This window comes from Ruegeria atlantica (assembly GCF_001458195.1).
Taxonomy (GTDB): Bacteria; Pseudomonadota; Alphaproteobacteria; order Rhodobacterales; family Rhodobacteraceae; genus Ruegeria; species Ruegeria atlantica.
This window is the reverse complement of record NZ_CYPU01000021.1, coordinates 57,672-113,091: the sequence shown is the minus strand read 5'-3', so window position 1 is coordinate 113,091 and position 55,420 is coordinate 57,672. Positions and strand designations below refer to the sequence as shown.

General features: G+C 57.9%; 59 protein-coding genes and 1 other RNA gene (2 of these 60 only partly in view). 22 read left to right on the top strand and 38 right to left on the bottom strand.

What is annotated here, in order from left to right:
* The 6 genes from RUA4292_RS06415 to scpA all read right to left on the bottom strand — a co-directional run.
* Window positions 1-204: the 5' portion of a hypothetical protein gene (locus RUA4292_RS06415; protein WP_058276843.1), read on the bottom strand. 171 nt of this gene lie to the left of the window's left edge; the window shows 204 of its 375 coding nt (coding positions 1-204); the start codon lies at window positions 202-204; the stop codon falls past the left edge of the window.
* A gap of 37 nt (window positions 205-241) precedes the next feature.
* A complete protein-coding gene (locus RUA4292_RS06410) occupies window positions 242-1,237 on the bottom strand; it encodes an endonuclease/exonuclease/phosphatase family protein (protein ID WP_058276842.1) in 996 nt (331 codons plus the stop codon).
* A gap of 3 nt (window positions 1,238-1,240) precedes the next feature.
* Window positions 1,241-1,921, bottom strand: a complete 681-nt coding sequence (locus RUA4292_RS06405; RefSeq protein WP_058275662.1) for a molecular chaperone DjiA — start codon at window positions 1,919-1,921, stop codon at window positions 1,241-1,243.
* Between the two features lie 9 nt (window positions 1,922-1,930).
* A complete protein-coding gene (locus RUA4292_RS06400) occupies window positions 1,931-2,455 on the bottom strand; it encodes a GNAT family N-acetyltransferase (protein ID WP_058276841.1) in 525 nt (174 codons plus the stop codon).
* Window positions 2,452-3,054, bottom strand: coding sequence for a VOC family protein (locus tag RUA4292_RS06395; protein ID WP_058276840.1), 603 nt, complete (start codon window positions 3,052-3,054; stop codon window positions 2,452-2,454). Before RUA4292_RS06395 ends, RUA4292_RS06400 begins: the two co-directional genes overlap by 4 nt.
* A 104-nt stretch (window positions 3,055-3,158) precedes the next feature.
* Window positions 3,159-5,285, bottom strand: a complete 2,127-nt coding sequence (gene scpA / locus RUA4292_RS06390) for a methylmalonyl-CoA mutase (RefSeq protein ID WP_058276839.1) — start codon at window positions 5,283-5,285, stop codon at window positions 3,159-3,161.
* A gap of 168 nt (window positions 5,286-5,453) precedes the next feature.
* On the opposite strand from scpA, the gene RUA4292_RS06385 reads away from it, so the two are divergent.
* On the top strand, window positions 5,454-5,900 hold the full coding sequence (locus RUA4292_RS06385) for a DUF4174 domain-containing protein (RefSeq protein ID WP_058276838.1): 447 nt from the start codon (window positions 5,454-5,456) through the stop codon (window positions 5,898-5,900).
* A gap of 76 nt (window positions 5,901-5,976) precedes the next feature.
* On the opposite strand, the gene RUA4292_RS06380 is transcribed toward RUA4292_RS06385, so the two are convergent.
* Together RUA4292_RS06380 and RUA4292_RS06375 are read right to left on the bottom strand one after the other, a co-directional pair.
* Window positions 5,977-8,022, bottom strand: coding sequence for an acetyl-CoA carboxylase biotin carboxylase subunit (locus RUA4292_RS06380; RefSeq protein ID WP_058276837.1), 2,046 nt, complete (start codon window positions 8,020-8,022; stop codon window positions 5,977-5,979).
* A 117-nt stretch (window positions 8,023-8,139) separates the two neighbouring features.
* Window positions 8,140-8,343 carry a hypothetical protein gene (locus tag RUA4292_RS06375; protein ID WP_058275656.1) on the bottom strand — a complete coding sequence of 68 codons (204 nt, stop codon included), beginning with the start codon at window positions 8,341-8,343 and terminating at the stop codon, window positions 8,140-8,142.
* A gap of 650 nt (window positions 8,344-8,993) precedes the next feature.
* Here RUA4292_RS06375 and RUA4292_RS06370 point away from each other — a divergent pair.
* On the top strand, window positions 8,994-10,151 hold the full coding sequence (locus RUA4292_RS06370) for a DcaP family trimeric outer membrane transporter (RefSeq protein WP_058276836.1): 1,158 nt from the start codon (window positions 8,994-8,996) through the stop codon (window positions 10,149-10,151).
* A gap of 86 nt (window positions 10,152-10,237) precedes the next feature.
* Here RUA4292_RS06370 and RUA4292_RS06365 read toward each other — a convergent pair whose 3' ends face one another.
* The 3 genes from RUA4292_RS06365 to RUA4292_RS06355 form a co-directional block, all read right to left on the bottom strand.
* Complete coding sequence (locus RUA4292_RS06365; protein ID WP_058276835.1) at window positions 10,238-10,591, bottom strand: hypothetical protein; 354 nt, start codon at window positions 10,589-10,591, stop codon at window positions 10,238-10,240.
* A gap of 136 nt (window positions 10,592-10,727) precedes the next feature.
* Window positions 10,728-11,213, bottom strand: a complete 486-nt coding sequence (locus RUA4292_RS06360) for a DUF6497 family protein (protein WP_233493370.1) — start codon at window positions 11,211-11,213, stop codon at window positions 10,728-10,730.
* Between the two features lie 110 nt (window positions 11,214-11,323).
* The gene (locus RUA4292_RS06355; RefSeq protein WP_058276834.1) at window positions 11,324-12,856 is read right to left on the bottom strand and encodes an acyl-CoA carboxylase subunit beta; all 1,533 of its coding nucleotides are present in this window, start codon (window positions 12,854-12,856) and stop codon (window positions 11,324-11,326) included.
* A 183-nt stretch (window positions 12,857-13,039) separates the two neighbouring features.
* On the opposite strand from RUA4292_RS06355, the gene RUA4292_RS06350 reads away from it, so the two are divergent.
* Together RUA4292_RS06350 and RUA4292_RS06345 are read left to right on the top strand one after the other, a co-directional pair.
* Entirely contained in the window at window positions 13,040-14,245 is a 1,206-nt protein-coding gene (locus RUA4292_RS06350) for a multidrug effflux MFS transporter (protein WP_058276833.1), read from the top strand.
* A 64-nt stretch (window positions 14,246-14,309) separates the two neighbouring features.
* On the top strand, window positions 14,310-15,710 hold the full coding sequence (locus tag RUA4292_RS06345; protein WP_058276832.1) for a helix-turn-helix domain-containing protein: 1,401 nt from the start codon (window positions 14,310-14,312) through the stop codon (window positions 15,708-15,710).
* 70 nt (window positions 15,711-15,780) lie between these two features.
* Here RUA4292_RS06345 and RUA4292_RS06340 read toward each other — a convergent pair whose 3' ends face one another.
* The 6 genes from RUA4292_RS06340 to RUA4292_RS06315 form a co-directional block, all read right to left on the bottom strand.
* On the bottom strand, window positions 15,781-16,020 hold the full coding sequence (locus tag RUA4292_RS06340; protein ID WP_058276831.1) for an HP1242/YdcH family protein: 240 nt from the start codon (window positions 16,018-16,020) through the stop codon (window positions 15,781-15,783).
* Window positions 16,021-16,111: 91 nt separating this feature from the next.
* A complete protein-coding gene (gene betA / locus RUA4292_RS06335; RefSeq protein WP_058276830.1) occupies window positions 16,112-17,770 on the bottom strand; it encodes a choline dehydrogenase in 1,659 nt (552 codons plus the stop codon).
* Window positions 17,771-17,843: 73 nt separating this feature from the next.
* Window positions 17,844-19,352 (bottom strand): choline-sulfatase, encoded by a 1,509-nt coding sequence (betC, locus tag RUA4292_RS06330; RefSeq protein ID WP_058276829.1) that lies wholly within the window; start codon window positions 19,350-19,352, stop codon window positions 17,844-17,846.
* Window positions 19,349-19,921, bottom strand: coding sequence for a choline-binding transcriptional repressor BetI (betI, locus tag RUA4292_RS06325; protein WP_058276828.1), 573 nt, complete (start codon window positions 19,919-19,921; stop codon window positions 19,349-19,351). The genes betC and betI overlap by 4 nt, the downstream gene beginning before the upstream one ends.
* Window positions 19,922-20,008: 87 nt before the next feature.
* Window positions 20,009-20,917, bottom strand: a complete 909-nt coding sequence (locus RUA4292_RS06320; RefSeq protein WP_058276827.1) for a DMT family transporter — start codon at window positions 20,915-20,917, stop codon at window positions 20,009-20,011.
* Window positions 20,918-20,957: 40 nt separating this feature from the next.
* Window positions 20,958-21,557, bottom strand: a complete 600-nt coding sequence (locus RUA4292_RS06315) for a LysE/ArgO family amino acid transporter (RefSeq protein ID WP_058276826.1) — start codon at window positions 21,555-21,557, stop codon at window positions 20,958-20,960.
* Window positions 21,558-21,643: 86 nt separating this feature from the next.
* Between RUA4292_RS06315 and RUA4292_RS06310 the strand changes: the two genes are divergently transcribed.
* Complete coding sequence (locus RUA4292_RS06310) at window positions 21,644-22,540, top strand: LysR family transcriptional regulator ArgP (RefSeq protein WP_058276825.1); 897 nt, start codon at window positions 21,644-21,646, stop codon at window positions 22,538-22,540.
* On the opposite strand, the gene RUA4292_RS06305 is transcribed toward RUA4292_RS06310, so the two are convergent.
* Both RUA4292_RS06305 and RUA4292_RS06300 read right to left on the bottom strand, forming a co-directional pair.
* The gene (locus tag RUA4292_RS06305; RefSeq protein WP_058276824.1) at window positions 22,537-23,808 is read right to left on the bottom strand and encodes an MFS transporter; all 1,272 of its coding nucleotides are present in this window, start codon (window positions 23,806-23,808) and stop codon (window positions 22,537-22,539) included. The two genes, RUA4292_RS06310 and RUA4292_RS06305, sit on opposite strands and share 4 nt — an antisense overlap.
* A gap of 156 nt (window positions 23,809-23,964) precedes the next feature.
* Window positions 23,965-24,705, bottom strand: coding sequence for a YebC/PmpR family DNA-binding transcriptional regulator (locus tag RUA4292_RS06300; RefSeq protein ID WP_058275643.1), 741 nt, complete (start codon window positions 24,703-24,705; stop codon window positions 23,965-23,967).
* Window positions 24,706-24,815: 110 nt separating this feature from the next.
* Here RUA4292_RS06300 and RUA4292_RS06295 point away from each other — a divergent pair, with 110 nt between their 5' ends.
* From RUA4292_RS06295 to RUA4292_RS06280, 4 genes are all read left to right on the top strand, one after another.
* Window positions 24,816-26,588 carry an SLC13 family permease gene (locus RUA4292_RS06295; RefSeq protein ID WP_058276823.1) on the top strand — a complete coding sequence of 591 codons (1,773 nt, stop codon included), beginning with the start codon at window positions 24,816-24,818 and terminating at the stop codon, window positions 26,586-26,588.
* Window positions 26,589-26,604: 16 nt separating this feature from the next.
* Entirely contained in the window at window positions 26,605-27,339 is a 735-nt protein-coding gene (locus RUA4292_RS06290; protein WP_058276822.1) for a glutamine amidotransferase, read from the top strand.
* Between the two features lie 72 nt (window positions 27,340-27,411).
* Window positions 27,412-28,269, top strand: coding sequence for a bile acid:sodium symporter family protein (locus tag RUA4292_RS06285; RefSeq protein WP_058276821.1), 858 nt, complete (start codon window positions 27,412-27,414; stop codon window positions 28,267-28,269).
* 11 nt (window positions 28,270-28,280) lie between these two features.
* Window positions 28,281-29,942 carry an FAD-binding dehydrogenase gene (locus tag RUA4292_RS06280; protein WP_058276820.1) on the top strand — a complete coding sequence of 554 codons (1,662 nt, stop codon included), beginning with the start codon at window positions 28,281-28,283 and terminating at the stop codon, window positions 29,940-29,942.
* A 14-nt stretch (window positions 29,943-29,956) separates the two neighbouring features.
* Here RUA4292_RS06280 and RUA4292_RS06275 read toward each other — a convergent pair whose 3' ends face one another.
* The 3 genes from RUA4292_RS06275 to RUA4292_RS06265 form a co-directional block, all read right to left on the bottom strand.
* Entirely contained in the window at window positions 29,957-30,697 is a 741-nt protein-coding gene (locus RUA4292_RS06275) for a YbaY family lipoprotein (RefSeq protein ID WP_058276819.1), read from the bottom strand.
* Window positions 30,698-30,795: 98 nt separating this feature from the next.
* Window positions 30,796-32,574: an SLC13 family permease gene (locus RUA4292_RS06270; RefSeq protein ID WP_058276818.1), complete on the bottom strand. Its 1,779-nt coding sequence runs from the start codon at window positions 32,572-32,574 to the stop codon at window positions 30,796-30,798.
* Between the two features lie 90 nt (window positions 32,575-32,664).
* Entirely contained in the window at window positions 32,665-33,480 is an 816-nt protein-coding gene (locus RUA4292_RS06265; protein WP_058276817.1) for a TIGR00282 family metallophosphoesterase, read from the bottom strand.
* An 89-nt stretch (window positions 33,481-33,569) separates the two neighbouring features.
* Between RUA4292_RS06265 and RUA4292_RS06260 the strand changes: the two genes are divergently transcribed.
* Complete coding sequence (locus RUA4292_RS06260; protein ID WP_058276816.1) at window positions 33,570-33,803, top strand: putative hemolysin; 234 nt, start codon at window positions 33,570-33,572, stop codon at window positions 33,801-33,803.
* Between the two features lie 5 nt (window positions 33,804-33,808).
* On the opposite strand, the gene RUA4292_RS06255 is transcribed toward RUA4292_RS06260, so the two are convergent.
* Together RUA4292_RS06255 and mgtE are read right to left on the bottom strand one after the other, a co-directional pair.
* Window positions 33,809-34,372, bottom strand: coding sequence for a 5-formyltetrahydrofolate cyclo-ligase (locus RUA4292_RS06255; RefSeq protein ID WP_058276815.1), 564 nt, complete (start codon window positions 34,370-34,372; stop codon window positions 33,809-33,811).
* The gene (gene mgtE, locus RUA4292_RS06250) at window positions 34,369-35,763 is read right to left on the bottom strand and encodes a magnesium transporter (RefSeq protein ID WP_058276814.1); all 1,395 of its coding nucleotides are present in this window, start codon (window positions 35,761-35,763) and stop codon (window positions 34,369-34,371) included. The genes RUA4292_RS06255 and mgtE overlap by 4 nt, the downstream gene beginning before the upstream one ends.
* Before the next feature lie 139 nt (window positions 35,764-35,902).
* On the opposite strand from mgtE, the gene guaD reads away from it, so the two are divergent.
* The gene (gene guaD, locus RUA4292_RS06245; protein ID WP_058276813.1) at window positions 35,903-37,192 is read left to right on the top strand and encodes a guanine deaminase; all 1,290 of its coding nucleotides are present in this window, start codon (window positions 35,903-35,905) and stop codon (window positions 37,190-37,192) included.
* Here the strand turns inward: guaD and RUA4292_RS06240 are convergent.
* From RUA4292_RS06240 to RUA4292_RS06230, 3 genes are all read right to left on the bottom strand, one after another.
* Window positions 37,189-38,523, bottom strand: a complete 1,335-nt coding sequence (locus RUA4292_RS06240) for an 8-oxoguanine deaminase (protein WP_058276879.1) — start codon at window positions 38,521-38,523, stop codon at window positions 37,189-37,191. The genes guaD and RUA4292_RS06240 overlap by 4 nt on opposite strands.
* A gap of 114 nt (window positions 38,524-38,637) precedes the next feature.
* Window positions 38,638-39,429, bottom strand: coding sequence for a histidinol-phosphatase (hisN, locus tag RUA4292_RS06235; protein WP_058276812.1), 792 nt, complete (start codon window positions 39,427-39,429; stop codon window positions 38,638-38,640).
* 44 nt (window positions 39,430-39,473) lie between these two features.
* A complete protein-coding gene (locus RUA4292_RS06230) occupies window positions 39,474-39,845 on the bottom strand; it encodes a helix-turn-helix domain-containing protein (protein WP_058275630.1) in 372 nt (123 codons plus the stop codon).
* Window positions 39,846-40,165: 320 nt separating this feature from the next.
* Here RUA4292_RS06230 and RUA4292_RS06225 point away from each other — a divergent pair, with 320 nt between their 5' ends.
* On the top strand, window positions 40,166-41,122 hold the full coding sequence (locus tag RUA4292_RS06225) for an NADPH:quinone oxidoreductase family protein (RefSeq protein WP_058276878.1): 957 nt from the start codon (window positions 40,166-40,168) through the stop codon (window positions 41,120-41,122).
* A 7-nt stretch (window positions 41,123-41,129) separates the two neighbouring features.
* Here the strand turns inward: RUA4292_RS06225 and RUA4292_RS06220 are convergent, their stop codons facing one another.
* Window positions 41,130-42,011, bottom strand: a complete 882-nt coding sequence (locus tag RUA4292_RS06220) for a LysR family transcriptional regulator (RefSeq protein WP_058276811.1) — start codon at window positions 42,009-42,011, stop codon at window positions 41,130-41,132.
* Window positions 42,012-42,138: 127 nt separating this feature from the next.
* Between RUA4292_RS06220 and RUA4292_RS06215 the strand changes: the two genes are divergently transcribed.
* Entirely contained in the window at window positions 42,139-42,348 is a 210-nt protein-coding gene (locus RUA4292_RS06215) for a DUF1127 domain-containing protein (RefSeq protein WP_058276810.1), read from the top strand.
* A 181-nt stretch (window positions 42,349-42,529) separates the two neighbouring features.
* Window positions 42,530-43,306: a Bax inhibitor-1/YccA family protein gene (locus tag RUA4292_RS06210; protein ID WP_058276809.1), complete on the top strand. Its 777-nt coding sequence runs from the start codon at window positions 42,530-42,532 to the stop codon at window positions 43,304-43,306.
* A gap of 176 nt (window positions 43,307-43,482) precedes the next feature.
* Here the strand turns inward: RUA4292_RS06210 and RUA4292_RS06205 are convergent, their stop codons facing one another.
* From RUA4292_RS06205 to RUA4292_RS06195, 3 genes are all read right to left on the bottom strand, one after another.
* The gene (locus RUA4292_RS06205; protein WP_158506973.1) at window positions 43,483-43,989 is read right to left on the bottom strand and encodes a hypothetical protein; all 507 of its coding nucleotides are present in this window, start codon (window positions 43,987-43,989) and stop codon (window positions 43,483-43,485) included.
* Between the two features lie 209 nt (window positions 43,990-44,198).
* Window positions 44,199-44,366 (bottom strand): 50S ribosomal protein L33, encoded by a 168-nt coding sequence (rpmG, locus tag RUA4292_RS06200; protein WP_058275626.1) that lies wholly within the window; start codon window positions 44,364-44,366, stop codon window positions 44,199-44,201.
* A gap of 126 nt (window positions 44,367-44,492) precedes the next feature.
* Window positions 44,493-45,197 (bottom strand): DUF533 domain-containing protein, encoded by a 705-nt coding sequence (locus RUA4292_RS06195; protein WP_058275625.1) that lies wholly within the window; start codon window positions 45,195-45,197, stop codon window positions 44,493-44,495.
* A gap of 316 nt (window positions 45,198-45,513) precedes the next feature.
* Here RUA4292_RS06195 and RUA4292_RS06190 point away from each other — a divergent pair, with 316 nt between their 5' ends.
* The 3 genes from RUA4292_RS06190 to RUA4292_RS06180 all read left to right on the top strand — a co-directional run bounded on the left by RUA4292_RS06190 (window position 45,514) and on the right by RUA4292_RS06180 (window position 47,406).
* Window positions 45,514-46,149 (top strand): DUF1326 domain-containing protein, encoded by a 636-nt coding sequence (locus RUA4292_RS06190; protein ID WP_058275624.1) that lies wholly within the window; start codon window positions 45,514-45,516, stop codon window positions 46,147-46,149.
* Between the two features lie 13 nt (window positions 46,150-46,162).
* On the top strand, window positions 46,163-47,005 hold the full coding sequence (locus RUA4292_RS06185) for a DUF2182 domain-containing protein (RefSeq protein WP_058276876.1): 843 nt from the start codon (window positions 46,163-46,165) through the stop codon (window positions 47,003-47,005).
* Window positions 47,006-47,073: 68 nt separating this feature from the next.
* Window positions 47,074-47,406, top strand: a complete 333-nt coding sequence (locus RUA4292_RS06180) for a GYD domain-containing protein (protein ID WP_058276808.1) — start codon at window positions 47,074-47,076, stop codon at window positions 47,404-47,406.
* 8 nt (window positions 47,407-47,414) lie between these two features.
* Here the strand turns inward: RUA4292_RS06180 and rnpB are convergent.
* The 5 genes from rnpB to gatC all read right to left on the bottom strand — a co-directional run bounded on the left by rnpB (window position 47,415) and on the right by gatC (window position 51,115).
* Window positions 47,415-47,814, bottom strand: an RNA gene (rnpB, locus tag RUA4292_RS06575) — RNase P RNA component class A.
* 122 nt (window positions 47,815-47,936) lie between these two features.
* Window positions 47,937-48,659: an N-acetylmuramoyl-L-alanine amidase gene (locus tag RUA4292_RS06175; protein WP_058276807.1), complete on the bottom strand. Its 723-nt coding sequence runs from the start codon at window positions 48,657-48,659 to the stop codon at window positions 47,937-47,939.
* A complete protein-coding gene (locus RUA4292_RS06170) occupies window positions 48,598-49,296 on the bottom strand; it encodes a hypothetical protein (RefSeq protein ID WP_058276806.1) in 699 nt (232 codons plus the stop codon). The genes RUA4292_RS06175 and RUA4292_RS06170 overlap by 62 nt, the downstream gene beginning before the upstream one ends.
* Window positions 49,297-49,336: 40 nt before the next feature.
* Window positions 49,337-50,824 (bottom strand): Asp-tRNA(Asn)/Glu-tRNA(Gln) amidotransferase subunit GatA, encoded by a 1,488-nt coding sequence (gatA, locus tag RUA4292_RS06165; protein ID WP_058276805.1) that lies wholly within the window; start codon window positions 50,822-50,824, stop codon window positions 49,337-49,339.
* Window positions 50,825-50,827: 3 nt separating this feature from the next.
* A complete protein-coding gene (gatC, locus tag RUA4292_RS06160) occupies window positions 50,828-51,115 on the bottom strand; it encodes an Asp-tRNA(Asn)/Glu-tRNA(Gln) amidotransferase subunit GatC (protein ID WP_058276804.1) in 288 nt (95 codons plus the stop codon).
* A gap of 237 nt (window positions 51,116-51,352) precedes the next feature.
* On the opposite strand from gatC, the gene RUA4292_RS24915 reads away from it, so the two are divergent.
* Complete coding sequence (locus tag RUA4292_RS24915) at window positions 51,353-51,517, top strand: hypothetical protein (protein WP_186437502.1); 165 nt, start codon at window positions 51,353-51,355, stop codon at window positions 51,515-51,517.
* A 140-nt stretch (window positions 51,518-51,657) separates the two neighbouring features.
* Window positions 51,658-52,221, top strand: a complete 564-nt coding sequence (locus RUA4292_RS06155) for a DUF4202 domain-containing protein (protein WP_058276875.1) — start codon at window positions 51,658-51,660, stop codon at window positions 52,219-52,221.
* On the opposite strand, the gene RUA4292_RS06150 is transcribed toward RUA4292_RS06155, so the two are convergent.
* The gene (locus RUA4292_RS06150; RefSeq protein WP_058276803.1) at window positions 52,212-52,868 is read right to left on the bottom strand and encodes a ceramidase domain-containing protein; all 657 of its coding nucleotides are present in this window, start codon (window positions 52,866-52,868) and stop codon (window positions 52,212-52,214) included. The two genes, RUA4292_RS06155 and RUA4292_RS06150, sit on opposite strands and share 10 nt — an antisense overlap.
* Before the next feature lie 60 nt (window positions 52,869-52,928).
* Between RUA4292_RS06150 and RUA4292_RS06145 the strand changes: the two genes are divergently transcribed.
* Window positions 52,929-53,621 (top strand): metal-dependent hydrolase, encoded by a 693-nt coding sequence (locus RUA4292_RS06145; RefSeq protein ID WP_058276874.1) that lies wholly within the window; start codon window positions 52,929-52,931, stop codon window positions 53,619-53,621.
* A gap of 2 nt (window positions 53,622-53,623) precedes the next feature.
* On the opposite strand, the gene RUA4292_RS06140 is transcribed toward RUA4292_RS06145, so the two are convergent.
* A complete protein-coding gene (locus tag RUA4292_RS06140; protein ID WP_058276802.1) occupies window positions 53,624-54,073 on the bottom strand; it encodes a nucleoside deaminase in 450 nt (149 codons plus the stop codon).
* A 61-nt stretch (window positions 54,074-54,134) separates the two neighbouring features.
* Between RUA4292_RS06140 and RUA4292_RS06135 the strand changes: the two genes are divergently transcribed.
* Together RUA4292_RS06135 and RUA4292_RS06130 are read left to right on the top strand one after the other, a co-directional pair.
* Window positions 54,135-54,944: a pseudouridine synthase gene (locus RUA4292_RS06135; RefSeq protein WP_370737412.1), complete on the top strand. Its 810-nt coding sequence runs from the start codon at window positions 54,135-54,137 to the stop codon at window positions 54,942-54,944.
* A gap of 174 nt (window positions 54,945-55,118) precedes the next feature.
* Window positions 55,119-55,420: the start of a 5-bromo-4-chloroindolyl phosphate hydrolysis family protein gene (locus RUA4292_RS06130; protein ID WP_058276800.1), read on the top strand. The gene runs 613 nt beyond the window's last position; 302 of the gene's 915 nt are visible here — the first part of the coding sequence; it begins with the start codon at window positions 55,119-55,121; the stop codon falls past the right edge of the window.

Genomic DNA, 55,420 nt, shown 5'->3' with positions numbered 1-55,420 from the left:
TTCCGCAATAAATGACTGCATGGCCGGGCCAAACTGTTCAGCGAGTCCCAGCAGTTCATCCAATGCAGGCTCCATCTCCTGGCGCAGGCCTTCAAAGAACAGCTCTGCGCCCTGCTCCATCAGGGATTTGTTCCCCTCTTCCTCGGCAGAGGCCGGAAGGGCCATAACGACGGTCAACGCGCAGATTGGAATGAAACGTTTCATATTGAAAATATAGGGCAACTGAAACGCGGTTGAAAGATCACAGCTCGATATCCAGAGTGACAGGGAAATGGTCGGACGCGGTTAACAATGCCTCATGCAGGTCACGCGCGTCACGGCAGGCCGGATCGCGAAACGGATGCCATATGCGCCAGTCCGGGCGAAGATCCCTTAACCCATCGCTGATCATGATGTAATCCAACAACGCCTCAAGATACCCGCGATCTTGGGGCCGATAAAAGCGCGCGGTCGACGGGCGTTCACCCGGTTCTGACCCAAACGCCGTATCCGCGTGGGGGTCGAACACCCCCGATTGTAGCAAGATTTCAACCGATGAGCGACCAAACAAGTTTTCGAACTCGTCTAACCCCGGACCATCGTTCAAATCGCCCATTAAGATTACCTGATCATCAGCCGCCAGATGCGCCTTGATCCGCCTGCCCAGCCAGATCGCCTGAGCCAGCTGTTTCCGACGATTGGCGATCGCGATACGGATCGCCGCATCGCGGGTTTCCGCCCCGTGAGGCGCCTTTGACTTCAGATGCGCGCCGATAAGACGAAACGGTTTGCCTGCCTTGGTTTCGACGGCCAGTTCCATTGGCGGCTTGGAAAACTGTACCTGATCCTCGGTTGCGTCGATATCGAGGTCGATTTGAAACACCTGATCGAAACGCGGAGCCCGGTGCCCTCCGTCCTTAGGATCATGTCGCACCGTCAGTACGCGCGGGTCATACAACAAGGCCAGTTCTTGGTGCGTATCGTTGGCAAATCCCATCACGGCTTCGCTGGTGCGCAGATCGAACGCCTCGGCAAAGTTTTGTAGCGCGCGGACCGTGTTCTGAGATTTCCCTGTGTTTGGCGCTTCGACAACCAGCACAGCATCCGCATCGATCGCCGTCAGAACCTTGGCGATAGCCTCGATCTGCTGCGCCTTGGTGACATCATGGCGACCTGACCAACTGTCATCGGCGATCAGTTCGTCATGACGATCAAACAGATTGGCGAACCACTCGATGTTATAAGTCGCGAGGCGCATGCCTCAGGCCTGCGCGCCGTTGATTTCGTCCCAGGCACGGTTGATGTCGATCATCTTTTTTTCGGCCAGACGTACGGCCTCTTCGGGAACTCCACGCGCCAACATCGCATCGGGATGTGTTTCGCGTACAAGCTGCCGCCAGACCTTACGAATATCGGGCAACGGCATGTCCCGTGGCACCCCAAGAACCGTGTAAGGATCGTTGGGCGCATCAGGCACAAAACGGGCACGCAAGGCCATGAACTGCGCATCGGTCTGGCCGAAAATATGGCTGACCTCTTCCAGAAACTCGTTTTCGTTGGGGTGATAGAACCCGTCCGCCATGGCGATGTGGAACAACCCCTCCATCAAATCGCACAGTGTGGTGCTATCTTCGGAAAACATTCGCGCGATCTTGCGGGCATAGTCCTGATAACCCGCAACATCCGTGCGTGCCATGTTGAACACGCGCGCCGCGCCTTCCTCGTCATCACGCGCGATCTGGAAAACGTCGCGAAACGCCGTAACCTCATCTCGCGTCACCTGCCCATCCGCCTTGGCCATTTTCGCCCCCAAGGCGATCACAGCAATGGTGAAGGCCACCGACCGTTCGGGTGGCGAGCGCAGCTTTTCAAAGACTGCGGTAAGGCTTTCACCTTGGGCAAGCGCGCTTAGCGCATCGGATATACGGATCCAGATCGACATGAGCGCACCCTAGCGTCCCAAATCGGGACTGTCAGGTGCAACCAAACCGTCTGTGGCAAGAATTTTCTGCATCAGCACAAGGTCCAGACGTTTCCCCCACTTGAACCCAACCTCGGGCATGCGTCCGACTTCGACAAAGCCCACGGCCGCGTGAAAAGAAACTGCCCCCGGATTTGCCGAAGAAATCCCCGCCACCAGTGCATGAGTTCCCTCTGCCCGGGCGGCAGCCTCAAGCGCCCGCATCAAAACTCGCCCCGTACCTTGTTCACGCGCATCAGTGGCCAGTTGGATCGTTAGCTCTCGGCACTGCGCGTATCCCGGACCGGATCGAAACGGACCATAGGTGGCAAACCCAAGAATCTGGTCGTCCTGTTCAGCCACAAGATAGGCCGGACCGCGCGCTTCGATGTCACGCGCAATGCTGTCTACACTGCGTTCGTCGGTTGTGAATGTTACCAGCGTGTCGCGGATGATTGCGTTGGTGATCGCAGCTATCTCTGTGGCGTCCGCAGCTTTGGCCTGCCTGATTTTCATTCCAACACGCGCTTCCCGTGCGGAGTTTCGAACTCTGCCCGCAATGCGGCCGGACCTGTGTCGAAAACCACAGCGCCCATTTCGCCTAGCAGCTTGGCTAGCTCCAGCGCGTCCGGGTGAAAAACCACCAACCGACGCAAACGGCAGCCGCTATCCTGCAGCATATTTGCCGGATGCAAATCTCCGTGCCACTGAATAAGCGCCGGGAACAGATTGTCGAAGGGCAGACGCCCGTTTGGCGGAACCGCCATTTGCCAGCGTAACGCCCCGCGGGCCAGGTCGATCGGGTGGCCCACCACATCCGGAAACACGGTCAACGAGGCTGAAATGTCCGGCACCCGGCATATCCAGTTGGTAAGGCGCGGCACGCCCTTGAACCGGTCCAGATCGAACCATCTGGTTCTTTGAGGATTTGGTGCCTGTGGGTCAATCGCGATGGCCTCAAGATACAAGCCGTCTCGCAATCCTAACAGGCGGTTATATGTGCCAAACCTTTCATGCTTGCCGCCGTCCTGCAGCGGTACTCCCAATGCCTGTTCGACATGGGCAGACGATTCTTCGAGCGTTTCGCCCGCAACCGCCAGATGATCCAGTAACACGCAGCGCCTCCTATGAAAAACGACCAAACCCTATCGGATCTGGTCGCATGTTTTCCTTAAAGGCGGTGGATCACAAGATTTTTCGACGAAAATCTTTGAAAGCCTCAGCCTTTCGCTTCACCGATCAGGCGCAGAATGTCCTGAGCCGCTTCGGGGATGTTGGTGCCCGGGCCAAAGATCGCTTTGACGCCGTGATCATAGAGGAATTGATAATCTTGCTGCGGGATCACCCCGCCGCAGATTACAAGAATGTCCTCGGCGCCGGCTTTCTTCAGCTCTTCTACTAGCTGCGGTGCCAGTGTTTTGTGCCCCGCCGCCTGCGACGAAATACCGATGACGTGCACGTCGTTGTCCACGGCGTCCTGCGCGGCCTCAGCTGGGGTTTGGAACAGCGGACCTACATCCACGTCAAACCCGATATCCGCAAAGGCGGTTGCGATCACCTTGGCACCGCGGTCATGCCCGTCTTGCCCCATCTTGACCACAAGCAGGCGTGGACGGCGGCCTTCGGCCTCGGCAAATTCTTCGATAGATTTCTGGATCGCGGCAAAGCCTTCGTCGCCTTCGTAGGCCGCGCCATAGACACCGGCCAGCGTTTTCACTTCGGCGCGGTGGCGGCCGAATTCTTTTTCCATTGCCATGCTGATCTCTCCTACGGATGCACGTGCGCGGGCGGCCTCAACGGCAGCAGCCAGCAGGTTTCCACCATCGCGGGCGGTCTTGGTCAGAGCATCCAGTGCCGTTTGACAGGCGGCTTCGTCACGGGTTGCACGGATACGTTCCAATCGTGCGACCTGAGCTTCGCGCACGGCCACATTGTCGACGTCCAGAATGTCGATCGGGTCTTCCTGTTCCTTGCGGTACTTGTTGACGCCGACGATCACCTCATCACCCCGGTCAATCATGGCCTGACGGCGGGCGGCGCTTTCCTCGATCCGCAGCTTGGGCATACCGCTGGCAACGGCCTTGGTCATGCCGCCCATTTCCTCGACCTCTTCCATCAAGGCCCAGGCTTTTTCGATCAACTCGTTGGTCAAGCTTTCGATGTAATACGAACCGGCCAGCGGATCGACCACATCGGTCACACCGGTTTCCTCTTGCAGAACCAGCTGCGTGTTCCGCGCGATACGGGCCGAGAAATCAGTGGGCAGCGCAATCGCCTCGTCCAGCGCGTTTGTGTGCAGGGATTGGGTACCGCCCAGAACCGCGCTCATCGCCTCATAGGAGGTGCGGATCACGTTGTTATAGGGGTCCTGCTCCTGCAGCGACACGCCGGATGTCTGGCAATGGGTCCGCAGCATCTTGGAACGCTCTGATTTCGCACCAAAATCCGTCATCACCCGATGCCACAGCGTACGCGCGGCGCGCAGTTTGGCGATCTCCATGAAGAAATTCATGCCGATGGCAAAGAAGAAGGACAAACGCCCTGCGAACTTGTCGACGTCCATGCCAGCCTGCGTGGCGGCGCGTACATACTCGCGCCCGTCAGCCAGCGTATAGGCCAGCTCCTGCACAAGGTTCGCCCCAGCCTCTTGCATGTGATAGCCCGAGATCGAAATCGAGTTGAATTTCGGCATCTCATTCGACGTGAACTCAATGATGTCCGAGATGATCTTCATCGAAGGCTCGGGCGGGTAGATGTAGGTGTTGCGCACCATGAACTCTTTCAGAATGTCATTCTGAATGGTGCCGGACAGGACGGATTTGTCATGCCCCTGCTCTTCGCCTGCAACGATGAAACTGGCCAGAATTGGAACAACCGCCCCGTTCATGGTCATCGAAACCGAGACCTTGTCCAACGGAATGCCGTCGAACAGGATCTTCATGTCCTCGACGCTGTCGATTGCCACACCGGCCTTGCCCACGTCACCGACAACGCGCGGATGGTCACTGTCATAGCCGCGGTGCGTCGCCAGATCGAAGGCGACTGACACACCCTGCTGACCGGCCGCCAGATTACGGCGATAGAACGCGTTTGATTCTTCAGCGGTCGAGAAACCCGCATATTGGCGGATCGTCCAAGGGCGGCCCGCATACATGGTCGCCTTCACACCGCGCGTGAACGGCCCGAACCCAGGCAGCGACCCCATATGCGGCAGTTCAGCGGTGTCTTCCTGCGTGTAAAGAGGTTTGACTTCGATACCTTCCAAAGTCTCTTTGGTCAGGTCGTCCAACGGGCGTCCGCGCAGCTCTTTCTCGGCCAGCGCCTGCCAGTCTTTCGTATCGGTCATTGCGTATTCCTTTTCTCAATTCGGGGCGCGAACAGGCATTGCCTGCGCGTTTTAACGTTCGGTGCCGCGCGTCGCGGCAGGTGTAAACGCGATATTTTGAAGCCTGCGTGCATTTCGCCGGTCGCATTCACCGGCGTAGAGGCTATATTCAAACGAACAGGAGGCCCTATGACACGAACGCTTGCCCTTGTTTTCTCGGCACTATTCCCGCTGGTCGCGATGGCGGCAGATGGGTCTGCGCCCGCCGATGAAGATTTTGTCCGCCCCGCTGGTGATAGCGAGCTGAGCGAATACTTATGGGTCAACCGGCCCATCGTCGTCTTTGCCGATACCCCAGCCGACCCGCGTTTCCGGCAGCAAATCGACATGCTTCTGGAAGGCGAAGCGGCCATGCGCGACCGGGATGTGGTCGTGCTGACCGATACCGATCCGTCCGCCCGATCTCCGATCCGGTCACAATTACGTCCGCGCGGTTTCCAGATGGTGTTCGTCGACAAGGACGGCGTGGTCAAACTGCGCAAACCTTCGCCGTGGAGCACACGTGAAATCGGCCGTTCCATCGACAAAACGCCCCTGCGCGAACGTGAAATCCGCGAACGACGCGAGGGCGGCTGAGCGCTTTCGCCACGCCCAAAGCTCCCGGCGCGAACCGCCGGGAAACCATGGGGATATGGTGAAAACGCGATCATGATCACTCGAACTCGATGATCACGTCGTCCACGGCGAGGTTGTCGCCGGGGCCTGCGTTGACTTTGGACACGACACCCTTCTTCTCGGCGCGCAGGATGTTTTCCATCTTCATCGCCTCGACAGTGCACAGTGCCTGACCTTCCTGCACTTCCTGCCCCACTTCGACATCGATCTTCACGATCAGGCCGGGCATCGGGCACAGCAGCATTTTCGAAGTATCCGGCGGCAGCTTTTCGGGCATCATACGGGCCAGTTCGGCCTGACGCGTTGTTCGGACATGGACTTTGAGGTCTGCACCCCGGTTGCGAATACGGAACCCGCCCGAGATTTTTCCGACTTTCAGAACCAGCGGGCTGCCATCGACGTCCAGCACCGCCAAGTGATCGCCCGGCGTCCAGTCCGAAGTGACCCGCATGGTGGTACCGTCCGAGAACGTCACGGTTGACCCATCGCGATCCGCATCAATCTCAACTGCATATTCCTGCCCTTGCAGAGTGACGACCCAATCAGAGCCGACCTTGCGTTCGTGATTGTCCATCCGACCAGAAACGCGGGTGCGGCGAATCTCGGCCACGCGGTGCATCGCGGCACAGGACGCGGCTATGCGGCGCAAGTCGGCCTCGGGCAGTTCAACGCCTTCGAACCCGTCGGGATATTCCTCAGCGATAAAGGCCGTGGTCATGTCACCGCTGACGAATTTCGGATGGTCCATCACAGCCGACAGGAACGGCAGGTTGTGGCCAATGCCTTCGACCTCAAAGCTGTCCAGCGCTACGCGCATCGCCTCGATCGCCGCCTCGCGGGTCGGGGCCCAGGTGCACAGTTTGGCGATCATCGGGTCATAGTACATGCTGATCTCGCCGCCCTCATAGACGCCGGTATCGTTGCGCACGGCAGCTTCACCTTCGGGCGCTTCACCTTGCCATTTATCGTTCACCAACAACGGACCAGAGGCAATCTCTTGCGGCGGACGATAGCGGGTCAGACGACCAATCGACGGCAGGAAGCCACGATACGGATCTTCGGCATACAGACGGTTTTCGATCGCCCAGCCGGTCAGGGTCACGTCGTCCTGTGTGATCGACAGTTTTTCACCAGCTGCGACACGGATCATCTGCTCAACCAGATCGACTCCGGTGATCAGTTCGGTGACCGGGTGTTCCACCTGCAGACGCGTGTTCATTTCCAGGAAGTAGAAATTCTTTTCGCCATCGACGATGAATTCAACCGTACCGGCGCTGGCATAGTCTACGGCCTTGGCCAGTGCCACGGCCTGTTCGCCCATCGCCTTACGGGTCGCTTCGTCCAGGAACGGCGACGGTGCTTCTTCGACCACTTTCTGGTTCCGACGCTGGATCGAGCATTCACGCTCGCCCAGATAAATGCCGTTGCCATGGCTGTCGCAAAGGACCTGAATTTCGATGTGACGCGGCTGGGTCACGAATTTTTCGATAAAGATACGGTCATCACCAAACGAGTTTGCCGCCTCATTCTTGGACGACTGGAACCCTTCGCGCGCTTCTTCGTCATTCCACGCGATCCGCATGCCCTTGCCACCACCGCCGGCGCTGGCCTTGATCATGACCGGATAGCCGACTTCGTTGGAAATCCTGACGGCCTCTTCTGCGTCTTCGATCAGCCCCATGTAACCGGGAACGGTGGAAACACCGGCTTCTTGTGCGATCTTCTTCGAGGTGATCTTGTCGCCCATGCTTTCGATTGCCCGAACCGGTGGACCAACAAATGCAACGCCTTCGGCCTCAAGCGCCTCGGCGAATTTCGAGTTTTCCGACAGGAAGCCATAACCAGGATGCACCGCCTGGGCCCCACTCTGGCGAATGGCATCCATGACCTTGTCGATCACGATATAGGACTGGTTCGCAGGCGGCGGGCCGATATGCACCGATTCATCCGCCATCGACACATGCAACGCGTTCTTGTCTGCATCCGAATAGATGGCAACGGTGCCGATACCCATCTTGCGGGCTGTCTTGATGACCCGGCAGGCGATCTCGCCCCGGTTGGCGATCAGGATCTTGTTAAACATGGAACGTCCTTTGTCTTGATGTTCTGAGAACGCAAAACGCCGCCGCAGGGAACGTTCCCCACGGCGGCGTGATGCGCGATGACGGTCGGGGCGACGCGCGCCCCGAAAAACCCGGTATTACCTACAGTTGTTTTGTGTCTTGCAGTACAGGACATTGCCCGCCGCGCCGACAACCGCGCCGAACAGCGGGTCGGCGCTGACAACAGCCGCCCCGACGGCGCCTGCGCCACCGCCAAGCAGCGCCTGTTCGCCCGTCGTGTCACCACAGGCGGCAAGGCCTGCGCAGGTCGCCATTGCAAGAACGAGTTTCGAGATTCGCATGATATCTGCCCCTTTGGAATTCTTGATGCGTTCCGGGGCAGATGTCCGATTTCGACCTTGTTATTCAATAACAGGCCGTCCTGAACAGAGTTTTGCGTAGATTTGTGCCGCTTTACGCTTGGATATTGCGCAAAGAAAAACGCGGGCAGGACTTTGTGGACATCACAAGCCTGCCCGCGGAAGGAAGGGGTACGGAATAGTAGGTGCTTGTGCGACGCAGGCAAAGTAGAGCCGCACGGCTTGGTCAGATTGCTTGGCACAATCAAATGCGTAAACAAAGTATTGTTTCCGGTCAGGATTCCGGCTGGAAATCGCCCATTGGGCGAATGCGCGCGCAGATTCGCGCCGAGATCAGATGCAGTTTGGGGGGTGAAACGCGAGGCCAATGCCGTCACGTTGCTGTTACTTTTCCTCAGCAATTGGTCTGTTTCTGCGCCTGCAACATCACGGGTTGCGGAAAAAGGCGCCAGAATTTGTCTTTTCAAACGCAAAGGGTTAACTGATCTGTTCACCTTAGGGTGAAAACGGTCCGAAAGTTTTGCACGTTTCCTTGAGAAACTAGGCGCTTCCCATCCCGTTCTCGTGATTTCCCTCAAGTTCTCTTGCGTGGAACGGTACCCGTGCACACTCGCACACAAGGAACTATCCACATGATTGCAAAGAGAAAAACGGCGTTGCTGCTTGCCGTGTCCACGCTTGGCATGTCCGGCGCGGCTGCTTTCGCCCAAGACGCCCAGACGCAAACGGAACTTGATGCCCTGCGTGCTCGCGTCGAAGCCCTCGAGGCCGCAAATCCCGGCGCTGGCACTGGCGATCTTCGAATCGGAAACACCACTCTTGATGTTTATGGGTACGTTAAGGCTGATTTCTTCTACGACACGGACTTTGAACTGGGCGATCTTGCCGATGCGACCCAAATTGGCGAGCCAGCAAACGCCACCAGCGGCACCTTTGGGGCTACCGTGCGCCAATCGCGTATCGGGCTTCGGACCAATACGCCGTCTGCCATCGGCGATATTGCGGGCCAGCTGGAACTGGACCTGTTTTCCGGCGGGACGGATGGGCCTGCTGAACTGCGCCTGCGCCACGCCAATATCCGTATTGGTGATAACTGGTTGATCGGTCAATTCTGGACCAACTTCCAGCCGTTGGACACCTATCCCACGACCGTTGAATTCAACGGCCCCGTTGGCATTCCTTTCGCTCGCGCCCCTCAAGTGCGCTATACGAACACGCTGGGCTCTGACACAACCTTTGCGGTGGCGATCGAGGAAAACGTTGGCGGCTCGGATTCGAATGATCCCGTCCTGACCGGCTCCATCGAATACAACAACGGTACCTACCTGGCCCGCGCCTCGGCTTTGTATGGTAAGGCGCAATCCGGCGCGGTCGAAGTGGATCAGACCGGCTATACCCTCTCGGCTGGCATCCGGCCCTGGCAAGGCGGTCTGTTTCAGGTCAACTATGTCGACGGCGAGGCTTTGGGCCCATACCTGATCGCCGCCGGGGACGCCATCGTCAACGGACAGGCCAACGACGTGGACGGATTTACCGTGGAATTCCGCCAGGAACTGAGCCCCAAATGGAACGTCGGCATCGCTTATGGGCAAGAGAATTACGACCTGCCGACCTCGACCGGGACCCTGTCCTTTACCGAGGTTGAAACGATCCACGTGAACGCCTTTTACAAAGCGACCGACAATCTGACGCTTAGCGCCGAATACTTCTATGGTGAGCGGAACGATGCACCGACCGGACGCACCTTTGACAGCAACCGAATTCAATTGGCGGCGCAACTGAACTTCTGACCACACATACCGACCCTGCCCCGACACGGGCAGGGTTTTTGGCCTGGAAGGCCTCACCGCGTTATGTGCGACAGCGGTTGGCACGATCAGCGCACCCCGTCAAAAATTTCGGGGAAGGAAATCCGGCCCACATTCGGATCAATGACCAAAAGCGCGTCGTAACTAGCTGGATCAAAAGGATCTTCGGCCGGAATGACTTCGCGTTCGAACAGCCAGCAAAGACGGCCAGCATCCAAATTGCCCCTCTCAAACGGTTGGTCGCCAAAATGCGCCCACAGGGCTTCCATAAAAGCCGCATCCGCGCGCTTGTCCGCGGGTTTACGATCTCGAAACCGCTCGCGGCGGGTCAGGGGCGTCACGCCTTTGGGATTGGCCCGACGAATAATGAACTGAAAGTCAGTACCCGGCAGGCGCCCGGGAAATCCGCGATGTTTCAGCATGGTTCCACCTCAGTTGCACAAGGGGTCATTGGGATCAGATATTCACATCCGTCACAGGATGATGTCATGGTGCGCACCTCCAAAGCCGCGTAACTGTTCAGAAATGCCCTGACGGGATGAATAGCGCGATTCATGGTCAAAGCCCCTCCCAGATACACCGGGACTGTTCCAGTCGGTAGGCTTCAAAGAACTGCGTGGCATCAGGGGATGTACGGCCGAATTCGATGGGCCGGTCAGACAGGGAAATGACCACCCGGGCAGCGTCCAGTTCGTATTTAGCCACATAAGTAACCGCAAGCGTCTGGCACAGATGTTCCATGTCGACCGAGGCGATATCGTACCCGATCCGGCCAACGTCCGAACCGATCTTGGGCGCAATAAAGCGAAACCGCACCCAAAGCTCACCGGGGTTATTGTCCAGCAGAACGTCGCTCAGGTGCACTGGCTGTCCGGACGGGACCGGCAACAGGTTTTCGGAATCAGCCAGAACGGGGACAGCAAAAACCGACAGTACAACAGCTAAGGCGCGATCCCGGACCCGCCACAGGCGAGCTCCTCTCTCCGGGATCGCGCGCGCCTGGCTTTCGGCCCGCGCTGTTCTATGTCTGATTGGGCAAGTCATTAGCAGTTGTGGCCTCAAAGTCAATTTTGCACCCAAGTAATCTGCCCTGACCGTTTGTCCGAGACGCTGTCCAAACCGTTTTGGCCGGGCAGATTTCCTGGCACATTCCCTTAAAGGGGGATGTTGTCGTGCTTTTTCCACGGGTTTTTCACGTGCTTGTTCCGCAAGCTGGCAAAAGCCCGCGAAACGCGACGGCGGGTCGATTGAGGCATGATCACCTCATCGATAAAGCCACGCTCGGCCGCGACAAACGGGTTCGCAAACCTGTCCTCGTAGTCCTGCGTGTTCTGCACAATTTTCTCGGCATCGCCCAGATCGGCACGGTGAATGATCTCGGTCGCGCCCTTTGCGCCCATCACCGCGATTTCGGCTGTAGGCCAGGCATAGTTGAAGTCACCGCGCAGGTGCTTGGAGGCCATAACATCATAGGCACCACCATAAGCCTTACGGGTGATGACGGTAACTTTTGGCACCGTGGCTTCACCGTAGGCAAACAACAGCTTTGCACCGTGCTTGATCACTCCGCCATATTCCTGCGACGTCCCCGGCAGGAAGCCAGGCACATCCACCAGCGTCAGGATCGGAATTTCGAAGCAATCGCAGAACCGCACAAACCGCGCGGCCTTGCGCGAGCTGTCGATGTCCAGACAACCGGCCAGGATCATCGGCTGATTGGCTACAACGCCCACTGTCTGCCCTTCAAGCCGGATGAACCCGGTGATGATGTTTTTGGCAAAATCCTCCTGAATTTCGTAGAAATCACCCTCATCCGCCACTTTGGTGATGAGTTCCTTCATGTCGTACGGCGTATTAGGGTTGTCGGGGATCAATGTATCCAGCGAGGTTTCCAAACGGTCAGGTTCGTCAAAGAACGGGCGCACTGGCGGCTTTTCGCGGTTGTTGAGCGGCAGGAAATCAACCAAACGGCGCACCTCGGCCAGTGCTTCAACGTCGTTCTCAAACGCTCCGTCAGCAACCGACGATTTCTTGGTATGGGTCGACGCCCCACCCAGTTCCTCGGCGGTAACGACTTCGTTTGTGACCGTCTTGACCACGTCGGGGCCGGTCACAAACATGTACGAGGTGTCTTTGACCATGAAGATAAAGTCGGTCATCGCCGGGCTGTAGACTGCGCCGCCAGCACAGGGCCCCATGATCACGCTGATCTGCGGAACCACGCCTGACGCCATGATGTTGCGCTGGAACACCTCGGCATAACCAGCCAGCGACGCCACGCCTTCCTGAATTCGCGCCCCGCCCGAGTCGTTAATGCCAATCACCGGTGCACCGTTCTGAACGGCCATATCCATGATCTTGCAGATCTTCTGAGCATGGGTTTCCGAAAGTGAGCCGCCAAAGACTGTAAAGTCCTGGCTGAACACATAAACCATGCGACCATTGATCGTACCCCAACCAGTAACGACACCGTCACCCGCTGGCCTTTGCTTCTCCATCCCGAAATCGGTGCACCGATGGCTGACAAACATGTCAAATTCTTCAAAGCTGCCTTCATCCAGCAACAGTTCGACCCGTTCCCGCGCAGTCAGTTTGCCGCGCGAGTGCTGTGCGTCGATGCGCTTTTGTCCACCACCCAGCCGCGCGTTGTCGCGACGGTCTTCAAGTTCGGAAAGGATGTCTTTCATAACGATGATCCCCTGTAAAATCTGGCCGGACACTATACGCAGATGCCGCGAGACCAAAGTATCTTTCGGCAAATTTGCAAATCTTATCCAATCATCTTGGTGAATATTGTAAACTTGCTAATTTTCACTCACAAAACGCGTGATGGATGGCATTCTTATCCGTGGTGACTATACACGTGAACTATGCAGTTTAGTTCTTCGTCAGCGCATCGCTCGCCTCCCAAAATTACCACTCTGGTTTTACTGTCCGGATTGTCCGCGCTCAGCCTCAATCTGTTTTTGCCGAGCCTGCCCAATATGGCACTGCACTTTCAGGCCGACTACAAGGTCATGCAACTGTCGATTGCCCTGTACCTGCTGGTCAATGCGGTGCTTCAGATCCTGATCGGACCAATTGCCGACAAGGCGGGGCGCCGTCCCGTTCTACTTTGGGGGTTGGTCCTTTTTTTGGTGGCTACGTTGGGCTGCATCTATGCACCCAACGTCCAGGTCTTTCTTGTTTTCAGAATGTGTCAGGCAATCATCGTCGTCGGCATGGTTCTTAGCCGTGCGGCGGTTCGGGACCTATATGATCAGGACCAGGCCGCGTCGATGATCGGTTACGTAACGATGGGCATGGCCATTGTCCCCATGATCGGACCCGCGATCGGAGGCCTGTTGGAGGAGAGCTTTGGCTGGAAAGCCAACTTTTGGCTGCCCTTCGTTCTTGGCGTAATGACGCTGGTGCTAACTTACTTAGATTTTGGCGAAACCTCAGCCAAGAGCGGCAAAACACTGGTTCAACAATTTCGGGAATACCCCGAACTGCTGGGTTCCCCGCGATTTTGGGGCTATTCGCTGTCATCCGCGCTGTCGTCTGGCGCCTTCTTTGCCTATCTGGGCGGCGCTCCCTTTATCGGCACCGAACTATTCGGCCTCAGCGCCGCCGAGGTCGGCATCTACTTTGGTGCCCCAGCCGTTGGGTACTTTTTTGGTAACTTCTTCAGTGGTCGCTATTCCGTTCACTTCGGCGTCAATCGAATGGTACTTTGGGGCTGCTGGCTGAACGCAGCAGGCGTTGCAATGTCCGCCATCTTGTTTCTGGCCGGCTTCGGAACAGCGCTCAGCTTTTTTGGTTTCATGACCTTTGTCGGCATTGGAAACGGCATGACGATTCCCAACGCGACTTCCGGCGCGCTTTCGGTGCGACCGCATCTGGCCGCGACGGCATCCGGGCTGAGTGGCGCCATTATGTTGGGCGGCGGAGCAGGCCTCAGCGCGCTTGCAGGAGCCTTGCTAACCCACGAAACCGGAGCAATGCCCCTGCTGTGGTTGATGCTGGCAACTTCGGTCTTGGCAGTATGCGCAATATTGTCCGTTATTCGACGCGAACGGCAACTGGGCCTTTGAATGGCTTGCCTATGACAGTTTGCAAAGTTAGCTTGCCGAATTAGGAAAGTTGCAAAGGCTCAACATGGCGACTCAGAAACTCTATGCAGGTGCAAAGCTACGCGAAATGCGTACACGCTTGTCACTGACACAAAAGGAATTTGCCGCCAAACTGGGTGTTTCCCTGCCCTATCTGAACCAGATGGAGAACAACAACCGTCCGATTTCGACCACGGTCGTTCTGGCGCTGGCGCAAGAATTCGGAATGGATGTCACCGAGTTGAGCACCGGCGACAGTGAACGCCTGGTCTCGGACATGCGCGAGGCATTGGCCGATCCGGTCTTTGACGATGCCGTTCCGCCACTCGCCGATCTCCGCCTGACGGCTTCAAACGCACCCGCTCTGGCACGGGCCTTCATTGCCCTGCACCGCACCTATCGTCAGACGCATGAACGCCTGGCTTCCCTTGACGAAGCATTGGGGCGCGAAGACGCGCAAATCCAGGCCAGCCCATGGGAGGAAGTGCGAGACTTCTTCCACTATTGCGACAACTATATCGACGCGATGGACCGTGCGGCTGAACGATTTGCTGGGCGCGCCGAGGATGCCGGTGGCATACGCGCTGCAGCCCTGGACAGCCTCGCGGAGCGCGGCATCCGGGTACAATTCCCGGATATCGATGAAACCCGAAAGTACGAACCAGAAAACAAAACACTGCAGCTTTCGTCCAGAATCGCACCACAAACTCAGGTGTTTCAGTTGTTGTTGCAGGTTGCACTGATCAGTCAGGACAAACTTCTTGAAGCAACGCTAGATTTTGCCAAATTTCACAGCGATGAGGCCCGTGCCATTGCCAAGATCGGGCTGGCAAATTACTTCGCCGGCGCATCACTGATGCCTTATGCCAAATTTCTGGCCACGGCACAGGAATATCGTCACGACCTTGAACTGCTTAGCAACCGGTTTGGCGCATCGATCGAACAGGTGGCGCACAGGTTGTCGACCCTGCAACGCCCTGGCGCAAAAGGCATTCCGTTTTTTTTCGTTCGCGTTGATCAGGCCGGAACGATCACCAAAAGACACTCGGCCACGCGCCTGCAATTTGCCCGGTTCGGCGGCGCCTGCCCCCTATGGAACGTCCACCGCGCTTTCGAAACGCCCGGCCACTTCCTGCGGCAGCTGGCAGAAACACCCGATGGTGTTCAGTACATATCTTTGGCTCGGGACGTGTCGAAATCAGGCGGCTCATACGGCGCACCTGTGCGCCGTTATGCGATTGCACTAGGTTGCGAGGTGCGCCACGCCGAGGCGCTGGTTTATGCCGACAATCTGGATTTCAACAACGCCAGCGCTTACGAGCCAATTGGCATATCCTGCCGCATCTGCGAGCGGCCAAATTGTCATCAGCGATCGGTCCCGCCTTTGGAAAGACGTCTGACAATCGACGCCCATACCCGCGGCACCTTGCCCTATGAAGTCACCTGATCTTCACCTGACCCAAAATAATCCGGGGGAGCCGAGGCGTGCCGCGACGGGGGCAGAGCCCCCGCTTTTTTCAGGACTTGGACAAGATCGCCCAGATCTCGTCTTTCAGAACCGCACGTTTTTTACGCAGATCTGTCTCAGCGATATCATCCATCGGTTCGACATTGGTTTCGGCACGATGAACCTCGCGGTTGATCGCATGATACTCGTCCGCCAGCCGTGAAAAATGAGCGTCCGTTTGCTTAAGCTGGCTCATCAGCTCAACCTTGTCCGGAAACTCTTCGGCCAGTTCGTGCGGGGTGTGGGACATTCCTGTTCGCTCCTGAAAATATTTCGTTACGATCCAAGTCTATTCGTCCCGGCCCCGTCAAGCTTTGACGCGGATCAAATCATGCCTTCTTTCACCGTTGGGCAACAGCCCATTGCGGGTGAATCCAAGGGCGGTCATTGGCGGAAGGCAAGGCTTCCTTGCCCAAAAGATGGTCGGACATCTTCTCACCCACCATGATCGACGGCGCGTTCAAGTTACCATTGGTGATCTGCGGAAAGATCGAGCTGTCGGCGACGCGCAGCCCGTCCACACCGATCACACGGCCTTCCGGATCGACCACGGCATTTTTATCATCCGCACGGCCCATTCGGCAGGTTCCACAGGGATGATAAGCGCTTTCAGCATGTTCGGCGATAAAGGCATTGAGCGCTTCGTCAGATTGCACATCTGCACCCGGTTGGATTTCTTTACCGGAATAAGGTTTGAACGCATCCTGCCCGAAAATCTCACGCGTCAGGCGAACACAGGTGCGGAAATCTGCCCAATCCTCTTCATGGCTCATGTAGTTGAAGCGGATCACTGGCGCGTCTTCGACCTTGGCCGACCGCAGCGTCACCGCCCCGCGCGAGGGCGAGCGCATCGGCCCGACATGCGCCTGGAAACCATGACCTTCGGCCGCCGCCTGACCGTCATAGCGAACGGCAATTGGCAGGAAGTGATATTGAATATCAGGGTATTCCACGCCTGGCTTTGAGCGAATGAAAGCCGCACTTTCGAACTGGTTCGACGCACCCAGACCTGTTTTTGTGAACAACCACTGCGCCCCGATCAGACCTTTGCTGATCAGGTTCCAGTGCTTGTACAGCGTGATCGGCTGTAGGGATGCCTGCTGGATGTAAAGCTCCAGATGGTCCTGAAGGTTCGCACCCACACCCGGGCGATCCGCCACGACGTCGATCCCATGCTCGGCCAGATGCGCCGCCGGACCGATGCCTGACAGCATCAGCAGTTTGGGAGAGTTGATCGAGGACGCCGCCAGAACCACTTCGCGCCGAGCGCGGATGACCTCAGTCTTGCCACCTCGGATCAATTCCACGCCAATTGCGCGGCCATTTTCCATGACCACCTTTGAGGCCAGCCCGCGCACGATATCGCAGATATCGCGCTTGAGCGCGGGTTTCAGATACGCGTTTGCCGCTGACCAACGCCGTCCTTTCCAAACGGTTTGCTCCATCGGGCCGAAGCCTTCCTGCTTTTCACCATTATAGTCGCCGGTAACTTCGTATCCCGCTTGCTGCCCCGCATCGACGAAAGCCTGAAACAGAGGGTTCTCGCGCGGGCCGCGCGATACATGCAGCGGGCCATCGGTGCCACGCCATGTCGGATCACCACCATGTCCACCGTCATGCCAGGTTTCCATGTGCTTATAATAGGGCAACACATCCGCATAAGACCAGCCATCGGCGCCCATCTCGGCCCAAGTGTCAAAATCACGCGCGTGGCCACGAACGTAAACCATACCGTTGATCGAGGATGATCCACCGACCACCTTGCCGCGCGGGCAGGCCAGTTCGCGGTTATTCAGGTGCGGCTCGGGCTCGGACTTGTAACCCCAGTCATACATCGGCATGTTCATCGGATAGCTCAGCGCCGCCGGCATCTGGATGAATGGTCCGGCATCGCTGCCACCATGCTCGATCACAAGAACCGAGGCCCCGGCCTCGCTCAGGCGATATGCCATCGCGCAACCTGCGGATCCTGCGCCGACGATGACGAAATCTGCTTCCATTTTCAGGTCTCCATATCCTGCCGAACTGCGTTTTGAACCGTTCGGCAGGAGTATTTTCAAAAAGGTGAAGAGGTTACTCGCCGCGCGGGTAGCGGGCGTTTTCCTCGACGACATTCAGATCCATGTGATTGCGCATGTAGCGCTCGGATGCCTTCTGCAGTGGCTGGTAATCCCATGGGTAATACCCGCCCTGCCGCAGCGCCTCGTAAACAACCCATCGGCGCGCCTGGCTGGCGCGGACATCCGCGTCGAATTGATCCAAGTCCCAACGCGCCTGAGATTTCGCGCGCAAAGTTTCCAGCGTGCCTGCTTGTTCGGGGTTTTCCGCGAGGTTTTCCAACTCATGCGGGTCAGCCTCAAGATCGTACAGCTGATCTGGGTCCAATGCGCAGCGATTGTATTTCCACTTGCCGTAGCGCAGCGAAACCAGCGGCGCATACGAGCCTTCGGCCGCGTATTCCATCTTCACCGGAGCAGTCCGTTCGGTGCCATTTGCCAGTGGCACAAGGTCTTCGCCATCGGTCCACGGCGCGATCTCGGCCATATCTACACCCGCCAGTGCGCCAAGGGTTGGCGTGACGTCGATTGTCGAAACCGGTGTGTCGATACGGCCTGCCGGCATATCCGGCGCGGCAATCATCAACGGCACGCGTGCCGACCCTTCGTAGAAGTTCATTTTGAACCACAGGCCCCGCTCGCCCAGCATGTCGCCGTGATCCGAGACAAACATGATGATCGCCTCTTGCCGGGTTGTTTCCAGCACCTCGAGGATTTCACCGATCTTGTCGTCCAGATATGAGATATTGGAAAAGTAGGCGCGGCGCGACTTGCGGATGTCTTCTTCTGTGATGTCGAAGCTGCGCCAATCATTGGCATCAAAGATACGCTTTGAGTGCGGATCCTGATTGTCATAACCAATGTCCGCAATCTCGGGCTGCAGGTGCTCGCAGTCTTCGTACAGATCCCAATAATTGCGGCGCGCCACGTAAGGGTCATGCGGGTGGGTAAAGCTGACGGTCACACACCACGGGCGGTCAACCTTGCCGCGCGCCAGATCATAGAGCTTGGCCTTGGCGTTGTAGGCGACCTCGTCGTCATACTCCATCTGGTTGGAGATTTCGGCCACGCCTGCGCCCGTCACCGAGCCCATATTGTGGTACCACCAGTCAATACGCTCGCCCGGTTTGCGATAGTCCGGCGTCCAACCGAAATCAGCCGGATAGATATCTGTGGTCAGGCGATCCTCGAACCCGTGCATCTGATCGGGGCCGACAAAGTGCATCTTGCCAGACAGGCAGGTGTAGTAGCCCGCACGGCGCAGATGGTGCGCATAGGTCGGGATGTCGCTGCGGAATTCTGCGGCGTTGTCATAAACACCCGTGCGCGAAGGCAGCTGACCGGACATGAAGCTGGCCCGCCCCGGCGCGCAAAGCGGCGAAGCCGTATAAGCATTGGCAAACCGGGTCGACCGCTCAGCCAGCTTCTTCAGGTTCGGAGCGTGAAGCCAGTCAGCGGGACCGTCTGGAAAGAGGGTCCCGTTCAGCTGATCCACCATCAGGATCAGAATGTTCGGTTTTGTCATTTTTCAGCCTCGAGCAGAGTGTTGAGGACACGCATTGCGTGGTTAACGGCCAGTTGCGGCTCCTCCGGGGCGCTTAGTGCGGCGCGGATGTACAACCCGTCGATAAGGGCGATCATGTTTTCGGCCGCTTCAGCCGGATCGCTAAGCAACGGGCGCAGGGCGTGTGTCAGGTTCGACCGGATACGCGCCTGATAGATTTGCCACAGGCGCAAGGCGTCATCATTCGTTTGGGCCAGCACGTAGAACGTCATCCACGCAGCGATGACATCCGGTGTGAAACATGATGGTGCAAAACAGGCCCGGATAATGGCCTGCGCGCGCTCCTGCGGGACGGCATTCTTCAGCTCCTGTTTAGCCTCATTGGCAAAGTCCGACAGGATACGGCGCATGGCAGCCAGAAAGATCTGGTCTTTGCCACCGAAATAATGATGCGCCAGCGCGCTGGACATGCCTGCCCGTTTGGCAATCTGGCTGACAGTTACATCAAGGGATTTCTTCGACCCGAGCTCGGCGATTGTTGCCTTGACGATCGCGTCACGGCGGATTGGCTCCATTCCGAGTTTCGGCATCGCTATCCCCTCATTACGTGTACCGGGAAACGCTAAGGGGTTTTTATTGACCCGTCAATCAATAACGTTTTAAGCGGCCGTTAACGGCTAGAGTTTGGGTGCGATACTGGGGGTCGTCAAGCTGCTGCGGTTCAAAACCGCTTCGCGCCAGGCAATGAAACTGACCGCCAACAGAATCACCGTACCACCCGCGACAACCCAAATGTCGATGCTTTCGTTGAAGACCAGCGCGCCCAACAGGGTGGCCCAGATCAACTGCAGGAACGTAACCGGCTGTGTGACCGCGACCGGGGCTGCCTTAAGTGCGATCGTCATGAAATAGTGGCCCGCCGTGGCAAAACTGGCCACTAGAAACAGCACGCCGAGGTCGCGCAAGCTGGGCGTGGTCCAAACTGCAATCGCAAAGGGGATCAAGGCAATGGTCACCCAGATCGACATATGCGCCACAACGACCGACGGCGGCAGATCACGCACAAGCACTTTGGCGATCAGATAAGATCCGCCCAAGGTCAGGGCCGTGCCCAGCATGGTGATATGACCCAGTGAAATCTCACGGAAACCCGGCCTTAGGATGATCAAAACGCCAACCAGTGCCACGCCAATCGCGGCGATCCGACGGATGGCCAGCCTCTCGCCCAGAAACAACGCGGCCCCCAGCGTGACATAGACCGGCGTCATGTAGTTCATCGCCGTAACCTCGGCCAGCGGGATCTGGGTCATCGAGAAGAACCACAGCATCACTGCAAATGCGTGGACGACACCGCGTGTCCCCAACAATACGATGTGGCTGCTTGTAAGGTGGGTTTTCAACACCAGGCGCAACGCTGGCAACAGAAAGATCAAGCCGAAGGCAAAGCGCAGGAACGCAGCCTGCGTAGGGTCCATCGAGGAGCCCAGCGACTTTACCAACGCGGTCATGACCACAAACGACAAGCCTGCCGAAAACATCCAGAGCATGCCAGCCACAGGGCGGTGTTGGGCGGTTAAAGTTGACATGTTAACGGTTGAACACCGAATACTTGGCAGAGGCAACCCGTCACATCAATACGAGCTTTGCGGCAATTGCCAGCATGACCACGCCGATTATTAAATCCAGCACCTGCCACGCCCGTGGTCTTGTGAAAATCGGGGACAGCATCCCAGCCCCGTAGCCCAGCGAAAAGAAAAACACAAAGCTGGACGTCATTGCCCCAAGCGCAAAGGCCAGCCGGTCATCATACTGCGCCGAGATTGAACCAATCAGCACAACTGTATCCAGATAGACATGCGGGTTCAGCCATGTGAACGCAAGAACGGTCAGCAGAACAGATTTCAGGCTGACCCGCTTACCCTCGCCGATCTCCATCACCGCTCCGCCGCGCCTGGCCGAACCCAGGCTGCGCAAACCGTACCATATCAGGAAGATCGCCCCGCCATATCGCATGACAGTCTCGAACCAGGGCAACGCGTGCGCCAATGTTCCGAAACCCGCAACGCCGGCGGCTATGAGAATGGCATCAGACACCGCGCAAGTCAGGCACAGTGGGAATACGTGCTCGCGCCGCAATCCCTGACGCAGAACAAAGGCGTTTTGCGCGCCAATGGCGAGGATCAGGCTGAAGCCAAGCACAAAGCCTGCGATCAAGGATGTGGACATGAAACCTCCGATAGTCTGAGGCGTTGACTACTTGCTTACCGAACATCTATCAAATTAAAGAAACTGACCTCAGTTAAGTCTGTCTAATGCTACTGGATCCAAACCACCTGACTGCGCTGTCTGCCATCCTGCGTCATGGCAGCTTTGACGCGGCCGCTTCGGAACTTGCAGTTACGCCTTCTGCGGTTTCACAACGGATCAAGGCGCTGGAAGACCTTGTCGGCGCAACCCTGATCAATCGCGGAACGCCCTGCACGGGCACTCCGATGGGTTTGCGTATCGCTCAACACGCCGAGGACATCGGGTTACTTGAGACGCATCTGGCCCGCGAACTGACGCTTGATCAAACCAACGGCCCCGCGCGCGTGCGCGTCGCCGTGCCAGCCGACGTTCTGGCGACGTGGTTCATCAATGTCATGTCTCAGGTCGACGGCCTGCTGTTCGATCTGGTCGTTGACGATCAGGATCATTCGGCGGAATGGCTGAGGCGCGGAGAGGTCAGCGCCGCCATAACGGTCGGAGGTGATACAGTCCCAGGCAGCGACGCCGTCGCCCTTGGCGCCCTGCGGTACATCCCCACGGCCAGCCCCGATTTCATGCGCAAATGGTTCGCGGCCGGTGTAAATGTCGAGACGTTGTCCCGCGCCATCTGTTTGACATTCAACCGCAAGGATGGGCTGCAAAAAGCCTGGATTACCCGGCAGACAGGTCAACGGCTATCACCCCCCTCGCATTTCCTGCCCTCCTCTCAGGGGTTTGTAGAAGCGGCCATTGCGGGGATTGGGTGGGGAATGAATCCGGAAAGCCTTGCGCGCCCAGCGCTGGAAGATGGCCGGTTATGCCGCTTGGTACCGGGCGCGCGGCTTGACGTAGGGCTGACCTGGCAGGTGGGTCGTGTGCTCTCCACGGCGTTGGCCCCGCTAACTGACGCAGTCAAGCGCGCCGCCAATGGTGCCCTGCTTCCAGTTGACACGGCAGACTAGGACTGAACCGCTTTTTTCTCGCTGGGTACAACAACACGGTAACAGGCGACCGCCGCGAAAACGCTTGTGGCGACGATGAAGGCGATTGCCCAGGCGACCTCGTGCAAATGCGCAACGCCTGCCAACGCGGCCGAGAGCAACACGCCAGAGATCCGGCAAATGCTCTTGATCGCTGCGGCACCTTTGACCCTCTGATCTTTTGGGGCAACGTCTAGGAAGTACAGCTTGCGGGCACTGCTGATCCCTGTCACCGCAACAGTGACAACGAACAAGGCAATGGCGTGTAAGTGAACGTCATGGTCCATGCCCAGAAAGTGCACGGCCAAAAGCGCACCGCCCGTCAGTGCCACCATCAGGTTCCCGGTGACCATCACGGCGCGATGCGATTTCATGTTCACCAATTGCCACAGTGGGGCAGATACAAGATACCCCGACGCCGACGACACGATCATCGCCGTCAGCCCTCTGGCCGAATCGTGGTGCGCTTCGGCTGCGATCAGCGCAAAGAACGGTACGGACAGGGATACGACAACAAGCGGCATGCGCATGATCATGTAACGGCGGAACCAGTGCTGATCGAACATTGCGGCGATATCGGTGAAGTTATCCAGGAACTTTCGCTTATTGATCCGTTGCGCGCCCTGTTCCTGGGTGGGACCGGCGGTTTCGGACATCATTAGAATCGACAGGCCGGATAGGACAAAGAATGTTACCGAAACGGCGATGACTGCGGAATGGCGCGAAAACGGTGGATTTTCTTTGGTGATCTCGTGAACCAGCAACGCCAATCCGATTGCGCCCAATCCACCCACCCCCAGCTGCAGATAATGCATGATCATCCGCGATTTGGAGCGCACCTGATCGCCCAGCAGATCGGTATACATCAGCGACTGAATTTCTTCGATCAAACCGATCATGAAAAATGCCGCGACAAAGGCCACACCTATGACCGGAACGACACCTGTTGAGGCCACCAACAAAGCCAAAATCAGGCAGGCACCGATTGCGACCTCAGTCATCGCGATTGCACGTTTCTTGCGGTCACGCGCTGCGATGGGATACGCGAGGAAAACATCCGAGATCATGCTGCCAACCATCCGCACCGACACAAGCGCGCCGGCTATGTACATTGGAAGCTCAAGCGACACGGCCAGAAATGGCAGGACCACGGATGGGCTGCCTAGGGTCCACGCCACCTGAGACAGAATGCTTTGCCCGGCCAGGACCGGAACGTTTCTTTTCGATGTGTCCAGTGACTTGTCAGTCATATGCGCGCTTGGGTTCCTCGGCTCGCAAAAGGGCGCGCCACTTGGGTTTGATCAATCCATGGTACTCAGTTCCACGCAACCGGCCAAGAACCCCCTGTGTCAAAAATGAAAACCCGGCCAAAGACCGGGTTTTTCGTACTTTTCTTGCAATGCGGATCAGAGCTGAGCCATGACTTCGTCTGTGGCTTCGAAATTCGTCGTCACGCGTTGAACGTCATCGTCGTCCTCCAGCGCATCGACCAGCTTCATCAGCTTTTGCATGTCTTCCAGACCCAACTCGGTTGTCGTCGTAGGCTTCCAGATCAGCTTGGTGGAATCGGTTTCCCCCAGCGCAGCTTCAAGGGCGCTCGACACTTCGTTCAGGTCGGTATCGGCACACCAGATGATATGCCCTTCTTCCGAGCTTTCGACATCTTCAGCACCGGCTTCGATTGCGGCTTCGAACACGGTGTCCGCGTCGCCGACGGAACCCGGATAAACCACTTCGCCCTTGCGTTCAAACATGAAGCCAACTGAACCGGTTTCACCCAGGTTGCCGCCGTTCTTGGAAAAAGTCGAACGCACGGTCGAAGCTGTGCGATTGCGGTTGTCGGTCATCGTCTCGACGATCACCGCCACACCGTTCGGGCCATAGCCCTCATACCGGATCTCTTCGTATTCATCGCCTTCGCCCGCCGTCGATTTCTTGATCGCGCGGTCGATGACATCTTTTGGAACTGACTGTGACTTGGCTTCTTTCACGGCCAAACGCAGCCGTGGGTTTTTTTCAGGATCCGGGTCGCCCATCTTGGCAGCGACGGTGATCTCTTTTGACAGTTTGGAAAACAGTTTGGACCGCGCGGCGTCCTGACGCCCCTTGCGGTGCTGGATGTTGGCCCATTTGGAATGGCCTGCCATGTTGCGTCCTCGTCATCGTGATTGCGTATTCGGCGCTCATATAGACGTTTGCGGGGCCAAGGATCAAGAGAGCGGCTTGCGACAGTCGCCGCGAAGGGTATGGTGGCCGCATGACGACAGACCAGATTATTCTTTTTTCCCTTTTCGCCACTGTGTTTGGAATGCTGCTTTGGGGGAAGTTTCGATACGACCTTGTGGCCTTCACCGCGCTATTGATCGGAGTTACGCTGGGTGTTGTGCCGGTCGATAACGCCTTTGCCGGGTTCGGACACCCCGCCACGATCATCGTCGCTTTGGTATTGGTTGTCTCGGCCGGGTTGGTGCGCTCCGGCGCTGTTTTCCTGATCACCCGCACACTGGTCGATGCCTCGCGCGGGCTTGGCGCGCACATCGCGCTGATGGGCGGGATTGGCGCTGTTCTGTCGGCTTTTATGAACAACGTGGCCGCGCTGGCGCTGCTGATGCCGGTCGATATCCAAACCGCGCGCAAGGCGGGGCGACCGGTCGGTCTGACCCTGATGCCGCTGAGTTTTGCCACTATTCTGGGCGGCATGGCCACGTTGATTGGAACGCCCCCTAACATCATCATCGCATCGATCCGGGCTGAGACCTTGGGTGAACCGTTCCGAATGTTCGATTTCGCCCCCGTTGGTGGATTGGCCGCGATTGCCGGGCTGGCATTTGTCGCGCTGATCGGATGGCGGTTGATTCCCAATCGCGGAACACAGGAAGAGGCCTCGGAAACCCTTGCCGAATACATCGCGGAACTGACGGTCCCGCCAGAGTCGCCGCAAATCGGAAAACGTGTCAGCGAGCTTTATGAGGCCGCCGAGAAATCCGACGTGGCCATCATCGGCCTTATTCGAGATGGCAAACGGCGCTATGGCCGGTCGGCCCATGCTACAATCAAACCGAGCGACGCTTTGGTGCTGGAGGCCCGCCCCGAGGCGCTAGACGAATTTCGCACCGCGCTGAACCTCGATTTCTCAGATACCCGCCGTCAGGAATTGCTGACCGCCGAAGGGGACGGTCTTGAAGTGATTGAGGTAGTTGTGCCGCTAAACGCACGCGTCACCGGTCGCACCGCGCAGGGCCTGGGATTGGCCTGGCGTCAAAGCACCGTTTTGATGGGGATTTCACGTCAGGGCCGTCGCATTACCGAACAGGTCCGCAAAACTCAGATTGAGGCAGGCGACATTCTGTTGCTGCTGTGCCCACGTGACCGCAGTGCCGATGTGACCGAATGGCTGGGGTGTTTGCCACTTGCTGAACGCGGTCTGAACGTCACCGCCAACGAAAAAGCATGGCTTGCCATTGGCTTGTTTGGTGCAGCTGTTCTGGCGGCCAGTGTCGGGCTGATCTACCTGCCCATCGCTTTGGGGCTGGTCGTTGTCGCCTACGTTCTGACCAAGATCATGCCGATTGCCGATATCTACAATCATATCGAGTGGCCCGTTGTCGTTCTGCTGGGTTCGATGATCCCGCTAGGCAGCGCGTTGGAGACGTCAGGCGGTACAGAACTGATTGCGAATGCGTTGATTCAGTTGACCGACGGGCTGCCGGCATGGGCCATTCTGACCGTTTTGATGGTGGTCACCATGACCCTATCGGACGTACTGAACAATACGGCCACCGCAATTGTTGCAGCTCCGGTCGGCATCCAGATGGCCCGCACGCTTGAGGTTTCACCCGACCCGTTCCTGATGACGGTTGCCGTTGCTGCCTCAGCCGCGTTCCTGACGCCGATCGGGCATAAGAACAATACGCTGGTGCTGGGGCCCGGAGGGTATCAGTTTGGTGATTATTGGCGCATGGGGTTGCCGCTGGAAATCCTGATCATCGCCGTTTCCATTCCCGCCATCCTTGTCTTCTGGCCTCTTTGACGGATAAGAGCCATTCATGACACGATTTCTGATCCTGCAACTGCGCCCTGAAACCGATGCTTCGGATGCCGAATATGCCTCGATCCTGGACAAAACGGGCCTGACCCCCAACCAGACCCATCGTATCCGATTGGATTGCGAAGCTTTGCCCGACGATCTGGATGTCACGGATTATGCCGGCGTGATTGTTGGTGGTGGACCGGGATGCGTCAGTGACGACCCCGCAACCAAATCCGAAACCGACGCGCGCATTGAAGGGACCATCATGGGGCTGATGCCGCAAATCATCGCGCGGGATCATCCGTTTATGGGATGCTGCTATGGGCTGGGCATTCTGGCCGCCCATCTTGGCGGTGACGTCAGCAAAGAGAAATACGGTGAACCTGTCGGACCTTCGACCTGCCACCTGACCGAAGACGGGGCGCAAGACCCGCTGACGGCAGGGCTGACCGGAACATTCGACGCCTTCGTGGGCCACAAAGAGGCCGTGCAGGCGCTGCCGAACGGGTGCATCCACCTGCTGGCCTCGGACCCCTGCCCGTTTCAGATGATCCGCTGGGGGCAGAATGTTTATGCCACGCAATTCCACCCCGAGGCGGACGCGCGCGATTTTGAGCAGCGCATCAATATCTACAAGAACCACGGCTATTTTCCGCCCGAAGACGCCCAGCGCCTGATCGACATTTGTCACGCAGCGGACGTCACGCAACCGGCCGAAATCCTCCGCAGATTTGCCGAACGCTATGGGTGACCCAACGGCGTTATTGCCTGATCCGCAACCGCTCGCTTAGGGTGGCCCGAACGGCTTTGGGAGGAGTTGTTCTTGGATCTTCTAATAAATGTCGGCCTGCCGCTATCGCTGGCCATTATCATGCTGTCTCTGGGCGTCGGGCTCGAAGTCGCCGATTTCCGCCGCGTACTCAGCCGGCGCTATCCTTTCGCCATCGGTGCGTTGTGCCAGGTTGTACTGCTGCCGGTCGCGGCTTTTGTCACGGTCACACTTTTTGCGTTGCCACCCGAGATCGCGGTCGGCTTCATGATCCTCAGTTTTTGCCCTGGCGGTGTGACCAGCAACATCCTGTCGAAACTGGCAAAGGGTGATGTCGCCCTTTCGGTCAGTTTGACGGCCGTCATCAGCCTGCTTTCGATGGTAACCGTGCCATTTCTTGCTGCGTGGTCAGTGAACTATTTCATGGGCGATGCGGCACCCGAGGTGTCCATCTCAGGGCTTGCGATCGTCATGTTCCTGATCACAACGCTACCCGTGGCGCTTGGCGTCACGCTTCGCAGCTTTGCAACAGATTTTGCAAAGCGGATCGAGCCCGCGCTGTCCAAGCTTGCGACCGTTCTGTTCGTGCTGATCGTTCTGGCTGCTCTGGCTGGAAACTGGCAGCTGTTTGTCGACAACCTCGGCGTCATGGGCGCTGGGTTGATTACATTGAACGTCGCGCTTTTGCTGATCGGGCTGGGGCTGGCGCGTGCCGCAAACCTGTCATGGAATGAAAGCAAGACTGTTTCCATCGAAACCGGCATACAAAACTCGACACTTGGGATTACACTGGCTGCATTGATCACGGCGACGGAAAGCGGGTTCAGCCCGTTGGCCCTGCCCTCGGCTGTGTACGGAATAACGATGTATGTTGTGGCCTTGCCCTTCATCCTTTGGTTCCGCAGCCGCTGAAAGGATAAGACATGACGAATAACTCTGCCGATGCCATCGTCGTGGGGGCTGGGCTGGCCGGGTTGGCCGCCGCAGCTGAACTGGGCGACCGGGGCAAAAAGGTGATCGTGGTCGATCAGGAACCCGCGCATTTCCTCGGTGGTCAGGCGTTTTGGAGTCTCGGCGGCCTGTTCATGGTCGACACGCCGGAACAGCGGCGCATGGGCATCAAGGACAGCTACGACCTTGCCTTGCGAGACTGGATGGGCAGCGCGCAGTTCGATCGTGACGAGGACGCATGGCCCCGCAAATGGGCCGAGGCCTATGTGGAATTTGCCGCCGGTGAGATGCGCCCTTGGCTGCATGACATGGGCCTGCGCTGGTTTCCGATTGTCGGCTGGGCCGAACGCGGTGGATCATATGCGGATGGTCACGGTAATTCTGTGCCCCGCTTTCATATCACCTGGGGCACCGGCCCAGGTGTTCTGGAACATTTCAAACGCCGGGTGCGTGACCATGTCGGCAACGGTTTGATCGAGCTTAAATTCCGCCATCAAGTCAGCCACATCATCATGCAGAACAGCGCTGCCAAAGGCGTCTCGGGCGAAGTTCTGGCAGACGACACCGCACCCCACGGCGCCAAGACCAACCGTGATGAGGTCGGCGAGTTCGAGTTTTACGCCCCAGCCGTCATCGTCACGTCAGGTGGCATCGGCGGGAATTTTGAAATGGTGCGCAAAAGCTGGCCACGCGACCGTCTGGGCGAGCCACCACAGGACATGGTCGCAGGCGTGCCATTCCACGTTGATGGCCGCATGATCGGCATCAGCGAAAAGGCCGGCGGCCATGTGATCAACGGCGACCGGATGTGGCATTACACCGAAGGCGTGCGTAACTGGAATCCGATCTGGCCATCGCACGGTATTCGCATTCTGCCCGGCCCAAGCTCAATGTGGTTCGACGCTGAAGGCAACCGGTTGAAACCGCCGTGCCTGCCGGGTTTTGATACATTGGGAACGCTAAAAGAAATCCTGAAAACCGGCCATGAATACAGTTGGTTCGTTCTGACCCAGAAGGTGATCAAAAAGGAATTCGCCCTATCCGGGTCCGAACAGAACCCCGACATGACCGACGGTGGTTGGAAAGAGGTTCTGTTCCAACGTATCCTGACAGGCTCCAAGGCCACTGCCCCGGTTGAAGCGTTCAAGGAACATGGCGAGGACTTCATTGTCGCCAACACCCTCACCGAACTGGTGAACGGCATGAACCATCTGGGCGGAGGGCTGATTGATGAGGCGCATCTACGCGCCCAGATCGAGGCGCGGGATTACCAGATCGACAACCCGTTCACCAAGGATGCGCAGATGGCCGCCATTCTGGCCGCGCGCAACTACCGTGGAGACAAACTGATCCGAACCGCCAAGCCGCACAAGTTCCTTGATCCGGCCAATGGCCCGCTGATCGCGGTGAAACTGCACGTGCTGACGCGCAAGACGCTGGGTGGGCTTCAGACCAATCTGGACAGTCAGATGGTGGGCGCAGACGGTCAGGTCGTTCCCGGCCTGTTCGCAGCCGGAGAGGTCGCGGGTTTTGGCGGCGGTGGCTATCACGGCTACAACGCGCTCGAAGGTTCATTTCTGGGTGGCTGCATTTTCTCGGGACGCAATGCAGGGCGGTCGAGGGCCGTCGCGTGACGGCCCCTTAAACCCTACTGTTCCCGGGCAAATTGCACGACGGCTTGCCCGGCGTTGTCCAGCAACACCAGCGTATCGCCTTTGAAGGCATATGCTGTCACCCCCTGAAGGGCTTTGAAAAACTGCCGCTCAACTTCATCCAGTGGCGGCGGACAGGCCATCAAGGTGGCGGCCATGTTGTCGGGGAATTCAATATTGTTGCCCGCAATCTCGGCTTGGCCGGAAAACCGGTTACATCCACCGCTGCCCGAGAACGCGCCATCCTTGGCGAATGAAAGCGCGGGGCGCCTTTCGGTCTCAAGTGCTGCGCCATTCAGGCCGGTTGCAGTCCAGTTGGTGTTCTCCAGCACGGCTGCCCCGGGCGGTTGTACTTTGACCAGCATCAGATCGGTCGTGTTCCCGGCCCCATTCGTCAGAACGGGGTAGGCAGTATCGGTTGTGAACAACAGCTTGTCGCCCTGAAAGATCGAACCACGCACCACATAGCGCATCCCCTCTTGAATAAGGGCGTCGTCATAGCTCAGCTCGAACTGTGCTGGCACTCCGGTCAGCGCATAGCGCTTTGCCGACAGGGTCACCGACGGTGCGTCCGCGCGCGAGACGTCCTGCAATTGCACGTAAAGCGTCGCATCCGGTGGTACGGCGATACGTTCGCGATATGTTGCAGTGCCTTCGATCGTTCCGCCGATGGCCGCGCTGCTCAGCATGGCTGATGTGGCCGCAACCGTAAGCGCAGTATATCCGGTCTTGAGCATTGGCGTGCTCCTTTTCGCAAAATCACTTATTCAAAACATTGTATGAGGTTTTGATTTTACAAGGACTTCGCCGGAAAACCAGCGGTTCCGTGCCGAACTCAAAGCGGCCAGATCAGAGGGATCAACAGCGAAGCCAGCAAACCCACAGTCAGATTCAGCGGCACGCCAACTTTCAGAAAATCTGTGAACCTGTACCCACCGGGGCCGTAAACCATCATGTTGGTCTGATATCCGATCGGCGTCGCAAATGAAGCCGAGGCTGCCACCATGACCGCCACCACCAGAGGACGCGGATCAACGCCCACGGCCTGCGCCAAACCGATGGCAATCGGCGTCACCACAACTGCCACGGCGTTATTCGACACCAGCTCTGTCAGCACAGAGGTCAGCAAATAGACCGCCCAGATGATCAGGAATGGTGGCAGGGCACCAAGACCCGGCGCCACGGCTTCGACAATTAAGGAAACTGCACCGGATTTATCCAATGCCGAGCCTATGGCCAGCATTGAGAAGATGAGGGCCAGCAATCGTCCTTCGACAAAGGAAAATGCCTCATCCGCGTCGATGCAGCGCGTAATCAAAACAACCGCAACAGCAAGGACCGACAACAGCAGGATGGGCGCAACGCCCAGCGCGGCCAGCACAACGATCCCGGTCAGCGCCCCGATGGCAATCGGCGCGTGGCTGCGGCGGAATGCGCGGGCCGAAGGTTGGGTCACATCGACCATATCCATATCAGCAGCCAGTTTCCGGATATCTGCAGGTGAACCCTCCAGCAGCAGCGTGTCACCGACCCGCACGACCAGATCATCCAATTGCCGCCCGATATTCTGGTTTCTCCGATGCACCGCCAGCACATAGACGCCATAGCGGCGGCGTAAACGCATCGTGCCCAACGTCCGCCCCACCATGCGGCAACCCGGAGTGATCAGCACCTCGACCGTTTTCGTCTCAACCGCCGAGACCTGATCGACACGCTTGAGTTCTCTATTGGATTGCAGGCTCAGCAGTTCCGTCATCTCAGTCCGAAGAACGACACGGTCGCCAACTTTCAAAGCGACGCCCTTGAGGTTGCGCCGCAACGACTCGTCGCCGCGCACGACGTCGATCAGGCGCACGCCAGGACGTTTGAACAGCTGCACGCCCGTCACCTCACGTCCGATCAGGTTGCTGTCGGGGGGAATGACAGCCTCGGTAAAGAACTTCATCTTCGACCGATCGCTAAGCATTGTCGCCATGCTGTCCCGTTCCGGCAGCAGGCGCGGCGCGACAAACCGCAGGTAGAACATGCCGTAAATGACCAGCGCGATGCCCAGCGGCGTGACCTCGAATATCGTAAACGGGGTCATCCCCTGGGCCCGCGCGACACCATCAACCAACAGGTTGGTCGAGGTCCCGATCAGGGTCAGCGTACCACCCAGAATGGCCGCATAGCTAAGCGGGATCAGCAGTTTCGAGGCCGACACGTTCAGCGTCCGCGCGATCTGAACGAATACGGGGATCATGACGACCACCACGGGCGTGTTTGAAACCACCGCCGAGGCAAAGACAACAAAGGCCATCAGCGTCGCGATTGCGACCTTGGGACTTACCTGTGCCTGTTTCTGTGCGGTCGATGTGAATGCGTCCAGTGCTCCGGTACGCACCAATGCTCCCATGATGATGAACATCGCGGCAATCGTCCAAGGGGCCGGATTTGACAGAACGGCAAGTGCGCTTTGATAGGGCAGAATGCCCGTCACCAGCATCACGGCCACGCCACCAATTGCGACCACTTCAGTCGGATAGGATTCGCGCAGGAACATGGTGAACATGCCTGCAACGACCAACAGCGCCAGTATCGCGCTTCCCATTTCTGTCAGTTGAAGGAATTGCATTCTTGGTTTTCTGTCCGAACCCTGGCCTGGTTTACGCGCCCGTCAGGCAGTTTCACGCATTGCGCGCGACAGAGCAAGCCTGACGTGCCCTTACTGTGGGCCAGCTTGCTGTAGCCGCCCACCAATGCGCACCATTTGAACAGATTTCGCCTGACCGTCACGGTCATCGGTTTCAACGAACACTCCGCTTAGCGTGGCCTCGCCATTAGCCGGAGTGAACCGGGCTTTGGGCATACCGGTGATAAACCGGCGCATCGGTTCCAGCTTGTCCATGCCGATGACCGAGTCATAATCGCCACACATGCCCGCATCCGTCAGATAGGCCGTGCCACCCGGCAGGATTTGCGCGTCAGCAGTCGGCACATGCGTATGTGTGCCCACAACAAGGCTGGCGCGTTTGTCGCAAAAGTGGCCCATGGCCATCTTTTCGGAAGTCGCTTCACAATGCATATCGACGATGATCGCCTGCGCTTGCCCGCCACGCGGGTGCGACTTCAGGATTGGTTCAATAGCAGAGAACGGATCATCAAAGGGGCGTTTCATGAAGACTTGCCCCAACACCTGAACAACCAGAACCTTGCGCCCGCCCGGCGCGGTGTACAACCGGTGGCCCCTGCCCGGCGCGCCCTTGGCAAAGTTCACCGGGCGCACAATACGGGGTTCACTTTCGATGAATTGCAACATGTCCTTCTGGTCGAACGCGTGATCGCCCAGTGTCAGGCAATCGGCCCCGGCATCCAACAGCAGTTTAGCGTGATCCCCGATCAGGCCCATCCCGTTTGATGCGTTCTCGCCATTGACCACGACAAAATCCAACCGCCATTCGTCGCGCAGACGCGGCAAATGTTGCTGAATGGCCGCGCGTCCGGCGCGGCCCATCACGTCACCCAGAAAAAGTATCCTCATTCGAACTGTCCTAAGTGTGGTATCTCTCAAGCACAAGTGGTTAAGCTGGCAGAATAAACCGCCAAAGCACATTATGCAGGAGATTTCCCATGCGCCCTGCCCTTCTGACCGCCGCCAGTTTGACCGCGCTTTCAGCTTGCGACCAACCTGCTTCAAACGACTCGTCCACCCAGCTGGCGAACCCGGCAGCAACCTTTTGCGTTGAAAGCGGCAATCGTTACGAAATCCGAGATGGCGAAGGCGGCCAGATCGGCATCTGCATCCTGCCCGATGGCACAGAAGTGGACGCGTGGGAGTACTTTCGCGAAAACAGCCCGACCTAAGGCGGTCAGGCCGAGAACGTCAGTACTCGGCTTTCAGTGATGACCATATCCAACGGCTGATCCGTGGGTTCCAACGGCAGCCCCTCGGCCTCTTGTGCGTCAAAGGCAAAGCCGATGGCCAGTGTGGGGCGCTTGGCGCGCAATCCCTCTAGCGTGCGGTCATAAAAGCCACCGCCATATCCCAGTCTTCCGCCTTGCGCGTCAAATGCAACCAGCGGCACAACCAGTATTTCGGGGTCAAAATAATCGTCAATCTCGGGAACCTTGGCGCCGAACGGGCCATCCTTTAGCACGCCCTCGGGTGTCCAGCGCGAAAACCGCAACGCCTGCCCGGCGGCCTGAATGACCGGCACACCGACCGGGCCATAAGCCGCGGCCTCGGCCATAGCAGGCAAAGGATCAATTTCGGTGCGGATCGGCATGTACCCCGACATCGGGACGCCGCGATGCCCCGCAAGCACTTCGGACAAACGTCCGGCGGCACCCGGCAAACGCGCATCGAATGCAGCCTTCCGGCGCGCAAATGCCGCCTTACGGGCGACGGCCTTAATTTCAGTCAGATCGGTCACAGAAGCACCACGCTGGCAAGCCCAAGAAAGATGAAGAACCCCATGACATCCGTTGTGGTGGTCACGAAAGTCCCTGACGCCAGCGCCGGGTCAATGCCCAGACGATCCAGCACAACCGGTACTACCGTACCTGCGAAGCCTGCGATCGCCATATTCACGACCAAGGCCGAGCCGATCACGACACCCAGCAAGGGTGAATCGAACCACATCATGCCGACAGTCCCCAAAACGGTCGCGAAGCACAGACCATTGAGTACTCCCACAAGCAATTCTCGCCGGATAACGCGCGCCACGTTCGATCCGGTCAGGTCGCGCGTTGCAAGCGCCCGAACCGCAACCGTCAGTGACTGCGTCCCGGCATTACCCCCCATCGAGGCAACGATCGGCATCAGGATTGCCAGTGCCACCAACTGATTGATCGCCGCCTCGAACTGCGAGATGACCAGTGACGCGCATATTGCGGTACACAGGTTGACAGCCAGCCACGGCAAGCGCCGCCTACTGGTTGCGGCGACACTGTCGGACAGCGAGCTTTCGTCGCTGACACCGGCAAGGCGTAACATGTCCTCTTCGTATTCTTCGTCCAGAACAACCATGGCGTCATCAATGGTAATCACGCCGACCAAACGCCCATCGGCATCAACCACCGGGGCGGAAATCAGGTGGTACTGGTTAAAGGCGTAGGCCACATCCTCTTCGTCCTGATCGACGGGGATGGTGTGAAATTCCTCTTCGGCGATGTCGTGCAACGGCACTTCGCGCCGGGTTGCCATCAGCTTGCCCAGCGTGACCTGTGCCACCGGTTTGAGCCGCGGATCAACCAGAACAACATGATAGAACTGTTCCGGCAAGTCATCATTGGCGCGCATGAAATCGATGGTCTGCCCCACGGTCCAATGCTCGGGCGACATAACCACCTCGCGCTGCATGAGGCGACCGGCTGAGTTTTCCGGATAGGACAGCGCCTGTTCCGCGGCGATCCGCTCGGAATCTTCCAGCGCGTCCAGGATGGCTTCTTGCTGCGGCTCTTCAAGGTCTTCCAGCAGGTCGACGACGTCATCGCTCTCCATTTCCCGCACGGCGTCGGCCAGAACGTCGGGGCGCAGGACACTGATAACCTCTTCGCGGACGGACTCATCCAGTTCGGATAAGATATCGCCGTCAAATTCCTTGTCATAAAGACGGATCAAACGCCCACGGTCATAGGGATTAATCTGTTCAAGGAGGTCGGCAATGTCCGCAGGGTGCAGCGGCTCCATCAGCTCGATCAGCTTGTCGCGATCTTCCACATCAACCGCATACAGGATCGCGGCAACTGTCCGGCGATCCAGCGCATAGACGTCTTCCTCGCTGGCGGAATCGATTACGGGTTCATCATAGCCTGTCGTCATGTCTGCCCCCGGTTGGTTCGCGCATTGCCCCTAATTAGAAGAAGCAGCTACCGGAAAACAATGACAATGCGCCGATTTACCGACAAGTTTCGCCCCACTATGCTGTTTCGCAGTCCCATACAGGCGGAGATGAACGGAAATGGCGCAAAAAACGCTGCTGAAAGGGCGTGTCCTGAGCTTCAACGGATCACCATTCGAAGGTGAGCCGACAGAGGCTGTGACAATCAGCGAAGCGGTCCTGATCGAAGACGGCCGCATATCTGCAGTCGGCGATGCTGACAATCTGATCTCTGCGAACCCCGACGCCGAAATCGTAAACCACGGTCAGCACGTGATCATGACTGGCTTTGTGGATGCGCATGTCCATTACCCACAAACCGCCATGATCGCCAGTTGGGGCAAGCGCCTGTTCGACTGGCTGAACACATATACCTTCCCCGAGGAAATGAAGTTCGCGAACCCCGACTATGCAGCCGAGATCGCCAACCGTTATTTGGATCTGACAGCCTCGCATGGCACCACAACAATGTGCAGTTTCTGCACCATCCATCCCGAAAGCGTCGATGCGTTCTTCACGGCTGCCCAGCAACGCGGGCAGCGTGTGGTGGCGGGCAAAACCTGTATGGATCGCAACGCGCCCGAAGGGCTGCGGGATACCCCGCAGACGGCCTATGATCAATCGCAGGCGCTGCTTGAGAAATGGCACGGTGTCGACCGGATATCCTACGCCATCACACCACGGTTCTCGCCCACATCCACGCCCGAGCAGCTTGAGGCGATGGGCGCACTGTGGGCCGAACACCCGCATTGCCTGATGCAAACACACCTGAGCGAGCAGACAGACGAAATCTCATGGGTTCGTGAGCTTTTCCCTGATGCGCGGGACTATTTGGATACCTACGAAAAGTTCGGGCTGCTGGGCTCGCATGGCGTTTACGGCCACGTTATCCACTTGGAATCGCGCGAACGTGACCGGCTACGCGAGGTTGATGCCTCGCTGATCCATTGTCCGACTTCAAACACCTTTATCGGATCCGGCTTGTTCGACATGGACGGGCTGATGCGCGAAGGGCACCGGGTTGGTCTGGCAACAGATACCGGCGGTGGGTCGAGCTTTTCAATGCTGCACACGATGGCCTCGGCCTATGAAATCGGGCAACTGCGCGGCTCGCCCCTGCACGCGGCGCAACTGCTGTGGCTGGGAACGGTTGGCTCGGCCCGTACGCTACGGATGGATGATTGCATCGGCAATGTCGCACCGGGGATGGAGGCTGATCTGGTCGTGCTCGACCTCGCGTCAACCCCGGCAATTGCCCAGCGTGAAGCCTGCGCCGATGACCTGTGGGAGGCGATCTTTCCTACGATCATGATGGGCGACGACCGGGCGATTGCTGAGGTTTGGATCGCCGGTCGCCGCGTGTCTTCCTAGGCCTGCAAAGCGCGGGCCAATTGGGTCTGCCGTTCGATCACGCGCGGCAGGTCCAACGTCGTGACATGCCCGTCGCGCACGATCTGGCGGCCTTCAACAAACAAGTGTTTCACCTTCATCGGTCCGGCCAACAGCAATGCGGCCGGGTCCCAGCTGCCTGCACTTTCGATACCGCGCGTGTCCCATATGGCGATATCAGCGCGCTTGCCGGGCTCTAGCCGACCACAATCAGGGCGGTTCAGCACGTCTGCCCCGCCGCGTGTCGCGATTTCCAACGCTTCGCGTGACGACATCGCATCCGCGCCATTGGCAACGCGCTGCAGCAGCATGGCCTGTCGGGCCTCGAGGATCAGACTGCCGTTATCGTTGCTGGCCGAACCGTCGGCGCCCAGACCCACCGGAACCCCGTGATCACGCATGGTTCGAACCGGTGCGATACCGGACCCCAAGCGGCAGTTTGAGCACGGGCAATGCGCCACGCCCGTTTGGGTTCTGGCGAACAGATCAATCTCGGCCCCGTCCAGTTTCACGCAATGCGCGTGCCAGACGTCTGATCCGGTCCAACCCAGATCTTCGGCATATTGACCAGGGCGGCACCCGAACTGCGCCTGCGAATACGCTATATCCTCATCATTTTCCGCCAGATGAGTGTGCAGCATCACACTTTTGTCGCGCGCAAGGATTGCTGTGTCGCGCATCAGGTCCCTGCTGACGGAAAACGGGGAGCAAGGTGCCAACCCTACCCGGCACATCGCCCCATCGGATGGATCATGAAACGCGTCAACCACGCGGACCATATCGTCGAGGATATCGGATTCGACCTCGACCAATGCATCTGGCGGCAACCCGCCGTCGCTTTCCCCGATACTCATCGCTCCACGAGTCGGATGAAACCGCAAGCCAATTTCGGCGGCGGCAGCGATCGTATCGTCCAGGCGCGCGCCGTTGGGGTAAAGGTAAAGGTGGTCAGAGCTGAGCGTACAGCCCGACAGAGCCAATTCAGCCAGACCAATCTGAGCCGACACAAACATCTCTTCAGGGCCGAACCGGGACCAGATCGGATAGAGTGTCTGCAACCATCCGAACAGCAGTGCATCCTGCCCGCCCGGCACAGCCCGCGTCAGGGTTTGGTACAGATGGTGATGGGTATTCACCAGCCCGGGCGTCACAACACAACCCGCAGCATCGTGGATCTCACCGTCAGTTTGCAAGTTGTGGCCGATCTGCGCGATCTGCCCCCCCACGATCAGAATGTCTGCGCCCGACAACTCATGCCGCGCATCATCCATCGTCAGAATGGTATCTGCATTTTTGATAAGGATTTCGGTCAATTCGCCCTCCTGCAACAGCCCGTCTCATGCAAGAAGTGCAAAGGCTGGCGGAAAACGGGCATAAGAACCAGCCGCGTAAAACCTACCCGACCGGCCAAATTGCGGCAACCAGTTTCAATAGTTGCGCAGGATTTCCAGTGCGACCGCGTGCAGTTCGGGATTCGCCGCCGCCAGAGCCCGCCCGCCATTATGGGCCGGACCGCCCCGCCAGTCAGTCACAACCCCACCAGCAGCCTCGATCACTGCAATGGGGGCCTGAATGTCATAGGCGTTCAGGCTGGATTCGATCACCAGATCAACCTGCCCCGCCGCCACCAGCGCATAGGCATAACAATCCATGCCATAACGGGTCAACTTTGCTTGCCGGGCCACCGCTTCGAACCCTGCGCGGTCCTCAGGTGTGCCAACCTCGGGGAAGGTCGTAAAAACAACCGCCTGATCCAAGGCGGATGTCGAGCGTGTCTTCAACGGTGCCGTTCCGGATGGGCCGGTGAACTGCGCGATATCCGCCGAACCCACAAATCGTTCGCCGATATAGGGCTGGTCGATCACCCCCATAATCGGGCCGTCAGTTGTGCTCAGAGCAATCAGAACCCCCCAAGTCGGAGTACCGCTGATGAAACCGCGGGTACCGTCGATGGGGTCCAGAACCCAAGTTCGTCCGCTGGAGCCTTCTTCGCGACCGAACTCTTCGCCAAAAATGCCATCTTCGGGCCGATGGCGCGCCAGAACCGCGCGCATCGCCTTTTCGGCGTTTCGGTCGGCTATAGTGACGGGGTCAAACCCATCATCCAGTTTGTTCGCAGTGTGCAGACTGGTTTTCCGAAAATACGGAAGAATGGCCGCACGCGCCGCGTCGGCCATTTCTTCGGCAACTTCCAGATCGCTTAAAGAGGTCTCTTGCATGCGTAACCCGTGAGGCGCGCACGGTTTGAAGTCAACCCGCTAATTTATGCGACGTCGCTAAGAACCCGCGCCAGCTCAAAAAGGCGACGACGTTGGTTTTCGGGAATCGCGTAATAGGACCGCACGAGGTCCAGCGCTTCCTTATCCCCCATCAGATCGGCAGGAACCGACTTTTTGCCTGATGTTTCTTTTTCGGCCTCTTCCAGACCTTCAAAGAAAAAGCTGACGGGAACGTCCAATGCCTCGGCAATGTCCCACAGTCGAGACGCGCTGATCCGGTTGGCCCCAGTTTCATACTTTTGAATTTGTTGAAACTTAATACCAACTTGCTGCGCCAACTGCTGCTGGGTCATGCCAATCAGCCAGCGGCGATGCCGGACGCGCTTGCCCACATGGACATCGACGTGATGGGTCATTGGTATTCTCCTCTTTTACACACAACTACTAGGGGCGCGCGTTGCTTTTTATCGCAACACTAGCGAGTCGCACTTAACCACTCCCTAATTTGGAACATACCCCCAAAACAGCACCATAGCGCAATATTGCCGCATTTGGGTAATTTTTCAAGAAGGTTGAATTCGTTTCCCGTCACAAAGATTTAAGGTTGTGTGCTTTTGACGCTTCGATGCGTACTGCACCCGCTGTCGGGCACCCGAAAGCAACCAATGCGCCCGCAGAAATGATTGACAAACCCTGGCTGAAAAGAATCTATGCCCCAAAATTACGGAGCGCGATCATGCAGGCATTCACGATTCAATCCCAGGGAAGCGCCGCCCAATTGGCTGATATTGACCTTCCCGAACCCGGCACCGGGCAAGTGCGCATCGCGATCAAGGCCTGCGGATTGAATTTTGCAGACCTGCTGATGCAGAAGGGTACGTATCAGGACACGCCCGAGGCTCCGTTCACGCTGGGTATGGAAGTCGCGGGCGTTGTCGACAAGTTAGGTGGCGGAGTTACGCGCTTGAATGTCGGGGACCGTGTAGCCGTATTTTCCGGTCAGGGCGGACTGGCGGAATATGGCGTTTTTGATGCGAGCCGTGCAATTCCCCTGCCCGACGCAATTAGCTTTGAAAATGCCGCGGCCATTCAGATCGCTTACGGCACCAGCCACATCGCCCTTGATCACCGGGCGCATCTAAGGCCGGGCGAGACCCTTTTGGTGACCGGCGCCGCAGGTGGGGTTGGACTTACCGCCGTCGAAATCGGCAAGCTGATGGGCGCGACGGTAATTGCCCATGCCCGCGGGCAGGAAAAACTGGATGTGGCCCGCGCGGCTGGTGCGGATCACCTGATCGACGCCTCGGAAGACCTGCGCGCACGCGTCAAGGAACTGGGCGGCACGGATGTCGTCTATGACGCTGTCGGAGGGGATGTCTTCAAGGCCGCGTTCCGGGCAACCAACCCCGAAGGCCGTCTGTTGCCCATCGGGTTTGCGGGCGGCGACGTTCCCCAAATTCCGGCCAACCATCTGCTGGTAAAGAACCTGACCGTGATTGGGTTTTACATCGGCGGCTACCTGAGATTCCGACCTCAGGTCGTTCAGGACAGCTTTGACACGCTTTTCGGCTGGCTCGCCGAGGGGCGGATCAAGCCGCATATCAGCCACGTTCTTCCGCTGGCCGAGGCCGACAAAGGCATGCAGTTGCTGCGCGACCGCGTGGCCACCGGCAAAGTGGTTATTACTCCCTAACGGGCGCTTACCCCACGACAGCCTTGAGCGGTACACTGCCCAGCATACGAAAATTCTGTCGCACCAGCGCAGCCAGCGCTTCGACGACGGCGCCGCGCCCGGTCTCGCCCCCATACAGGTTGATCATGTGGGCTGGCAGTTCCGGCAACGCCCCTCCGGTATCGATCTGTTCAAGATGTGCGGGTTCGGTCCCGTCCAGCATGGCGTGGACAGCCAGATCCGCGCTGACTGTCGCCTCGATCGTGCGGTCGTTTTCTGTTTCGACGGATAGTTCCCACGGGATACCTTCGGCATCGAGGGCCGAGATCATTTGGGGCCGAAACGCGCACCGCCGCCCAACAGCCAGCGGAATCGGGTTCTTACGCCATGCTGACCCGCCCGGCGCCCCAATCCATCGCAAGGGCAACTCAGCGACGGTCTCAGATCCATCACTGGCTGATGCTTCGGTTGTCAGGATCAAATCGCACTCGCCGCGCTTGAACATTTCTTTCAGCTGAAGGGAATATGATGAAATCAGTTGCACTCGAACCCGCGGGAAGTCAGCATTGAAACGCTGCAAGACCCGCGGAATGGCCGGGTAGACGATGTCATGTGGGACCCCTAGAACGACCTCGCCTTCGTAGGCCTGATCTGTGAGCTTTGAGATCACTTCGTCATTCAGCGCGATCATGCGCCGGGCATAGGCCAGCAGCTGCTCGCCGGATGCAGTCAACGCAATTGTACGTCCACTACGGTCCAACAATTCGACGCCCAGCAACTCTTCCAACCGCTTCAACTGCATCGACACGGCGGATTGCGTCAGATGCAGAAATCCGGCGGCCCGTGTGACGCCACCTTGGTCAGCAACGGCAACGAAGGAACGGAGCGTGGTGATATCCAGATTTCGCATGTTCACAAATCCTTATGCATCTCTTCATAAATATTCATTTTCAAAATGTGACATATTGCGCCATATAAATCAAGAAAGTTGATGGAAACACGATCAACCATCATGAAACAGAGAAAGGACAATAAATATGACCCAAATAGCAATCAAACAGCACTGCACACCGCAGCGTCGCTCTTTGTTGTCCTCGCTTCGGGATGTGCTCTCTCTTCTACGCCAGCGCCAAACACTTGCCAGACTTGATGATCGCGCTCTGGAAGACATCGGCATCACCCGCCAACAGGCCGAAGCCGAGGCGTCACGATCCATTTGGGATGCGCCAGAGTTCTGGCAAAAGTGATTCGACACTGCACCTTTTCTCGGTGAATGGCAGCGCGAACCGTCGGGCTGCCATTTTTGTTGCGTGTTTTAGCCAGTTTCGGGCGTTAAACCCTTGAAACACAGCCCGCACTTGCCGATATTTGCGGGGAACGGCGCCAATTTCATTGGTCCGACAAGAAATATGCAAAGGGAGACCCTTAATGGCACAATTTGACACGATCCGGACGGCGACCGGTGCGCGCGCTGCCCAGATTGACGAGGGCCTACGCGCCCATATGAACAAAGTCTACGGCACGATGTCTGTGGGCATGCTGATTACATTCATGGCGGCCTGGGCCATTTCCGGGCTTGCAACCACGACCGACCCATCGGCCGCAGCCGGGCAAATCAGCTCGGGCACCTATCTGACGGCGCTGGGTGCCGCGATCTACACATCGCCTCTGCGCTGGGTAATCATGTTTGCACCTCTGGCGTTCATCTTTGGCTTTAGCGCCGGCATCAACCGCTTGTCCGCCGCAGCTGCGCAGCTGGTATTCTATGCATTCGCAGCGGTGATGGGCCTGTCGATCAGCTGGATTTTCATTGCCTTTACCGGCATGTCGATCATTCAAGTATTCCTGATCACCTCGATCGCCTTCGCAGGGCTGTCCTTGTATGGCTACGTGACCAAGAAAGACCTGTCTGGAATGGGTACCTTCCTGATCATGGGTCTTATTGGCCTGATCGTGGCGATGGTTGTAAACATCTTCCTGCAGTCACCCGCGATGATGTACGCGATCTCGGTGATCGGTGTACTGATCTTTGCTGGCCTGACCGCCTATGACACGCAGAAGATCAAAACCACCTACCTGCAGATGGCTCATTCGGGCGACCAGGAATGGTTGGGTAAAGCCGCAATCATGGGCGCGCTGAGCCTGTACCTGGACTTTATCAACATGTTCATGTTCCTGCTGCAGCTGTTCGGCAACCGCGAATAAGACAGCCGGAATTCGATTTCAAAGGCGGGCCAGATTTGGCCCGCTTTTTTTGTTTGCCTCGTTGCATGGCATCCTGCCCAGGACGGCAAACAGGCGGCGCAGACTTATGTCGCCAAGAACAAAAAAGCCTCCACCGAGACAGTGGAGGCTTATCATTTCGTAACTGCGTGGTTCGATCAGCTGCAGTTCAGCGCAACCGCAAAACCCGAGCTGCGCGACGACGACCCCTTGCGGAACACGTCACCTGCAGGCAAGCACCCGGTAAACTGTTCGGCATTTTGGCCAAAGGCTGCGCCGATGTCGTTGTCCACGCGGGTGCTGTTGTTTGCGGTTCGAAGAACTCCGAACAAAGTGCCGTTAACGCTGACTGTGCTTAAGAACAGGTTCATGTCCGAACCGGTCAGAACGACTGAGTTTGTATCGCTGCGCCCACCGTTGTCGATCGCGACGCGGGCTATTTTTTCCGCGTCGGTCTGATCCGTTACGACCGGGATGGATGGCAACAAAGCCAGTTCCGCAGGAATATTAGTGGCGTCAGGAAGGAACGAGACCGCACCCGGAACATCCGAGAGGGTCCGGGGCTCACCATCGATGCCCGTGAAGCCAACGCCCGATCGGTTATAGGGGTCTTCACAAGCCGCAAGTGTGAAAACGGCAATTGTGGATAACAAGATTTTTTTCATGGCGACCAACATTTTGGAACGATTTGCTGAAGCGTATGGCCAAGGGGTTCCAAAAAGCAACCCGCCGCCCAACCGAATAGCCGTTACGCTGATGCGCCACTGCAACGGCCAGTTTCTGATTTCGGGCATTTCACCCAGCCGCATGCACAAAGAAAAAGGGTTCCGCATCAGCGAAACCCTTTTACATTCTGTCCAAGTTGGACGGCAGATTACTTGATCTTGCCTTCCTTGTACTCGACATGTTTCCGAGCAACCGGATCGTATTTACGAACGATCATTTTCTCGGTCATGGTGCGAGCGTTCTTTTTGGTCACGTAGAAGTGGCCCGTGCCCGCGGTCGAGTTCAGACGGATCTTGATTGTCGTCGGCTTCGCCATGGTTATCTCCTGCGTCCGAAAAGGCAGGGGCCTTTCGGTTGAATTCCTATGAGCGTGCGCTTTTACGCCTTGCACGGCTCGTGTCAAGGGCAATTGGGCACATGATCGGCTGATCAGGGATCAGGCCTACGTCGAAAGGGTCGGCGCGCCCATATACGTGTGAATCTGGTCGCGTTCGGCATCAGATAGACCCAACGCGGTGGCCAGTTGAACAAGGTAAGAGGCCTCGCGCTGGTTATCCAGACGAATCGCCGCCAGAGACGTGGCATAGACTTGCGCTTTTAATGGCGCACCGGAATCAGCAGCCAGGCCGATAACATCAATCGGGCCATTCAACTGATCCTGGACAAAGGCGCGTTCTTCATCGCTGATGTCATCACCCAATTCGCCCAGAATGGTTTCCTTCTCTTGCTCATCTAGCTCTCCGTCCGCCTTGGCTGCCTGGATCATCGCGCGCAGCATCAGCTTGGCCTGCTCCTCCATCGCCGCGCCCCCGGGTGTGCCTTTGAATACCGTATCCATCATGTCGGCGGTCTGCTGGCTGCCTGATTTTGCTGCCCCCTGCATCGCATTCATCAGCCCACCAAGACCTGCGGCCCCGGCCGGATTGGCCATGCCAAGCTTTCCAATTATCTCCTGGAGCCCACCGGCACCCCCCGGCATCCCGAACTGTTCTGCCATCTTGCCCAGTTGATCCATGCCAAAGCCGCCCCCGGCGCCCTGCATCATATCTTGCAGACCGGCCATCCCGCCCATTTGCTTGTACTTTTCCATGCCTTTTGCTGCAGCAAATCCAACTGCGACCGAAGCCAGTGCCTTCATGAAACTCATAACAATCCTCCCAATATTCAAAATGCGTTTTTGCAATATAGCAGATATCTGCGACTCAAAAATCCGCAGATAAAGCAGATGCCCTAACGCTAGCGCAAAGCTGACCAATGGTGGCTTCGTTTCACCAAGTGAACATGTAACAGGCGTATTCCCGCACAAGCGCATGTCTAATTTGTCAGAAATTCGAATATGTGATACCTACCGCGCCATCAACAATCTAAAGAAGCCAATTTTCGGCTCGATCTTCGAGGCTCCATGAACAGGCAAGCAACCGTGCAAGCAGGGTTTGCACGATTGATTTTGTTTAGGGGGCATCATGACTGAATGGACCATTAAGGGCGAAGAGCTGGCCAACTGTAACTGCAACTTCGGTTGTCCTTGCCAGTTCAGCGTACTTCCGACACATGGCAATTGCGAGGCCGTCGTCGTATTCGACATCGAAAGCGGCCACTATGGGGACACAGATCTGGCTGGCGTAAGGGCGGCTGGGGTGTACTATTGGCCTGGCCCGATCCATGAGGGCAACGGTCAGATGCAACTGATCATAGATGCCAGCGCCAGCGCCGATCAGCGCGCGGCCCTGCAAGCTATCATGACCGGTGAAGATACCGATGAAATGGCAACCTTCTGGTATGTCTATAGCGCCATGGCTCCGACCAAACATGAAACGCTTTTCGTTCCGATCGAGCTGAACTGGGACCGCGACGAGCGCACCGGGTTTGCAAAGGTGAACGGCATCTTCGATGTCGAAGTCAGCCCGATTCCGCATATCGTTTCGGGTGCGGCGCACCGGGCGTCAATTCAGCTGCCAAACGGGTTTGAATACCGGCACGCCGAAGCTGCCTCGGGCTCTGCCAAGACACATGGCGGCGAAATTAGCCTGACCTTTGACGCGACGCACGCTCATTTGGCCCACCTGAACATTTCGGGCCACGGTGTCCTGGGCGCCTGATCCGGGGGTCATCATGACATCCCATCCCACACCGCCCCGCACTGGGGCGGTCGAGCGACTTATGCGGCGTGAGCGGGTCATCGTGCTGTTCGGTGTGTCGCTGATTGTTCTGGTTGCAGCCTGGTACACCATCGCCGGGATCGGCATGAACATGACCGCTACCGAGATGACGCGAATGGCGGGTCCGATCGGAGAGCCCATGCAAATGGGCGTAGCGCCCCTTTGGGACCTGCAATACGCAATCCTGATCTTTCTGATGTGGTGGGTCATGATGATCGCGATGATGACCCCCAGCGCTGCACCTGCGGTCTTGCTGTATTCGGCGATAAAGCGTGCGGGACCCGAACGTGATAAGGCCGCGCAGTTCAGCTTTTGCTTTCTCGCAGGCTACCTGATCGCCTGGGCTTTATTCAGCCTTGCCGCGACGGGGTTGCAATGGGGGCTGGAAAGCATCGGGCTGTCCGATGGTCCAATGATGACAATCCGGTCCAAAACATTTGCTGGCTGCGTCCTGATTACGGCGGGCGCGTATCAGTTGTCGGACCTCAAGTCCGCCTGTCTGCGGCATTGTCAAAGCCCTGCGCGATTCATCGCCGATCATCACAAACCTGGCGCATATGGTGCGTTCCGAATTGGTGCTCTGCATGGGCTGTACTGTCTGGGCTGTTGCTGGGCCTTGATGGCGCTGCTGTTCGTCGGCGGGATCATGAATCTGTACTGGATTGCCGGAATCGCCATTTACGTGGCTTTGGAAAAGTTGCTGCCGGGCGCACGCTGGTTGCCCACTTTGACTGGCTTGGCCCTGATTGCCGTGGGTCTCTGGGTAGTCCTGGACGCCGTTATGAGCATTTTTTAGATCCCGTTTCCAGGCCGCGGAACCGGCCAATTTCAGCGTTCCAAACCATTGAAACAAGGAGTAGACTGATGCCTATTTTCATCACTTATGCGACCTACTCCCAGGATGGCGTCAAAGGAATGCTAAAGAAGCCCGCAGACCGCACGGCGGCCGTCCGGGCGTTGTTGAAAAAAGTCGGCGGCAAGCTTTTGGGCTTTTATATGACGACCGGCGAAAATGACGTGGTGGTCGTAAGCGAAGTTCCGGATGGCACTGACGCAGTAGCAATTGGAATGGCCGTTGCGGCCTCGGGTGCAGTATCAAACGTCGAAACAGTACGCGCCTGGAAGGCGAAAGACTTTGCCGCCATTACCAAGATGGCCGCCAAACTGACCGGGGCTTACACGCCGCCCGGTAAGTGAACAGAGTTATGCGCGGAGGGCCTGTAAGCCGGATCTTGTTCCGGGGTTGCCCCCTTCGATGACCATTCCTCTAGGCCGTGCATTGCTGCGCGGCTCAAGCTGCCAACCCGGTCCCTCTTGGCCAGGACGTGCCTAGCGGCGGTATCGGCTGACGCCGACCGGCCCGCGAGGGGACCCTATTTGGCATTGCTCCCGGTGGGGCTTGCCGTGCCGCCACTGTTGCCAGCGGCGCGGTGGGCTCTTACCCCACCGTTTCACCCTTACCGCGGACCGAAGTCCAGGGCGGTCTGATTTCTGTGGCGCTTTCCGTCGGGTTTCCCCGCCCGGGCGTTACCCGGCACCGTTGTCTTGTGGAGTCCGGACTTTCCTCTCGGGCCTTGCGACCCCAGCGGCCATCCGGCCCTCCGCGCAAGCGGTGGGTATGCCTTGTGCCAAGCCGCGTCAAGAGTAGAGAGCGTGCGAAGGGGCCAGCACCTTCTTGGCCTGCGGCCAATTCAACCCCGGGATAATTTTGCCAGATGAAGTGCGGATCAGGAATGTGGGGTCAAGGGCGCGAAGTCGGCTGGCCGCAATGGCCCTTTGCCCCAGGGGCGATATCGCAGACGAACGGCACTCAGCAGGGTTTCGTCGTCTACTTCAGCACTGAATCCGGCCGCTTGGGCCAGAGTACGAAATCGGTCCTGTGGGGCATCTTGTCGACCATCGCCTTGTTCGCGCGGTGCGGCCAGCGCGTTGCGCTCGAGGCGCAGCCAGTCAAATCGTGGACCCGGATCGAATTTTCGCCCGGGTGCCATGTCGGAATGGCCGATAACGCCGTTTGGCTGGATGGCCCAACGGTGCATAACCTTATGCAACAATTTCTCCAACCGTTGCATTTGCGGTTCTGAGAACGGGTGTTTGCCGGTGTTATCCAATTCGATACCAATCGAACGGGAGTTAATGTCGCTCTGACCGTGCCACTCGCCCGCCCCTGCGTGCCAGGCGCGGTCCTCTTCCCGCACCAACTGCCAGAGCGTCCCGTCACCACCAATCAGGTAATGCGCCGACACTTCGTGGACGGGGTCGCATAACCTGTCCAGCGCTTCTTGCGCGTTGTTCATAGCCGTATAGTGCAAAACGATCAGGGACGGCTTCAACCCGTCCCTACGCAGCCCGAAATTGGGCGATAGGTGCCAGATCGGCGCCAATGCGTCAGTTGTTGACGGCGCTACGGAAGGCACTGGGATCCCAGCCACAAGCGTATCCGTCGCCATCCGGGTCCAGCCCGTTGCGATCACGCTGTGGGCCACCATTGGCCAGGAACTCGATCTGAGCCTGATCAGGCGACGGGAACTTGGCGCAATTCCGCTGGGCTTTAGCCTCGAGATTAAGGCCTGCGCGACTGTATAGCTGCGTGCCGACGGGATTCGAGGTGCTTAGAGCGTATTGTACGATATTGGGCTGGCCGGCCGATCCGCGCTGCGGAACAGCAGTCGGGTTGACAACTTCGTAGGTCTGGCGGTTCTGTTGAATCAGGGCCGCGTCGTTTTCGATCGTGCGACGTCCTGATACAGCCGCGAAATCCTGTTCGTCGGAGATCGCATTGTTACTGGCGGCAGACAGCGGAACTTGCGTCAACGTGCTTTGCCCCGACGTGTTGGCCAATGCAGCTGCCGTTGCCGACGCGATATCAGCGTTATCCCCGGTTGGGGTGCTGCCGGGTGCGCCCAGTTGTTGTTCTGAAGCCTCAGCAGGGCCAGTCAATGGGTTGCCGGTATAGCCTTGTCCGGCTAGCGCCGCCTCGCGCTGCGCCTGATATTGAGGCGTGTTGAATCCTGTACCCTGGACCGGGGCCACCGTGTTACAGGCGGCCATAAGCCCGATTGCGGGGATCAGAAGCGTAAAGCGCATTCAGCTGCTCCGTTTTAGCTGGTCTTGCCTGATCCGAGGATTACCACCATTTGCCCGGCTTGGCCACAAATCCACCGGCACTTTCCAACGCATAAGCTGTGTTCAGCAAATCGCCTTCTTCCCACGGGCGGCCGATCAGCTGCAGACCCAGCGGCAATCCCTGTTGGTCCAAACCTGCGGGAACCGAGATACCGGGCAAACCGGCAAGGTTCACTGTCACGGTAAAGACGTCGTTGAGGTACATCTGCACCGGGTCCGCCTCGGTCATCTCGCCCAGACCAAAGGACGCCGACGGGGTAGCAGGCGTCAGGATTGCGTCGATCCCTGCGGCGAAGACATCTTCGAAGTCTTTCTTGATCAGGGTCCGCACCTTGCGAGCGCGGTTATAGTAGGCATCATAGAACCCTGCCGACAGCACATAGGTGCCAATCATGACACGGCGCTGCACTTCGTGGCCAAAGCCTTCAGCGCGGGTTTTTTCGTACATCTCGGTAATGCCATCGCCTTGCGCGAGTTGCGCGCGGCGGCCATAGCGGACACCGTCGTAGCGGGCGAGGTTCGAGGACGCTTCGGCCGGGGCAATCACGTAGTATGTGGGCAGCGCATACTTGGTGTGCGGCAGCGAAATGTCGACAATCTCGGCGCCTGCTGCTTTCAGCATCTCAGCGCCTTCGGCCCACAGCTTTTCGATTTCCGCAGGCATTCCGTCCATACGGTATTCCTTGGGGATACCGATTTTCTTGCCTTTGATATCGCCGGTCAGCATCGCCTCAAAATTCGGAACGGCCAGTTCGGTGCTGGTCGAATCCTTGGGATCATGACCACACATGGCCTCGAGCATGATCGCAGCGTCGCGCACGTTCTTGGTCATCGGCCCGGCTTGATCCAATGAAGAAGCGAACGCAACGATGCCCCAGCGCGAGCAACGACCATAAGTCGGCTTGATACCAGTAATGCCAACAAATGCAGCAGGCTGGCGGATCGAGCCGCCGGTATCGGTGCCGGTGGCGGCAAGACAAAGATCGGCAGCGACGGCCGAGGCCGACCCACCGGACGATCCACCGGGTGTCAGTTGCGCATCGTCATTGCCCCGGCGCCATGGGCTGACCGCATTTCCATACACGGAAGTTTCGTTAGACGAGCCCATGGCGAATTCGTCCATGTTCAGCTTGCCCAACATCACCGCGCCAGAATCTGCCAGTTGCTGAGACACAGTGGATTCGTATTCGGGCTTGAACCCTTCGAGGATTTTAGATGCCGCCTGCGAGGGTACGCCTTTGGTGCAGAACAGATCCTTGATGCCGATCGGCAGGCCGCACATCGACGGCGCGTCGCCTGCTTTGATCCGCTCATCCGCCGCCTTGGCGCGCTCCAGCGCGATTTCGGGCGTTTTGTGGACAAAAGCGTTCAGTGCGTCGGCGTCATCGATCGCCTTCAGGCAGGATTCGGTCAGCTCGACAGAGGTTACGTCGCCAGCGCGCAGAGCGTCGCGCGCTTCGGCCAGGCCCAGTTTGTTCAGATCGCTCATGTCTTACTCCACAACTTTGGGAACAGCGAAGAACCCTTCGCGCGCATCAGGGGCATTGGCCAGAACCTTGTCTTGCTGGTTGCCGTCAGTGACCACATCCTCGCGGCGTTTTAGGCGCATCGGCTCGACCGAAACCATCGGTTCGACACCTTCGATATCAACCTCGTTGAGTTGCTCGATGAAGCCAAGGATGGTGTTGAATTCGGATGCCAGCGCAGGCAGCGCGTCATCCTCGACCTTGATCCGGGCCAGTTTGGCCACCTTGGCGGCGTTGCTTTGGTCAATCGACATCGGATATCCTCATATGCGTTAGGGGGCATTTACCTGTCTGGTCGCCGGGTCGCAAGACCGCCAAGGCACTGATCCACCCGTGAGCGCATGGCAAAGGTCCATAAATCCTGTCCGATCATTCATTTCTGAATACCCCTAAGTAAAAAAATGAACCGATTAGTTCACTTCACATCTTGAAATACTGAACTGAACTGTTCATTTCATAGGGCACGGCACAGCCTTATATGGAGAAAAACGATGAAAACGTTCATGACTGCCTTTGTACTGGCCACTACGGTTCTTGCTGCGCAAGCTCAGGCGGGCGCTTTTGGCCCAAGCATGGACACCCTGACTCGCAGCCTGATTTTCCCCGATCAGGTGTCGGAACCTGTCACTCAGGATCAGAACAAACCGGGCAAATAACTTAGCCCGCAATCGGCGGGTCGGGTCCAAATGCCCCGGGCCGCCGATTGCCTGCTGCGTTCCGCGCGGCGTATCGCTATGGTGGTCCACAAGTGCCCGCCGGCCTGCCCTGCAGACCCGGCAAGCCAACGGAGCGGAAGATGAACGCGCGCAAGCAAGCTGTTCTGGACGCAATTGATGCGGCCAACTCACAAGATCCCAATCTGGAAGACAGCCAGCCAGCCGAGCTTTTGTATGGTCAACGCATGAGCGCCGAGTTGGACCGATTGTTCCCAGATGCATCCGACCCACTGCAGATCGCTGCGCGGGGTCAGCACGTGGAGCGGTGGAAACTGGCGCGCAGTGAATATCCGGAAGGTCGCGCTGGATACCTGACATGGCGCAAAGCGCAGGGCGTTCATCATGCTGACGTTGTGACGGGCTTGATGGAAAAGAACGGCTACAGCGCCGACGATGTCGAGGCCGCCGGTCGCATGCTGCGCAAACAAGGCATCAAGCGCGACGACGAGGTGCAGGCGCTGGAGGATGTGATCTGTTTCGTTTTCCTTAAATGGTATTTCGCACCGTTCGCCGAAAAGCACTCGGCCGAGAAAATCCAAAGCATCGTCGAGAAAACCGCGCGCAAGATGTCGGATCAAGGCCGAGCACGCGTGCTGTCTGAATTTGACCTGCCCGCGGAACTGGCCGCAGCGTTTCAGGCCTGAGCCGCGCGGGTCAGGTGACTACGATACACCTCGATCATCCAGCCCAGCATGAGGGCATTCAGGATGTGCCACATGAAATGCGTGCCAAACGGGATCTGCCCACATATGGGTTCGTCCAGCGTACGAAAGGTGATCGATGCGATCAGGATCATCGCCCCGATGGCCAGACCACGGGCGGTGTCCGGCACCCGGCGGCGCAAAAGGAACGCATAGATCAAGATCAGCAGCGGCACCGGGGCATAGGCTGCTGACCCACCCAAACCCGGAACCAACTGAAACAGGGGCACCGTCGCCGCGGCATAGGGAATGAACAGCGCCGTCACGATCCCGGCCGGAAGCGGCCGCATGTGCCAGACGTCCCCGTTGATCGCGAAGATGTAGACCAGGATGTATAGCAAAATCGGCAGAACATCCGCCATGGCGGCCCAGACCTGCGCGTGGGTATGGAACAGGTAACTGCCAAGCCCGATAGCGGCGAGAATGACGACCAGCACCATCGCCAGCGGCATCCCCTGCCCGCGCACGCGCCGCCACATGACAAACGCAGCAATCAGAAACGCCGCGTTTGTCACCGCGTTTATCGGTTCGGCCCAATAGGCGGGCGACAAGCGCTCGCAATAGCCATCAATTTCCTGAAACCAGTCCATGAACTTTTACATAGCCGATGCTAAGTTAATGCCAACAGCTTGTTTTGGGAGGATGAATTCATGAACATCATTTGGCTTGGACACGGCAGTTTCCGCATCGAAACCGGCGGACAGGTTCTGCTGGTCGACCCCTGGCTGACGGGTAACCCAGTCTTGTCCGAGGAACAGCATGATGACGCTCTAAACGGTGCGACTCATATCCTTCTGACGCATACACACTTTGATCACGTCGCCGATGTCGTGTCGCTGGCCAAGCACCTGAACGTCCCCGTGGTCGGACAATACGACCTGATGGGGTATTGGAGCGAGTCCGACGGGTTGGAAACTATAGGCTACAACAAGGGCGGCACCGTGAACCTGAACGGCGTCAAAGTGTCGATGGTGCCAGCCTCGCACAGCTCGACCTTTTCTACCCCTGACGGGCTGCGTACTGGCGGCAGCGAGGTTGGGTTCATGATCGCCTCGGACGGGCGCATGCTGTATGTCTCGGGCGATACCGACATCATGGCCGATATGGATTGGATGGGGGATTACTACAAACCCGATATCGGGATCCTGTCGGCAGGCGGTCACTTCACGATGGACATGAAGGGCGCGGCATATGCGGCCAAGCGGTATTTCAATTTCAAGACCGTGATTCCCTGCCATTACAAGACCTTCCCGATCCTCGAACAATCAGCTCAGGCGCTGGTCGACGGGTTGCCAGGGGTCGATGTCATCGAACCCGAGGTGATGAAGGCCATTACTCTTTGAGGTTAACGCCGCGCGGCGAAGAACTCTTTCAAAAGCTCGGCGGCCTCCTGCCCTCGGATGCCGTCGTAAACCTCTGGCACGTGGTGTGCTTGTGTATGGGTGAAAACCCGCGCGCCATGAGCAACGCCGCCTGATTTCGGATCGGCGGCCCCGTAATAGATGCGCCGGATACGCGCCGCTGCCAGAGCCGCTGCACACATCGCGCAAGGCTCTAACGTCACATAGAGATCGTGATCGGGCAGACGTTCGGATCCGGCTGCGGCGCATGCGGCACGCAGGGCCAGTATCTCGGCATGGGCGGTGGGATCGTTCAGCTCTCGTGTTCGGTTGCCCGCAGAGGCCACGATCACGCCATCGGGGCCGGCAATAACAGCGCCCACAGGTACTTCACCACGATCCGCCGCAGCGCGCGCTTCAACCAGCGCCTTATCCATGTGCGATCTGAACACCATGCCTCTGACTGCAACAGAAACCTGTCTTTCGCAAGCGGCCGGGATGCGCTATGGGCTGCGGATGACCAAAACCCCTCCTCCCGGCGACCGGATCGCCAAAGTCCTTGCCCGCGCAGGCGTTGCCTCGCGCCGTGAAGCTGAACGCATGATCGAAGCAGGTCGTGTGAGTGTAAACGGCAAGACCATCGACAGCCCTGCGCTGAACGTCACCGCCAAGGACAAGATCTTTGTCGACGGCAAACCGGTGTCGGAACCGGAACCTTCGCGCCTGTGGCTGTATCACAAGCCTTCTGGTCTGGTGACAACGACACGTGACGAAAAAGGACGCGCGACGATATTCGACAAACTGCCCGAGGATATGCCCCGGGTCGTGAGCGTTGGGCGGTTGGACCTGAACTCGGAAGGGTTACTGCTGTTAACAAATGATGGCGGCATCAAACGCAAGTTGGAACTGCCTTCGACCGGATGGCTACGCAAATACCGCGTGCGGGTAAATGGCCGCCCCAAGGACGAGGATTTCGCACCGCTTCGTAAAGGGCTTGTGATCGATGGGGAACGTTTTTTGCCGATGGACGTCACACTGGACCGCCAGCAGGGTGCAAATGCCTGGCTGACCATCGGTCTGCGTGAGGGCAAGAACCGTGAAATTCGTCGTGCGATAGAAGATATCGGTTTTGCGGTGAACCGGCTGCTGCGTGTGTCCTACGGCCCCTTCCAACTGGGAAGCCTGAAACCCGGTGAAGTCGAAGAAATCCGCCGGCGGGTCATGCGCGATCAACTGGGTCTGGAAGCCGAGCCCGAAGCACCGGCCAAACGACCCGCCCGTCCACAGCGAAATCGGCCCCCAATCGGCAAGAAACCTCGCAAGTGACGCAGGTTAGGCAACCTTCCCCCTAGCGCCACGGCCTCTCATGGCCTAGATTTCCCCAAGGGACATTTTTGGGGGGCGCCATGTCCGGGACCGGAGTGCAAAAACTGGCCTATGTCGTGTTGTTGATGCTGATGTTCGGCGTCTGCACCGGCGTATTGGGAGGCTTGTAAGCACATGGCCAAACGGTATGGCGGGAAATTCAGCCCACAAGACGACGCCTCTTCTCCGAATCATCCTCCGCGCGGACAGTTTGACGTCGCGCGGGTCGAACCGGCCGGAGCCCGCGCTAACCTGTTGTTTCTCCCGGCTGTTGCCTTGGTTTTTTTGTCTCTGAACGACGGGGCCGTCGGATTGACTATTGGCCTGATCGCAGCGGGTCTTTTGACAGCCGCAGCATTTCTGCTGCGCGAAGGGCTGCGGGCCGAATCCGCCTACAACGCTCGCCGCACGGCCCGTCGCCCGGCGTTTCCCAGAAA

Bases quoted from the DNA above. Each gene is read 5' to 3' on its own strand.
- RUA4292_RS06410 (WP_058276842.1), bottom strand. From the start codon at position 1,237: ATGCGCCTCGCGACTTATAACATCGAGTGGTTCGCCAATCTGTTTGAT.
- RUA4292_RS06405 (WP_058275662.1), bottom strand. From the start codon at position 1,921: ATGTCGATCTGGATCCGTATATCCGATGCGCTAAGCGCGCTTGCCCAA.
- RUA4292_RS06400 (WP_058276841.1), bottom strand. From the start codon at position 2,455: ATGAAAATCAGGCAGGCCAAAGCTGCGGACGCCACAGAGATAGCTGCG.
- scpA (WP_058276839.1), bottom strand. From the start codon at position 5,285: ATGACCGATACGAAAGACTGGCAGGCGCTGGCCGAGAAAGAGCTGCGC.
- RUA4292_RS06385 (WP_058276838.1), top strand. From the start codon at position 5,454: ATGACACGAACGCTTGCCCTTGTTTTCTCGGCACTATTCCCGCTGGTC.
- RUA4292_RS06380 (WP_058276837.1), bottom strand. From the start codon at position 8,022: ATGTTTAACAAGATCCTGATCGCCAACCGGGGCGAGATCGCCTGCCGG.
- RUA4292_RS06375 (WP_058275656.1), bottom strand. From the start codon at position 8,343: ATGCGAATCTCGAAACTCGTTCTTGCAATGGCGACCTGCGCAGGCCTT.
- RUA4292_RS06370 (WP_058276836.1), top strand. From the start codon at position 8,994: ATGATTGCAAAGAGAAAAACGGCGTTGCTGCTTGCCGTGTCCACGCTT.
- RUA4292_RS06365 (WP_058276835.1), bottom strand. From the start codon at position 10,591: ATGCTGAAACATCGCGGATTTCCCGGGCGCCTGCCGGGTACTGACTTT.
- RUA4292_RS06360 (WP_233493370.1), bottom strand. From the start codon at position 11,213: ATGACTTGCCCAATCAGACATAGAACAGCGCGGGCCGAAAGCCAGGCG.
- RUA4292_RS06355 (WP_058276834.1), bottom strand. From the start codon at position 12,856: ATGAAAGACATCCTTTCCGAACTTGAAGACCGTCGCGACAACGCGCGG.
- RUA4292_RS06350 (WP_058276833.1), top strand. From the start codon at position 13,040: ATGCAGTTTAGTTCTTCGTCAGCGCATCGCTCGCCTCCCAAAATTACC.
- RUA4292_RS06345 (WP_058276832.1), top strand. From the start codon at position 14,310: ATGGCGACTCAGAAACTCTATGCAGGTGCAAAGCTACGCGAAATGCGT.
- RUA4292_RS06340 (WP_058276831.1), bottom strand. From the start codon at position 16,020: ATGTCCCACACCCCGCACGAACTGGCCGAAGAGTTTCCGGACAAGGTT.
- betA (WP_058276830.1), bottom strand. From the start codon at position 17,770: ATGGAAGCAGATTTCGTCATCGTCGGCGCAGGATCCGCAGGTTGCGCG.
- betC (WP_058276829.1), bottom strand. From the start codon at position 19,352: ATGACAAAACCGAACATTCTGATCCTGATGGTGGATCAGCTGAACGGG.
- betI (WP_058276828.1), bottom strand. From the start codon at position 19,921: ATGCCGAAACTCGGAATGGAGCCAATCCGCCGTGACGCGATCGTCAAG.
- RUA4292_RS06320 (WP_058276827.1), bottom strand. From the start codon at position 20,917: ATGTCAACTTTAACCGCCCAACACCGCCCTGTGGCTGGCATGCTCTGG.
- RUA4292_RS06315 (WP_058276826.1), bottom strand. From the start codon at position 21,557: ATGTCCACATCCTTGATCGCAGGCTTTGTGCTTGGCTTCAGCCTGATC.
- RUA4292_RS06310 (WP_058276825.1), top strand. From the start codon at position 21,644: ATGCTACTGGATCCAAACCACCTGACTGCGCTGTCTGCCATCCTGCGT.
- RUA4292_RS06305 (WP_058276824.1), bottom strand. From the start codon at position 23,808: ATGACTGACAAGTCACTGGACACATCGAAAAGAAACGTTCCGGTCCTG.
- RUA4292_RS06300 (WP_058275643.1), bottom strand. From the start codon at position 24,705: ATGGCAGGCCATTCCAAATGGGCCAACATCCAGCACCGCAAGGGGCGT.
- RUA4292_RS06295 (WP_058276823.1), top strand. From the start codon at position 24,816: ATGACGACAGACCAGATTATTCTTTTTTCCCTTTTCGCCACTGTGTTT.
- RUA4292_RS06290 (WP_058276822.1), top strand. From the start codon at position 26,605: ATGACACGATTTCTGATCCTGCAACTGCGCCCTGAAACCGATGCTTCG.
- RUA4292_RS06280 (WP_058276820.1), top strand. From the start codon at position 28,281: ATGACGAATAACTCTGCCGATGCCATCGTCGTGGGGGCTGGGCTGGCC.
- RUA4292_RS06275 (WP_058276819.1), bottom strand. From the start codon at position 30,697: ATGCTCAAGACCGGATATACTGCGCTTACGGTTGCGGCCACATCAGCC.
- RUA4292_RS06270 (WP_058276818.1), bottom strand. From the start codon at position 32,574: ATGCAATTCCTTCAACTGACAGAAATGGGAAGCGCGATACTGGCGCTG.
- RUA4292_RS06265 (WP_058276817.1), bottom strand. From the start codon at position 33,480: ATGAGGATACTTTTTCTGGGTGACGTGATGGGCCGCGCCGGACGCGCG.
- RUA4292_RS06260 (WP_058276816.1), top strand. From the start codon at position 33,570: ATGCGCCCTGCCCTTCTGACCGCCGCCAGTTTGACCGCGCTTTCAGCT.
- mgtE (WP_058276814.1), bottom strand. From the start codon at position 35,763: ATGACGACAGGCTATGATGAACCCGTAATCGATTCCGCCAGCGAGGAA.
- guaD (WP_058276813.1), top strand. From the start codon at position 35,903: ATGGCGCAAAAAACGCTGCTGAAAGGGCGTGTCCTGAGCTTCAACGGA.
- hisN (WP_058276812.1), bottom strand. From the start codon at position 39,429: ATGCAAGAGACCTCTTTAAGCGATCTGGAAGTTGCCGAAGAAATGGCC.
- RUA4292_RS06230 (WP_058275630.1), bottom strand. From the start codon at position 39,845: ATGACCCATCACGTCGATGTCCATGTGGGCAAGCGCGTCCGGCATCGC.
- RUA4292_RS06225 (WP_058276878.1), top strand. From the start codon at position 40,166: ATGCAGGCATTCACGATTCAATCCCAGGGAAGCGCCGCCCAATTGGCT.
- RUA4292_RS06220 (WP_058276811.1), bottom strand. From the start codon at position 42,011: ATGCGAAATCTGGATATCACCACGCTCCGTTCCTTCGTTGCCGTTGCT.
- RUA4292_RS06215 (WP_058276810.1), top strand. From the start codon at position 42,139: ATGACCCAAATAGCAATCAAACAGCACTGCACACCGCAGCGTCGCTCT.
- RUA4292_RS06210 (WP_058276809.1), top strand. From the start codon at position 42,530: ATGGCACAATTTGACACGATCCGGACGGCGACCGGTGCGCGCGCTGCC.
- RUA4292_RS06205 (WP_158506973.1), bottom strand. From the start codon at position 43,989: ATGAAAAAAATCTTGTTATCCACAATTGCCGTTTTCACACTTGCGGCT.
- rpmG (WP_058275626.1), bottom strand. From the start codon at position 44,366: ATGGCGAAGCCGACGACAATCAAGATCCGTCTGAACTCGACCGCGGGC.
- RUA4292_RS06195 (WP_058275625.1), bottom strand. From the start codon at position 45,197: ATGAGTTTCATGAAGGCACTGGCTTCGGTCGCAGTTGGATTTGCTGCA.
- RUA4292_RS06190 (WP_058275624.1), top strand. From the start codon at position 45,514: ATGACTGAATGGACCATTAAGGGCGAAGAGCTGGCCAACTGTAACTGC.
- RUA4292_RS06185 (WP_058276876.1), top strand. From the start codon at position 46,163: ATGACATCCCATCCCACACCGCCCCGCACTGGGGCGGTCGAGCGACTT.
- RUA4292_RS06180 (WP_058276808.1), top strand. From the start codon at position 47,074: ATGCCTATTTTCATCACTTATGCGACCTACTCCCAGGATGGCGTCAAA.
- RUA4292_RS06175 (WP_058276807.1), bottom strand. From the start codon at position 48,659: ATGGCGACGGATACGCTTGTGGCTGGGATCCCAGTGCCTTCCGTAGCG.
- RUA4292_RS06170 (WP_058276806.1), bottom strand. From the start codon at position 49,296: ATGCGCTTTACGCTTCTGATCCCCGCAATCGGGCTTATGGCCGCCTGT.
- gatA (WP_058276805.1), bottom strand. From the start codon at position 50,824: ATGAGCGATCTGAACAAACTGGGCCTGGCCGAAGCGCGCGACGCTCTG.
- gatC (WP_058276804.1), bottom strand. From the start codon at position 51,115: ATGTCGATTGACCAAAGCAACGCCGCCAAGGTGGCCAAACTGGCCCGG.
- RUA4292_RS24915 (WP_186437502.1), top strand. From the start codon at position 51,353: ATGAAAACGTTCATGACTGCCTTTGTACTGGCCACTACGGTTCTTGCT.
- RUA4292_RS06155 (WP_058276875.1), top strand. From the start codon at position 51,658: ATGAACGCGCGCAAGCAAGCTGTTCTGGACGCAATTGATGCGGCCAAC.
- RUA4292_RS06150 (WP_058276803.1), bottom strand. From the start codon at position 52,868: ATGGACTGGTTTCAGGAAATTGATGGCTATTGCGAGCGCTTGTCGCCC.
- RUA4292_RS06145 (WP_058276874.1), top strand. From the start codon at position 52,929: ATGAACATCATTTGGCTTGGACACGGCAGTTTCCGCATCGAAACCGGC.
- RUA4292_RS06140 (WP_058276802.1), bottom strand. From the start codon at position 54,073: ATGGTGTTCAGATCGCACATGGATAAGGCGCTGGTTGAAGCGCGCGCT.
- RUA4292_RS06135 (WP_370737412.1), top strand. From the start codon at position 54,135: ATGACCAAAACCCCTCCTCCCGGCGACCGGATCGCCAAAGTCCTTGCC.